This is a genomic window from Solibacillus sp. GQ1 (assembly GCF_059758555.1).
Window position 1 is genome coordinate 1,496,552 of the sequence record NZ_JCAXEX010000001.1, and the last position, 57,671, is coordinate 1,554,222.

58 protein-coding genes (2 of these 58 running past the window's edge) are annotated in these 57,671 nt (G+C 37.3%); 17 read left to right on the top strand and 41 right to left on the bottom strand.

Going from position 1 to position 57,671, the window contains the following annotated elements; all coding sequences use genetic code 11:
• From AC6CH1_RS07485 to AC6CH1_RS07510, 6 genes are all read right to left on the bottom strand, one after another.
• On the bottom strand, positions 1 to 1,782 hold the 5' portion of the coding sequence (locus AC6CH1_RS07485; RefSeq protein ID WP_498316889.1) for an AAA family ATPase. It extends 249 nt beyond the left edge of the window; 1,782 of the gene's 2,031 nt are visible here — the first part of the coding sequence; the start codon lies at positions 1,780 to 1,782; its stop codon lies beyond the left edge, outside the window.
• Between the two features lie 299 nt (positions 1,783 to 2,081).
• Positions 2,082 to 2,216, bottom strand: a complete 135-nt coding sequence (locus AC6CH1_RS07490; protein WP_498316891.1) for a hypothetical protein — start codon at positions 2,214 to 2,216, stop codon at positions 2,082 to 2,084.
• A 15-nt stretch (positions 2,217 to 2,231) separates the two neighbouring features.
• Entirely contained in the window at positions 2,232 to 2,510 is a 279-nt protein-coding gene (locus AC6CH1_RS07495; protein ID WP_342573748.1) for a helix-turn-helix transcriptional regulator, read from the bottom strand.
• A 166-nt stretch (positions 2,511 to 2,676) separates the two neighbouring features.
• Positions 2,677 to 2,874 (bottom strand): helix-turn-helix transcriptional regulator, encoded by a 198-nt coding sequence (locus tag AC6CH1_RS07500; RefSeq protein ID WP_498316893.1) that lies wholly within the window; start codon positions 2,872 to 2,874, stop codon positions 2,677 to 2,679.
• Positions 2,875 to 2,913: 39 nt separating this feature from the next.
• The gene (locus AC6CH1_RS07505; protein ID WP_498316895.1) at positions 2,914 to 3,699 is read right to left on the bottom strand and encodes a phage antirepressor; all 786 of its coding nucleotides are present in this window, start codon (positions 3,697 to 3,699) and stop codon (positions 2,914 to 2,916) included.
• An 11-nt stretch (positions 3,700 to 3,710) separates the two neighbouring features.
• Entirely contained in the window at positions 3,711 to 3,944 is a 234-nt protein-coding gene (locus AC6CH1_RS07510) for a helix-turn-helix transcriptional regulator (RefSeq protein ID WP_498316897.1), read from the bottom strand.
• A 152-nt stretch (positions 3,945 to 4,096) separates the two neighbouring features.
• Between AC6CH1_RS07510 and AC6CH1_RS07515 the strand changes: the two genes are divergently transcribed.
• From AC6CH1_RS07515 to AC6CH1_RS07525, 3 genes are read left to right on the top strand one after another with little or no spacing between them, the layout of a single operon-like run.
• On the top strand, positions 4,097 to 4,495 hold the full coding sequence (locus AC6CH1_RS07515) for a helix-turn-helix domain-containing protein (protein ID WP_350480700.1): 399 nt from the start codon (positions 4,097 to 4,099) through the stop codon (positions 4,493 to 4,495).
• A 22-nt stretch (positions 4,496 to 4,517) separates the two neighbouring features.
• Positions 4,518 to 4,952, top strand: a complete 435-nt coding sequence (locus AC6CH1_RS07520) for an ImmA/IrrE family metallo-endopeptidase (RefSeq protein ID WP_350480701.1) — start codon at positions 4,518 to 4,520, stop codon at positions 4,950 to 4,952.
• Positions 4,953 to 4,993: 41 nt separating this feature from the next.
• Positions 4,994 to 6,160, top strand: a complete 1,167-nt coding sequence (locus tag AC6CH1_RS07525) for a tyrosine-type recombinase/integrase (RefSeq protein ID WP_498316899.1) — start codon at positions 4,994 to 4,996, stop codon at positions 6,158 to 6,160.
• Between the two features lie 73 nt (positions 6,161 to 6,233).
• Here the strand turns inward: AC6CH1_RS07525 and deoD are convergent, their stop codons facing one another.
• Together deoD and AC6CH1_RS07535 are read right to left on the bottom strand one after the other, a co-directional pair.
• Positions 6,234 to 6,941 carry a purine-nucleoside phosphorylase gene (gene deoD / locus AC6CH1_RS07530; protein ID WP_498316900.1) on the bottom strand — a complete coding sequence of 236 codons (708 nt, stop codon included), beginning with the start codon at positions 6,939 to 6,941 and terminating at the stop codon, positions 6,234 to 6,236.
• Between the two features lie 190 nt (positions 6,942 to 7,131).
• The gene (locus tag AC6CH1_RS07535) at positions 7,132 to 7,356 is read right to left on the bottom strand and encodes a YozE family protein (protein ID WP_498316901.1); all 225 of its coding nucleotides are present in this window, start codon (positions 7,354 to 7,356) and stop codon (positions 7,132 to 7,134) included.
• 93 nt (positions 7,357 to 7,449) lie between these two features.
• Between AC6CH1_RS07535 and AC6CH1_RS07540 the strand changes: the two genes are divergently transcribed.
• Complete coding sequence (locus AC6CH1_RS07540; protein WP_498316902.1) at positions 7,450 to 9,237, top strand: methyl-accepting chemotaxis protein; 1,788 nt, start codon at positions 7,450 to 7,452, stop codon at positions 9,235 to 9,237.
• 44 nt (positions 9,238 to 9,281) lie between these two features.
• On the opposite strand, the gene msrB is transcribed toward AC6CH1_RS07540, so the two are convergent.
• The 5 genes from msrB to AC6CH1_RS07565 form a co-directional block, all read right to left on the bottom strand.
• The gene (gene msrB / locus AC6CH1_RS07545; RefSeq protein ID WP_251687813.1) at positions 9,282 to 9,710 is read right to left on the bottom strand and encodes a peptide-methionine (R)-S-oxide reductase MsrB; all 429 of its coding nucleotides are present in this window, start codon (positions 9,708 to 9,710) and stop codon (positions 9,282 to 9,284) included.
• The gene (msrA, locus tag AC6CH1_RS07550; RefSeq protein WP_498316904.1) at positions 9,707 to 10,237 is read right to left on the bottom strand and encodes a peptide-methionine (S)-S-oxide reductase MsrA; all 531 of its coding nucleotides are present in this window, start codon (positions 10,235 to 10,237) and stop codon (positions 9,707 to 9,709) included. Before msrA ends, msrB begins: the two co-directional genes overlap by 4 nt.
• A gap of 17 nt (positions 10,238 to 10,254) precedes the next feature.
• A complete protein-coding gene (locus tag AC6CH1_RS07555) occupies positions 10,255 to 10,827 on the bottom strand; it encodes a YpmS family protein (RefSeq protein WP_251687809.1) in 573 nt (190 codons plus the stop codon).
• Positions 10,828 to 10,831: 4 nt separating this feature from the next.
• The gene (locus AC6CH1_RS07560) at positions 10,832 to 11,743 is read right to left on the bottom strand and encodes a GDSL-type esterase/lipase family protein (protein ID WP_251687807.1); all 912 of its coding nucleotides are present in this window, start codon (positions 11,741 to 11,743) and stop codon (positions 10,832 to 10,834) included.
• A gap of 156 nt (positions 11,744 to 11,899) precedes the next feature.
• Positions 11,900 to 12,745 carry a DegV family protein gene (locus tag AC6CH1_RS07565; RefSeq protein WP_251687805.1) on the bottom strand — a complete coding sequence of 282 codons (846 nt, stop codon included), beginning with the start codon at positions 12,743 to 12,745 and terminating at the stop codon, positions 11,900 to 11,902.
• Between the two features lie 197 nt (positions 12,746 to 12,942).
• Here AC6CH1_RS07565 and trhA point away from each other — a divergent pair, with 197 nt between their 5' ends.
• Entirely contained in the window at positions 12,943 to 13,587 is a 645-nt protein-coding gene (gene trhA / locus AC6CH1_RS07570; protein WP_251687803.1) for a PAQR family membrane homeostasis protein TrhA, read from the top strand.
• A gap of 53 nt (positions 13,588 to 13,640) precedes the next feature.
• Here the strand turns inward: trhA and AC6CH1_RS07575 are convergent, their stop codons facing one another.
• The 3 genes from AC6CH1_RS07575 to AC6CH1_RS07585 all read right to left on the bottom strand — a co-directional run bounded on the left by AC6CH1_RS07575 (position 13,641) and on the right by AC6CH1_RS07585 (position 15,529).
• Entirely contained in the window at positions 13,641 to 14,111 is a 471-nt protein-coding gene (locus tag AC6CH1_RS07575) for a dihydrofolate reductase (RefSeq protein WP_251687801.1), read from the bottom strand.
• A 12-nt stretch (positions 14,112 to 14,123) separates the two neighbouring features.
• Positions 14,124 to 15,101: a thymidylate synthase gene (locus AC6CH1_RS07580; RefSeq protein ID WP_498316906.1), complete on the bottom strand. Its 978-nt coding sequence runs from the start codon at positions 15,099 to 15,101 to the stop codon at positions 14,124 to 14,126.
• A 236-nt stretch (positions 15,102 to 15,337) separates the two neighbouring features.
• The gene (locus AC6CH1_RS07585) at positions 15,338 to 15,529 is read right to left on the bottom strand and encodes an ABC transporter permease (protein ID WP_251687797.1); all 192 of its coding nucleotides are present in this window, start codon (positions 15,527 to 15,529) and stop codon (positions 15,338 to 15,340) included.
• Positions 15,530 to 15,966: 437 nt separating this feature from the next.
• Here AC6CH1_RS07585 and AC6CH1_RS07590 point away from each other — a divergent pair, with 437 nt between their 5' ends.
• On the top strand, positions 15,967 to 16,308 hold the full coding sequence (locus tag AC6CH1_RS07590; RefSeq protein ID WP_498316908.1) for a DUF378 domain-containing protein: 342 nt from the start codon (positions 15,967 to 15,969) through the stop codon (positions 16,306 to 16,308).
• A gap of 656 nt (positions 16,309 to 16,964) precedes the next feature.
• Here the strand turns inward: AC6CH1_RS07590 and AC6CH1_RS07595 are convergent.
• Positions 16,965 to 17,558, bottom strand: coding sequence for a YpjP family protein (locus tag AC6CH1_RS07595; protein ID WP_427709778.1), 594 nt, complete (start codon positions 17,556 to 17,558; stop codon positions 16,965 to 16,967).
• A 671-nt stretch (positions 17,559 to 18,229) separates the two neighbouring features.
• Between AC6CH1_RS07595 and AC6CH1_RS07600 the strand changes: the two genes are divergently transcribed.
• A complete protein-coding gene (locus AC6CH1_RS07600) occupies positions 18,230 to 19,285 on the top strand; it encodes a nucleoid-associated protein (RefSeq protein ID WP_498316910.1) in 1,056 nt (351 codons plus the stop codon).
• A gap of 65 nt (positions 19,286 to 19,350) precedes the next feature.
• Here the strand turns inward: AC6CH1_RS07600 and AC6CH1_RS07605 are convergent, their stop codons facing one another.
• From AC6CH1_RS07605 to rsgA, 4 genes are all read right to left on the bottom strand, one after another.
• Positions 19,351 to 21,147, bottom strand: a complete 1,797-nt coding sequence (locus tag AC6CH1_RS07605) for a M3 family oligoendopeptidase (RefSeq protein ID WP_251687789.1) — start codon at positions 21,145 to 21,147, stop codon at positions 19,351 to 19,353.
• Between the two features lie 124 nt (positions 21,148 to 21,271).
• Positions 21,272 to 22,720: a cardiolipin synthase gene (cls, locus tag AC6CH1_RS07610; protein WP_251687786.1), complete on the bottom strand. Its 1,449-nt coding sequence runs from the start codon at positions 22,718 to 22,720 to the stop codon at positions 21,272 to 21,274.
• Positions 22,721 to 22,943: 223 nt separating this feature from the next.
• A complete protein-coding gene (locus AC6CH1_RS07615) occupies positions 22,944 to 23,573 on the bottom strand; it encodes a hypothetical protein (protein ID WP_498316912.1) in 630 nt (209 codons plus the stop codon).
• Between the two features lie 122 nt (positions 23,574 to 23,695).
• The gene (rsgA, locus tag AC6CH1_RS07620; RefSeq protein ID WP_498316914.1) at positions 23,696 to 24,757 is read right to left on the bottom strand and encodes a ribosome small subunit-dependent GTPase A; all 1,062 of its coding nucleotides are present in this window, start codon (positions 24,755 to 24,757) and stop codon (positions 23,696 to 23,698) included.
• Between the two features lie 366 nt (positions 24,758 to 25,123).
• Here rsgA and AC6CH1_RS07625 point away from each other — a divergent pair, with 366 nt between their 5' ends.
• From AC6CH1_RS07625 to AC6CH1_RS07650, 6 genes are all read left to right on the top strand, one after another.
• Positions 25,124 to 25,639 (top strand): GNAT family N-acetyltransferase, encoded by a 516-nt coding sequence (locus AC6CH1_RS07625; protein ID WP_251687780.1) that lies wholly within the window; start codon positions 25,124 to 25,126, stop codon positions 25,637 to 25,639.
• A gap of 9 nt (positions 25,640 to 25,648) precedes the next feature.
• Positions 25,649 to 26,251, top strand: a complete 603-nt coding sequence (locus AC6CH1_RS07630; RefSeq protein WP_251687778.1) for an FMN-binding negative transcriptional regulator — start codon at positions 25,649 to 25,651, stop codon at positions 26,249 to 26,251.
• 133 nt (positions 26,252 to 26,384) lie between these two features.
• The gene (locus AC6CH1_RS07635; protein WP_427709766.1) at positions 26,385 to 26,912 is read left to right on the top strand and encodes a YceI family protein; all 528 of its coding nucleotides are present in this window, start codon (positions 26,385 to 26,387) and stop codon (positions 26,910 to 26,912) included.
• A 115-nt stretch (positions 26,913 to 27,027) separates the two neighbouring features.
• Complete coding sequence (locus AC6CH1_RS07640) at positions 27,028 to 27,573, top strand: DUF5412 family protein (protein ID WP_498316915.1); 546 nt, start codon at positions 27,028 to 27,030, stop codon at positions 27,571 to 27,573.
• 5 nt (positions 27,574 to 27,578) lie between these two features.
• Positions 27,579 to 28,250 carry an HAD hydrolase-like protein gene (locus AC6CH1_RS07645; protein ID WP_498316917.1) on the top strand — a complete coding sequence of 224 codons (672 nt, stop codon included), beginning with the start codon at positions 27,579 to 27,581 and terminating at the stop codon, positions 28,248 to 28,250.
• A gap of 1 nt (position 28,251) precedes the next feature.
• Positions 28,252 to 28,515, top strand: coding sequence for a translation initiation factor 2 (locus AC6CH1_RS07650; protein WP_498316919.1), 264 nt, complete (start codon positions 28,252 to 28,254; stop codon positions 28,513 to 28,515).
• A gap of 56 nt (positions 28,516 to 28,571) precedes the next feature.
• Here the strand turns inward: AC6CH1_RS07650 and AC6CH1_RS07655 are convergent, their stop codons facing one another.
• The 7 genes from AC6CH1_RS07655 to AC6CH1_RS07685 form a co-directional block, all read right to left on the bottom strand.
• The gene (locus AC6CH1_RS07655; RefSeq protein ID WP_498316921.1) at positions 28,572 to 29,255 is read right to left on the bottom strand and encodes a hypothetical protein; all 684 of its coding nucleotides are present in this window, start codon (positions 29,253 to 29,255) and stop codon (positions 28,572 to 28,574) included.
• A gap of 205 nt (positions 29,256 to 29,460) precedes the next feature.
• Positions 29,461 to 30,195, bottom strand: coding sequence for an alpha/beta hydrolase (locus AC6CH1_RS07660; RefSeq protein WP_498316923.1), 735 nt, complete (start codon positions 30,193 to 30,195; stop codon positions 29,461 to 29,463).
• A 9-nt stretch (positions 30,196 to 30,204) separates the two neighbouring features.
• Positions 30,205 to 30,990: an ABC transporter ATP-binding protein gene (locus AC6CH1_RS07665; protein WP_498316925.1), complete on the bottom strand. Its 786-nt coding sequence runs from the start codon at positions 30,988 to 30,990 to the stop codon at positions 30,205 to 30,207.
• A gap of 15 nt (positions 30,991 to 31,005) precedes the next feature.
• Complete coding sequence (locus tag AC6CH1_RS07670) at positions 31,006 to 32,025, bottom strand: FecCD family ABC transporter permease (RefSeq protein WP_498316926.1); 1,020 nt, start codon at positions 32,023 to 32,025, stop codon at positions 31,006 to 31,008.
• Positions 32,015 to 33,025, bottom strand: coding sequence for a FecCD family ABC transporter permease (locus AC6CH1_RS07675; RefSeq protein ID WP_498316927.1), 1,011 nt, complete (start codon positions 33,023 to 33,025; stop codon positions 32,015 to 32,017). Before AC6CH1_RS07675 ends, AC6CH1_RS07670 begins: the two co-directional genes overlap by 11 nt.
• 131 nt (positions 33,026 to 33,156) lie before the next feature.
• Positions 33,157 to 34,155, bottom strand: a complete 999-nt coding sequence (locus AC6CH1_RS07680) for an ABC transporter substrate-binding protein (RefSeq protein WP_498316929.1) — start codon at positions 34,153 to 34,155, stop codon at positions 33,157 to 33,159.
• Between the two features lie 119 nt (positions 34,156 to 34,274).
• The gene (locus AC6CH1_RS07685) at positions 34,275 to 35,084 is read right to left on the bottom strand and encodes a helix-turn-helix domain-containing protein (RefSeq protein WP_498316931.1); all 810 of its coding nucleotides are present in this window, start codon (positions 35,082 to 35,084) and stop codon (positions 34,275 to 34,277) included.
• 239 nt (positions 35,085 to 35,323) lie between these two features.
• Here AC6CH1_RS07685 and AC6CH1_RS07690 point away from each other — a divergent pair, with 239 nt between their 5' ends.
• Positions 35,324 to 35,662, top strand: coding sequence for a GlpM family protein (locus AC6CH1_RS07690; protein ID WP_014823793.1), 339 nt, complete (start codon positions 35,324 to 35,326; stop codon positions 35,660 to 35,662).
• Between the two features lie 79 nt (positions 35,663 to 35,741).
• Here AC6CH1_RS07690 and AC6CH1_RS07695 read toward each other — a convergent pair whose 3' ends face one another.
• Positions 35,742 to 37,094, bottom strand: a complete 1,353-nt coding sequence (locus tag AC6CH1_RS07695; RefSeq protein ID WP_498316933.1) for a TraB/GumN family protein — start codon at positions 37,092 to 37,094, stop codon at positions 35,742 to 35,744.
• A gap of 321 nt (positions 37,095 to 37,415) precedes the next feature.
• Between AC6CH1_RS07695 and AC6CH1_RS07700 the strand changes: the two genes are divergently transcribed.
• Complete coding sequence (locus tag AC6CH1_RS07700; RefSeq protein WP_251687755.1) at positions 37,416 to 37,889, top strand: YusW family protein; 474 nt, start codon at positions 37,416 to 37,418, stop codon at positions 37,887 to 37,889.
• Between the two features lie 129 nt (positions 37,890 to 38,018).
• Here the strand turns inward: AC6CH1_RS07700 and AC6CH1_RS07705 are convergent, their stop codons facing one another.
• Positions 38,019 to 39,812, bottom strand: a complete 1,794-nt coding sequence (locus tag AC6CH1_RS07705) for an S-layer homology domain-containing protein (RefSeq protein ID WP_498316935.1) — start codon at positions 39,810 to 39,812, stop codon at positions 38,019 to 38,021.
• 260 nt (positions 39,813 to 40,072) lie between these two features.
• Here AC6CH1_RS07705 and AC6CH1_RS07710 point away from each other — a divergent pair, with 260 nt between their 5' ends.
• Positions 40,073 to 42,580: a sensor domain-containing protein gene (locus AC6CH1_RS07710; protein WP_498316937.1), complete on the top strand. Its 2,508-nt coding sequence runs from the start codon at positions 40,073 to 40,075 to the stop codon at positions 42,578 to 42,580.
• Between the two features lie 66 nt (positions 42,581 to 42,646).
• On the opposite strand, the gene AC6CH1_RS07715 is transcribed toward AC6CH1_RS07710, so the two are convergent.
• The 3 genes from AC6CH1_RS07715 to AC6CH1_RS07725 are packed head-to-tail and all read right to left on the bottom strand — an operon-like array spanning position 42,647 to position 47,389.
• On the bottom strand, positions 42,647 to 44,461 hold the full coding sequence (locus AC6CH1_RS07715) for an ABC transporter substrate-binding protein (RefSeq protein WP_498316939.1): 1,815 nt from the start codon (positions 44,459 to 44,461) through the stop codon (positions 42,647 to 42,649).
• Positions 44,462 to 44,480: 19 nt separating this feature from the next.
• Positions 44,481 to 45,977 carry an ABC transporter permease gene (locus tag AC6CH1_RS07720; protein WP_427709739.1) on the bottom strand — a complete coding sequence of 499 codons (1,497 nt, stop codon included), beginning with the start codon at positions 45,975 to 45,977 and terminating at the stop codon, positions 44,481 to 44,483.
• Between the two features lie 14 nt (positions 45,978 to 45,991).
• Entirely contained in the window at positions 45,992 to 47,389 is a 1,398-nt protein-coding gene (locus AC6CH1_RS07725; RefSeq protein ID WP_498316941.1) for an ABC transporter permease, read from the bottom strand.
• A 170-nt stretch (positions 47,390 to 47,559) separates the two neighbouring features.
• On the opposite strand from AC6CH1_RS07725, the gene AC6CH1_RS07730 reads away from it, so the two are divergent.
• The gene (locus AC6CH1_RS07730; protein WP_498316942.1) at positions 47,560 to 49,296 is read left to right on the top strand and encodes an ABC transporter ATP-binding protein; all 1,737 of its coding nucleotides are present in this window, start codon (positions 47,560 to 47,562) and stop codon (positions 49,294 to 49,296) included.
• Between the two features lie 52 nt (positions 49,297 to 49,348).
• Here AC6CH1_RS07730 and AC6CH1_RS07735 read toward each other — a convergent pair whose 3' ends face one another.
• The 8 genes from AC6CH1_RS07735 to AC6CH1_RS07770 form a co-directional block, all read right to left on the bottom strand.
• The gene (locus AC6CH1_RS07735; RefSeq protein ID WP_251687746.1) at positions 49,349 to 50,476 is read right to left on the bottom strand and encodes a Ger(x)C family spore germination protein; all 1,128 of its coding nucleotides are present in this window, start codon (positions 50,474 to 50,476) and stop codon (positions 49,349 to 49,351) included.
• Positions 50,451 to 51,566 (bottom strand): GerAB/ArcD/ProY family transporter, encoded by a 1,116-nt coding sequence (locus tag AC6CH1_RS07740; RefSeq protein ID WP_251687744.1) that lies wholly within the window; start codon positions 51,564 to 51,566, stop codon positions 50,451 to 50,453. The genes AC6CH1_RS07735 and AC6CH1_RS07740 overlap by 26 nt, the downstream gene beginning before the upstream one ends.
• The gene (locus AC6CH1_RS07745) at positions 51,563 to 52,906 is read right to left on the bottom strand and encodes a spore germination protein (RefSeq protein WP_427709733.1); all 1,344 of its coding nucleotides are present in this window, start codon (positions 52,904 to 52,906) and stop codon (positions 51,563 to 51,565) included. The genes AC6CH1_RS07740 and AC6CH1_RS07745 overlap by 4 nt, the downstream gene beginning before the upstream one ends.
• 436 nt (positions 52,907 to 53,342) lie before the next feature.
• Positions 53,343 to 53,909 (bottom strand): ABC transporter substrate-binding protein, encoded by a 567-nt coding sequence (locus tag AC6CH1_RS07750; protein ID WP_498316944.1) that lies wholly within the window; start codon positions 53,907 to 53,909, stop codon positions 53,343 to 53,345.
• 123 nt (positions 53,910 to 54,032) lie between these two features.
• Complete coding sequence (leuD, locus tag AC6CH1_RS07755) at positions 54,033 to 54,623, bottom strand: 3-isopropylmalate dehydratase small subunit (RefSeq protein WP_427709727.1); 591 nt, start codon at positions 54,621 to 54,623, stop codon at positions 54,033 to 54,035.
• 12 nt (positions 54,624 to 54,635) lie between these two features.
• Entirely contained in the window at positions 54,636 to 56,045 is a 1,410-nt protein-coding gene (gene leuC, locus AC6CH1_RS07760) for a 3-isopropylmalate dehydratase large subunit (RefSeq protein WP_427709725.1), read from the bottom strand.
• 70 nt (positions 56,046 to 56,115) lie between these two features.
• Positions 56,116 to 57,216, bottom strand: a complete 1,101-nt coding sequence (leuB, locus tag AC6CH1_RS07765; RefSeq protein WP_251687735.1) for a 3-isopropylmalate dehydrogenase — start codon at positions 57,214 to 57,216, stop codon at positions 56,116 to 56,118.
• Between the two features lie 126 nt (positions 57,217 to 57,342).
• Positions 57,343 to 57,671, bottom strand: the final stretch of a protein-coding gene (locus AC6CH1_RS07770; RefSeq protein ID WP_251687733.1) for a 2-isopropylmalate synthase. Its footprint extends 1,216 nt past the window's final position; only the last 329 of its 1,545 coding nucleotides appear in the window; its start codon lies off the right edge, out of view; the stop codon is at positions 57,343 to 57,345.

The following is a 57,671-nucleotide window of genomic DNA, read 5'->3' on the forward strand; positions in this document are numbered from 1 at the left end:
GCAAACTTCATTAAGACCGCCATTGACCTGCTCTTCGAATAATTTGAAGCGAGCGTATTTAAACTTGCTGTTAATGCGTTCTGTAAGCATTTCAACTTTCTTGCGAGTGAATGTTTCGATAAGGAATAAGTTACCTTCAAGCACCTCGTATTCAGCAGCTAAACGTTGTTGCTCCGCTTCTAACTCTGTAATACGATTACGCTGATTTTCAGCATTGGAAAGTTGACCTAATTCAGCGTTAATAGTGCGTTTTTCTTCCTCCAGCTGAAGGATATTTTCATCAATATCTAAAATGATTTCATTTGCATTCGTTTTTGCTTTTGCTATTTCTTCATTAATTGAAGTAATTTGAACTGTTAGTTGCCTATATTGATCGGCTGTTGTTACATCCGGAACTGCAGTCTGTGCTTGTTGTAACTTTTCATTGAATTTCGAAACTTCTTTTTCTGCAGATGCTAATTTATCGTGCAGCTCCTCTGATTTAGGAATAAATGTTGTTGCAAGCTTTTCATTAATCGTTTGAATTTCAGCTTGCAATTGTTTATTTTCATTCGCATAAATAGGGCCTTCTTCTTTAATTTCACCTTTACGTTTTGAAATTTTTTCGTTAAATTGTGCAAGTGCTTCATCACGAACTGCTTCGACTTGTTCTTTTGGTAAAGCCTGTTTACAAGTTGGGCATTCTTCACAATCTCCGTTATGCTCAAATACCTGAGTTTTTAATAATTCGAACTCCTCGCGTAAACGCTGCATCGATTGTTCATTGCTAGAAATGCGGTCCATTCGTGTTTTAATTTCGCGCTCGGCATCATTTTTATCCATATCATTCATACGAATATCTGATTTAATGATTTGGACATTGCCCTGCAGCTCTTGAATGCGTGTTTGAAGTTTGTAAATTTCCTGCTTACTGTCTGTTTCAAATGTTCGCTTGAAGTCACCCAGCTGCATTTCAAGCTCTTTTAACTGATGTTGTTTATCTAAAACTGCTGAACCGTTTGTTACGTGGTAACGCTGATCCTTTAAGCCATTGATTTCCGTTTCTAACTTTTCCACTTTGGTTTTTAAAGCCTCGGCATCAATTTGTACTTCCGGAATCATTTTATGGATTTCGTCAATACGCACCGGGATTTTTTCAAGCTCGTCATTGATGTGCTTTTTACGGCTGGCAATAATCTTCTTCATATCCTCAATTGATTTACCGCTAAGGACATCATTTAATTTCGCCAACGCTGAATCTGATGCAATTACATCTTCATCCGAAATGTCGCCACACACTTCTAATAAAATGTTCCGGCGCTCCTGCCATTTAACGTTTTCATTGAAATACGTTGGTGAAGTTAAAAGCTTGAATACTTCCTCTTGTACGATGCTTTCCACCTTAGCAACGTATTCTTTTTTATTTACAGGAACATCATCTACAAAGTGTTCCGTAGTATAACCGCCAAATTCTTTATGAGCCTGTCCACGTTTTTTTGTCCATTTTTCCTTATAGACCTTTTTCAATTGAACTTCGGCACCGTCTACTAAGAAAACACCTTCAACGGTATGCTCCAGGTTGTGCACCTTCTGCCCTGAGCCAGTTAATGTTTGTAGGGCGAACTTTGAATCGTTGTTGCTATCTTTATCGAACAGCAGCCAAAGGAACGCATCAAACACTGTTGTCTTGCCTGTTGCATTGTCACCGTAAATACGGGCATTTTCACGTTTTAAATCAACATCCAGTTGACTAATGCCTTTAAAATTGCGTAATTTGATAAAGATTAATTCGATTTTCTTCATATAAAGAACCCTCCCGTGGTATAATTACGTAAATAAGATTTTTCAAAGCCACTGTTCCCAGCAGTGGTTTTTTTAATGGGCTTTCCCATCAAGCAACCCTCAATGCTTCCCTAGGAGGAGAACGGCTAACCAACCGATTGAAGGCTGCTTGACGAGAGCGAGAAAACTCTCGCACTGTCACGCTATTAAGTTGTGTTTCCTTTTCTACCACGATGTGGTATAATTGGTTTAATAGTTTTTTCATGACTTGCCGTTAATCATGCCAGTGATTAGCGGTTTTTTATTTGCCCTGTGTTCAATTAAAACCCTCCCATTGTGTAAAGTGCATACCCCGCGAACGCTAGTGCTGCAGCCACTACTATTAATACGGCCACGTCTGATTTTCCCGCTTTTGCTTCTTCTTCGAAAAAGTAATTGCGTAATGTTCTTAACATCCCTATCCATCCCCTCTACATAAAAAGCGGTATATTATTGATTGAAGCAGGTACTAATGAAACAACCTGAGCAAGTGCTTCTGTTGAAATACCAAACAATGACATCGCTGCTAAATCTTCTGAATTTGTTACCTTTGCAGCCTTCACCAAGAAGTTAACTTCGCAAGCAATAATATTTTTCTCTATACGACTCACTGTTGATTGCGTAACGTTCATTAAATCTGCAAAACTCTCTTGCGTTAATTGAGCTCGCTTTCTAAATGTTTTGATTAACTTTCCTACATCGATTGACACGATCTTTCCCCCTAAGTAATATGCGTATCGTGCATAAATGCGTGGTGAGCATATATGCACACTTTGCATAGATAAATATGTTCCGAGATAATATACTTAACTTAAGCAAGTTAACTTGCTATTGAGCTATTGCCCTAGCTCTTCTAAGTAAGCCGATTGCCCTCGGCTAACTAATTTGAGATTCTGCACCAACCGTTAACCAAGCATCGATTGCATCTAAATCAAAAACTAAAATACGGTTTGACGGTCTGATGTGTGGAATCTTCTTTGTTCTTAATAATCGATAAACTGTTGACTCTGACATAGGAGTTCCTGTCTCCTCTAAATAATTAACTAATGCCTTCGCTCCACGTACTCTTCGCATTAAAATCCCTCCATAACGGGCGCTAAATTTGCGCCTCTTTCAATTTGCTTTTTGAGAAAATTCCTTTATTAAAATATCTGTCAAAGCAATTTGCCCTTTTCCGGTTATTAAAGTTGTACCTGTCTGCATGTCGCCATCTGTACGTGTAACGACTGCTGGACGGACCCGGAACCAACCTTGTTCTATATATTTTTGTTTAGGTAAGTTACGCTCAGCACCAAATTGTTTAATGAGGTAACCATTATCACGTAACCAAGCAATCATTTTATTTCTACCGATATTCACACCATGTTTTTCATAAATCATTTTTGAAAAAGTACCAACGTTAACTGCTCCATCTGCAATGGCTACAACCTTTCCAAATTTCGTATATGGCGAATCAGCTTCAATTTGTTTGTGAAGCGCTTCATTTTCACGCTTTTGGCGTTCGATGGCTCTTTGTGCTGCGAATAAACCTTTGGCCATGATGATTGTTTCATCATCATCTTCATTTACATGAACATAAGCACCGTTTGCACGGATCTCTTTCAAAATTGTTTTGACCTGTTTCTTAAATTGTTTTGCGATAGGCTTTCGTGATTGCATTAATACTTCGTATAGACCATCTTCTGTTAAGAACCAAGCACTATAAGCATTGTTTACAGTGCCTATCTGCTCTAAGCTCTTTTCTTCCGAATCTACTGAGTTCATCATCATAGAAACATTTGAATGTTCAATCCATTCCGCTACATCCTTCGCTAAGAACAATGGGTTATCAAAAGTGCCGTAAACTGCAAAGTACTTATTAAGTACACATTGTTGATGAATAACTGCCAAATGATTCAAAATTATCCCTCCTAAGCTAATTTTTTGATACATTTTGTATCATTTTTGATTAAAAAAATATCAGGGAATAATTCCTTCATTGAAACCCCATACAAAGTTTCGAACTTTAACATTGTAGAAACAGATGGGTTTCTTCCTCCACTTTCCAATTTACGTACATATACTTCTGAAATCCCTAATTTTTTTGATAATTCTACTTGTGTAAGACCTAATGATTTACGTTTTTCTATCAATTTCTCTCTCACAATTTTTCACCTCTCTATTTGATACATTATGTATCTTAAATACAATATATCAGATACATTTCGTATCGTCAACACTTTTGATACTTTTTGTATCATTCATTTTAATAGATACAAATTGTATCTATAATAGATTCTATGAAGGAGGTGCTATTATGTTAGGAAAAAAATTAAAACAATTACGGGGGGACCGCAGACAACAAGATATAGCTGAGGCATTAGGAATATCGAGAGCAAGGTATTCTCACTATGAAAATGAAATTCGTGAGCCTGACCATGAAACATTGATTGCTTTAGCTGCTCTTCATAATGTTTCAATTGATTATTTAATTGGCAATGGAAGTGAAACTAAATTAACGGACAAAGAAGAGCGCGATATAGTAAATGATCTTCAAAATATTCTAGATGGACTAGACGGTGGATTTGCTGCTTATGATGGGAAAACTCCTGAAGAAATTGAGGACCAAGAACTATTAAAAGCTTCATTGGAGCAAGCAATGAGGTTAGCAAAACGAGTAGCTAAAGATAAATTCACCCCTAAAAAATATAAGTAGGAATTTGAAGGGGCGCGATTAAGTGATAGTAAAAAAGACTGCTGTTCATTTAGTAAAAAGACACGAAACTAATTGCCCGTTTCGAATCGCGAAAAGTAAAGGGATCAATATTCAGTTTCAGGATCTAGGGAATATCTGGGGTTACTATTTTGTTTATAAACGGGTACCAATTATCGTTATAAATTCGAAATTAAGTGAATCATTGCAGCGGGTTGTATGCGCTCATGAACTTGGTCACTCCATATTCCATTCAAATTTAAACACTTCGTTTATGAAGAAAACTACATTTTTTTCTGTAGATAAGATTGAACTTGAAGCTAACCGCTTTGCAGCTGAATTATTGATACCTGACGAAGCGATTGCCGAAACAAATGATGTATATCAGATAGCCTCTTTACATGGTGTATCAGTGGAATTAGTTAGACTGAAACTCATTTGTAAAGAGGAATTATTTTAATCAAAATAAGAACATACATTCTGTTTAAGGAGGAAGGTTTAATGGCAAGTTATGTAGAATTGGAGCCTAAGAACGGAAAACCACGAATAAAAATTACTGTTGAATTGGGTTATGATAAATATGGAAGACGTCAGCGTAAATACAAAACAGTTACATTGAATAGTATGAGCGAACGTGCAATAAAAAAAGCTATTACTGAATTTGAAATTGAAGTTGCTACTGCAGAAGATGAGAAAAATATCGAAAATATTACGGTAGCTCAGTTCTTTGAAAAATGGATGGATATGTATGTCAAAGCACAGCTATCTATTAGTAGTAGAGATTCATATTATTCATATTTCAATAATGGCATTTTAAAAGCTCTCGGGAAAATGCAAATGACTGAAGTTAAAACGTTTCATATGGTGAAGTTTTTTAAAGATCAACAAGCTGAGGGTATGAAAAGCCTTGAAGGTAAATATATGGCTCTGAAAGGTTTTTTTAAGACGGCTAAAAAATGGGGCATCATTGATGAAAATCCAATGGATGGTGTAGATCGTCCTGTGGGTGGAAAACGTTATAAAGAGTTAGAATTTTATGACGAAGAGCAATTAAAACAGCTGTTAAGTATTTTGGACAATGTTTATCCTCGACATGCTATTACAATTAAACTTGCAGCCCTCGTCGGTTTAAGACAAGCTGAAATTGCTGGTATTCGTATGGAATGCATTAATTACAAAGAGAATACAATATTAATAGATAAAACGTTGCTTTACGATAAAGAAACACAACGTTTTAAACTTGGTCCAACTAAAACCAAAAAAGCGCGAGTTGTTTCAGTTCCCCTTTCTTTAATGGAGGAAATAAAACGTCTAGAAGTAGCCAAAAAGAAATTGAGACTATCACTTGGTGACTTATGGAATCCTATGTTGGACGAAAATAACGAGCCAGTTAATTTGCTTATTACAAAACCAGATGGCTTTCCGGCTTATCCAAGTGGTATGAGTAATCGATTTAAAGAAATATTAAATCGATATAACCTTCCTAAATTAAATTTCCACGGGTTACGCCACACATATGCATCTTACGCTTTAAGTAAAGGTGTAAACTTCAAAATCATTCAAGAACAATTAGGTCACGCAAATATTCAGGAGACAATGAACACATATAGTCACTTAACATTGAAAGATAAAAAAGAAGCAAGCGACCTTTTTGACCACTTTTTATAAGTTTGGTCGCTTTTTGGTCGCTCGCCTCTATTTTCATAGCTCTTTTAAGGGTTCAAAACCCTTATAAACGTTGCTATTCTTGGATTGCCGCTTCCAACGCAATAACCATCATGTCATTGAACGTTGTTTGACGTTCTTCTGAAGTTGTTACTTCACCTGTCAGAATGTGGTCAGATACTGTTAGTACTGTTAAAGCTTGACGACCGAATTTCGCAGCTAATGTGTATAGTGCTGATGTTTCCATTTCAACAGCTAATACGCCATATTGCGCTAATTTTTCGTTTTGTGCTTCGTCAGAATAGAACATATCCGCAGTGAAGATATTTCCTACACGTACGTTTAAGTTCGCTTCTTTAGCAGCATTGTAAGCTTTTAGTAATAAATCGAAGTCTGCAGTTGGTGCATAGTCGATTGTACCGCCGAAGACAACTCGATTCATGTTTGAGTCTGTAGATGATGTTTGTGCAATAATAACGTCACGTACTTTTACGTCTTTTTGAATTGCACCACAAGTACCTACACGGATTAGTTTTTGTACACCGTATTCTTGCATTAATTCAGTCGCATAAATTGAAATTGAAGGTACACCCATGCCTGTCCCTTGTACAGAAACGCGTTTTCCTTTATACGTACCTGTGTAGCCAAGAATATTACGTACTTCGTTATATTGAACAACATCTTCTAAAAATGTTTCGGCAATATATTTTGCACGTAATGGATCTCCTGGTAATAGTACAATTTCTGCAATGTCGCCTTTTTTGGCATTAATATGAACGCTCATCAAAAAACCTCTTTTCATCATAATTCTTTTAAATTGTAAACGTTTTCGTATAAACATTCAATCGTTAGACGTCTTGCATCACAAAAAATTTTGCATAAAAAACAATATTTGGACAAAATAACGATTTTCTTTACGAAGACGTGTCTTATTTCACTATACCCCATCTCGCTTATTGCATGCAAAACAATGCTTATATTGAAAATTTATTTTCATATAGGTCCCATAATTGATCAAAGGCACCTATTGTCATATATTCATCGGATTGAAACTCTATATAATTCGTAAGCTCCTCGAAGCTGTCGGACATTTTTGGAAAAGCATGATCGAGAAACATACTTTCGGCAAAACGTACCTTTTCATCCGACCATTCTCCCCCTCTAAATGTTAGTGCAAAATGATAAAATGATTTTTTCAATATTTCCCCTCCTTTATACATTTTTTCACAATATATAGTGTAAATTTCCTATTTATGTAGTAAAATAGTTAAATACTGTTTTTTCAGAAAGTGGTGAATTATTTGCGAAATAGCAAGAAAACTAAGCCTAATAAAGAAAAACTAAGGAAAAATCCTATTAAACCGAAAGCCCTATTTCACTTCTTTCATCTAATACGAGGGAAAATTTTAATTGCTTTCACTATTTTAATGGCAATTATTATCTCTATGCAAATTTTGTCGTATATTAATATAACAAACTTGGAAAAAAACTTACGAGAATTTGCGGAAGAAAATTTAAAACAGCAAATGCATATTAATAGTTTAGCTTCCGATATCGCGAAGCTTTCAAGCCATGAACAAACTTACTTAATTACAGGCGACGAAAAATTTCTTCAATTATATGAAGAGACTAAGGACCGAATAAATACAAATTTAACATCTGTTGAAACGTCATTTAAAAATCAGGATGAAGAGCTTAAAATCCTCGGATTAATCCAACAGTTTTATGCTAATTATTTATCCTATTCTAAATCGACAATTGAAGTACGTCAAAAATATGGCTATGAAAATGCCGCTAAACTTTTTGCGAATAGCGGAAGCCAAAACTTCAAAGGGTATATTGATGAAAATACAGGTAAACTGATTCAAATACTTGAACAGCGCAATGAAAAAACTATTTCAGACTTGGAACAGTTTGCATTCGCTTCTAAAATAATGATTTCAGGATTAACAGGAATTGCCGTTATTTTAACAATTTCATTAGGTTATATATTATCGAAATCAATCCGTAGAAATACGAAAAAGATCAATGAATCAATTCTGGATATCGCCCAGGCTGGCGGTGACTTAACACGCCGCGTAAATGTTAAAACAAAGGACGAATTTTCTGTTATAGGAGATTCGACCAATATTTTAATCGACTCAATCTCTGCATTGGTTAAACGCGTTTCAAACCTTGCCGAAAATGTATCCGGAAGTTCACAGGAATTAATGGCCCTTGCAGATGAAAATGCTCGTACAATTGATTTTATTGCTGATTCTACGATGAAAATTGCGAGCGATAGCAGTGAAATTTTAAACAGTATCGGGAGTTCGGGTAATGAAATGCAGAAATTGGAGCAATCGATGCACGTATTAGACGGAAAGGCACGAGAAGTTCAGCGAGCTGCATCTGAAATGAAGGACGCTGCACACCAAGGAAGCAGATCAGTAAACCACTCATCCATTGTCATGCTTGAAATTGAGGAAACAATTGCAACTACTTCTGATACGGTTGAAAAATTAGGGGAAAAATCAAAAAATATTACTTCAATAATTAGTTCAATTACAGCAATTGCCGAACAAACAAACTTACTCGCTTTGAATGCGGCAATCGAGGCTGCTCGCGCCGGAGAACATGGACGAGGCTTTGCAGTTGTAGCGGCTGAAGTACGAAAACTTGCCGAACAGTCCCAAAAGGCAGCAAAAGAAGTTTCGGCAATCGTTGGATCAATTCAAACAGAGGTCAAGTCCATTATCGAGCAAAATCACACAGGGGTAGAGAAAGTAATCCGTGGTGTGGAAGTGACAAATGAGACGACCAATTCTTTACAAAATATATTACTTCAGACAGAAAAAACATCTGATATTTTAACAGAGATGGTTGCTCAAATTGAACAAACTTTAAATAATAGTCACGGTGTAACAACATCGTTCGTACATGTTGCTGCAATAGCAGACAATACGGCTGTCAACACAGAACGCAGTGCAGCTGCCGCATCTAAAGGATCTGCTTCCATGGAAGAAATCAATGCATCTGCAGTGGAACTGGCTTCACAAGCAGATCACCTTCGAAGTGTTGTCAATGAATTTAAAATCTAGTATTAAAAAACTCGCTCATGGGACTTCCCATAAGCGAGTTCTTTTTATTCAAACAGTGATTTATATTCACCGTAGCCTTCTTTTTCAAGATCCTCCACCGGAATGAAGCGCAATGCTGCTGAATTGATGCAATAACGCAACCCGCCTAATTCTTGCGGACCATCCGGAAATACGTGCCCTAAATGGGAATCGGCTGTTTTACTGCGGACTTCCACACGACGCATACCGTGCGACGTATCAAAATGCTCGGTTACCTCTACTTTCTCAATCGGCTTTGAAAATGATGGCCAGCCACAGCCCGCATCATATTTGTCTTTTGAACTGAAAAGAGGCTTTCCTGAAACGATATCCACATAGATACCCTCTTCGAAAACGTCATTGTATTCATTGCGGAATGGCGGTTCCGTTCCTTGGTTTTGTGTAACATGATACTGCATTTCTGTTAACTCTTTTAAACGTTGCTCTTTATTCATTTATTTCGCCCCCAGTATTTCTCAATAAATCCAGCACGCCCTGAACCAACCGAATAGCGTTCGTAATGTGCCGGGTTCTTCTGATAGTAGTGCTGATGATAATCTTCTGCCGCGTAGAACGGCTTCGCTTCAAGGATTTTAACGGCAATCGGTGATTTGAATTTTCCGCTTGCCTCCAGTTTGGACTTGGATAATTCGGCAATCTGCTTTTGGACATCATCATGGTAAAATATCGCCGTAGTGTATGATTCGCCACGATCATAAAATTGACCGCCCGTATCTGTCGGATCGATCAATGTCCAATAAAGTTCTACCAGTTTTTCGTACGGATAAATTTCAGGATCAAACGTAATTTGAACTGCCTCAAGATGGCCCGTTGTTTCACTGCATACTTGTTCGTATGTCGGGTTTTCAACATGCCCGCCCGTGTAACCGGAAACGACTTCTATAATACCAGGCTGTTGATCAAACGGCTTTACCATACACCAGAAGCAGCCCCCTGCAAATGTCGCTTTTTCATATGCCATTAAAATTACCTCCTATTTTACTTCGTCTGGTTTGGAATAACTACTTCCAACTCTATTTTATCATTTGGTAAATCAATTTCCTTCGCACGCACTCTGGAACCACTTGCAATATTTATGCGAGACAGATCTACATAAATTTCTTCGTCATTTGGTTTCACCGTAATCCAATTTGGAAAATTAACCGCATCATCAATCATTTTCAGGACGGTTTTCGGAGGAATATTTACCTTGCCGACGTGGACCGCTTCTTGACTCAGTGTAATATTACCGTTATTTACAACTGGAATGAAGTCCATCTGAATCGGCAAATCGATATTAAAAACAGTTAATGTACTGTATAGATAAATTTTATCATCCACTGTCAGCTCTACCGGAACAGGTGACTGGTTCATAGCTTCCGATAAATATTGTTTTGCAATTGCTTCGAATTCTTTAGCTGTCGTTTCCACAGTCAATATGTTGCCCTCAATAGGGAGTGGTGGCTGTTCTGTTGCTTGTTCTACATCAGCAGTTATTAAATAGAGCAATGTGGCAAATGTAATGAGTACTGCTCCAGCCAATAATAAAAATGCGACTTTCCATTTGTTCATCTTCTCACTCCTCAAATCCTAATAAACCGTCTGACATCTGCTCAATATCACATTGTTGCATTGTTTCAATGATGCGTTTTGTCATACGATCATATCCTGTGCTATTCGGATGAAAGAAGTCTACATGATATACCATATCCTCATTTGAGACAAATAAATCCTCTACAGATACAAAACACGCATTTTCATCTGTGGCAGCAAGCTTTTCGATTTCACCATTCCACTCCGAAATAATCGGATCGAAAGGTGTAATCTCATCGACTACGATTGAAAAAGGATTGTAGAACCCAACTAAAATAATCGGCGCATCAGGATTTACTTTACGAATTTCTGCAATGACTTCTTCGTAGCGCTCAGCAAATTTGGGCAATTCCTTATCAAACATAGACTTTTTCATTGAAAATAAATTCTTTTTTACAATTTTCATTACATCATTACCGCCGAGCGTAATCGTGATCAGATTTGCTTTTTGCAGTTCTTCTTCATAGTGGCCCCGCTCAAGTAAACTTAACAGCTGGTCACTGCGTCTACCGTTTTTACCTCGGTTATCGAGTTCCACTTCCTCTACCATCGGCCATTTTTCCAGCTCCTCCTGTAGGCGAATTGTATAGCCATAATCCTGGGTTTCGTCTCCAACACCCCTTGTTAGCGAATCACCTAATGCTAAATAAAAAACCGATTGTGCATCTTCTTCCTTACGATCAGACCAGTCTAGTTGAAATACATCATTTATAATATCAAAAAAGCTCGTATTGATTGTTTCTTCGTTTTCGGCTTCTTCTTCTGATATAGACAAATCATTATTATCATTGGATGAATTGTCGGATTGTTGTGCTTCTTCTATTTGTGGGTCAATTGTAACGGAGCATGCGGACAAGAAAATGACAGCTAATGATGTGAGTACTAACCGCCACATGCAACTTCCCCCTTTTTATTTTGTTATTTCATTATAAAATATTTTCCTCACCTTTAGGAATGATTTGCCTATAAAAATAGTGATATATTTGAAAATATTTTTAAATTTATAAAAAAAGTAATTCTAAAGTTAATATTCTTTAGAATTACCTTTGATCTATTCTGTATAATAAATAAAGCCGATTGCACCTTCACCTGTATGTGTACTAATAACCGGTGAAGTAAAGGCAACTTCAACTTGTCCTGTATAACCTGTTGCTTTTACCTGCTCGATCAACGGATTCACTAACGTATCCATTGCATTCGCATGAGAGATGGCAACACCTGCCACTTTTTTACCTTTAGTATCCTTTTCAAATTCACTCATTAAATATTTCACCACTTGCTTATAGCTGCGCGGTTTTGCACAAATCGTCACTTCCCCAATATCTAAGTGACCAATTGGCTTAATATTCAATAAAGAACTAACGACTGCCTTACCTTTTCCGATTCGACCGCCTTTAACCATGTTCTCCAACGTGTCCAATGCAACAAAAAGACGTGTGTTTTCACGTACACGATTCACACCAGCAACAATTTCCTCCAATGTAGCACCTGCATTACGTAGACGGATCGCTTCACGAAGCTGGAATGCCAACCCGAAAGCAATATAACGCGAATCTATTACGGTTACGTCAGAATCAGTCATTTGTGAAGCTTGATTGGCTGACTGATATGTACCGCTCATACTCCCTGTCATATGGATTGATATAATTTTTGAACCATCTTTTCCAAGTTCGTCATATAACTCTTTAAATATACCAGGAGACGGTTGAGAACTTTTCGGAAGTTCTTTTGCTGTTTTTAATAATTTAATAAATGTATCCGGTTGCAAATTTACACGATCTGTATACGTTTTATCATCAATTTGAACTGTTAATGGTACTACATGAATTCCATGTTCCTGAATTTCCGCGTCTGTTAAATCGCAAGTTGAATCTGTTACGATATGAATTTGACTCAAAGAAAACACATCCTTTTTCTATCTTCCTTACTATTATAAAGAAATCATATTTGTTTACCAATATGACATTTGTCATTGAAGAATGACCCAGTTTATCACTATTTTCATATGACATATAGCAGTATAACATCATGACATCCATCTATCACGAATATTTCGCTAAAGAATTATACTAATATAAAGGAGCGTGATGACTCATGCACAATTTAGACGCATTTGATTATAAAAACTGGAAAGAAGAACTTTGGAATGCCATAACACATGGTGTAGGACTTGCCATTAGCATACCTGCATGCATTCTATTAATTATTCATTCAGCAGCTAACGGCACAGCAGTACATATTACTTCCTACGCTATTTTTGGCTCATCCTTGATTTTACTGTTTTTAATGTCGACATTATTACATAGTGTTCCGGAAAAATATAAACGGTTCTTTTCAATACTGGATCATTCTTCAATATATATATTGATTGCTGGTACTTATACCCCGTTTTTACTTGTAGCAATCGGAGGTGTGACAGGCATTGTCATGCTGTGTATTATTTGGTTTATTGCAATATTAGGCGTTGTGTTCAAATGTTTGTTCATTCATCGATTCGAAAAATTATCATTGGTGCTTTATATTTTAATGGGCTGGCTTATCATTTTCGCCATTCGACCATTATATGCATATTTGACGTTTGATGGTTTTATGCTAATGCTTATTGGCGGTCTGCTATTTACATTTGGCGCAATTTTTTATGCATGGACCCGCCTTCCGTACAATCACGCGATTTGGCATTTATTCGTTATTGCAGGCTGTGGATGCATGGTGGCTTGTGTATATATGTATCTGATATAAAAGAAAAGGACATGCTGAAGTTTTGATTCAGCACGTCCTTTTGTTTTTAACAGCTATTTTTCGTAAATACAGTACTGGAACGTATATCCATCTTCGGACTCGATAGGCTCGAGGCATGAGATCTTCTTCCAGTCATCGTATGACGGAAAATAAGTGTCCCCTTTAAAACTATGGTTGATGAATGTAATATATAACCGATCGGCAATGGCCATCGACTGCTCAAATATTTGGGCACCGCCAATGATCATCACTTCTTCTTCACCTTCAACTAGCGCCAATGCTTCTTCCAGGTTTCCTACTACTTCAATTCCTTCTGCTGTAAAGTTTTCATTTCGAGTAATGACAATATTTCGGCGTCCCGGCAAAGGTCGTCCAATTGAATCGTAGGTTTTACGGCCCATAATCATCGGTTTTCCCATTGTCATTTCTTTAAAGTATTTCAAATCACCCGGTAAATACCATGGCAAATCGTTTTGATAGCCAATTACCCGGTTTTCATCATGCGCAACGATTAATGAAATCATCGTGCCCCCCCTTTATACTGCAATCGGTGCTTTAATTGTTGGATGCGGATGATAGCCTTCAAGCGAAATATCTTCCATTTCAAAATCAAAGATCGATTGCTTATCTTGATTTAACTTTAAGATCGGCAATTGCTTCGGCTCACGAGTGAGCTGTTCTTTTACTTGTTCAAAATGGTTTGAATAAATATGGGTATCGGCCATGCTATGCACAAACTCACCAACTTCAAGTCCACATTCATGGGCAATTAAATGCGTCAGCAATGCATAGCTCGCAATGTTAAAAGGCACCCCTAAAAATGTATCTGCACTGCGCTGCGTAAGCATACAGCTCAATTTACCCTCAGCAACGTAGAACTGGAACATCACGTGACATGGCGGTAAAGCCGCTTTACTGCCCTTTCCTCCAGCATCGATCACATCTTCCGGGTTCCATGCATTCACGATAATACGACGCGAATCCGGATTATGTTTAATCAAATCGATTGCATCTTGCAATTGATCAATCGATTCACCCTCTGAAGTTGTCCAATTACGCCACTGTTTCCCGTAAACATTACCCAAATCTCCGTATTTTGAAGCAAATTCATCATCATGTAAAACACGTTCACAAAATGCAGAAAGTTCTATTTGATACTGTTCATTAAACGCTTCATCAATTAGGGAGCGTCGTCCAAAGTCACTCATATCAGGTCCGATGTACTCTTCTGATTCTACCCACTTTTTAAATGCCCATTCATCCCAAATATGGTTGTTGTTCTGAAGTAAATAGCGGATATTCGTATCACCTTTAATAAACCAAAGAAGTTCACTTGCAACGAGTTTAAACGGTACGCGCTTAGTCGTTAAAAGCGGAAAGCCTTCCTGTAAATTAAAGCGCATCTGATAGCCGAAAATGCTGCGTGTCCCTGTTCCTGTACGGTCAGATTTATCTGTCCCGTTGTCCAAAATATATTGCAATAAATTTAAGTATGTATGATCTGCATGTACCATTGTTTTTCACTCCTAAAGAATGTTCTCCGTTTATTATATAGACTTATGGTGAGAAAAACACGTCAATCTGCAAAATCGCTCGAAAATCCTACTGAGCGAAAATTTACTAATGATTCTAAAATAATATGTATAAAAAAGGGTACAATAAAAGGCGCTACTCGTATTTCGTCTGCTGAGTAGCGCCTTTAGTCAAATGTGTCTAAGTCATCGTATAGCTCAATCGTTTGCGTCAATTTTTATGTTGCCTCCCTAAGAATTGTTTTGTTGTTTTCCAGAATTTGAATCATTTGCAGTAAAATTTTGTCCTCAATTTTTTGAGCACCATTTACTTCTTTTGCAATAATTTTCGTTAATTCCAAAATTGTATTTACGTCGAGCTTATGTTTTTCCGCTAATTGGAATGCTCGCCCTAACTGACCGGTTATCATCGGCAGTCCTCCTTTTTACTATAGTATACAAATATTATACCTCGAGTTACATAAAAATTCACCTTTAATTTTTAAATTTTTGTAAATTACACAAAAAAAATTAAGGTCCTTTTATCAACCGCATAGTAATATTATGATAAATCGCCGGATACTCTATTCCCAACGTTAAATAAATAACTTTCGCTTTATTTATTACGAAATCAGAACTATATATTTCCCTCTTTGTTGCTGCAGATATTATTTCCTATTTTTAATTATTTTTATTTTCAAAGGGACATTTTTATTCGTATTTTGATACATTTTCTTTTTAAAAAAAGAAGTATAAACAATCGGTTCCCGGGAAAAATACGAGCAGAAATAGATACTTGAATTTCTTTTGTATGTGTTTTTTACATACCGAATGAACTTCTTTATCTAAAATAAAGGAGATGTTTTAAATGGGAACATTATATAGAATAGCCCTCGTACTTGTAATTATTGGAGCAATTAACTGGGGACTTATCGGCTTTTTCAAATTTGATTTAGTCGCATCATTATTCGGCGGTCAAACTGCCGGGTTATCACGGATTATTTATGCACTTGTCGGTCTTGCCGGTCTTGCATGTATTCCTCTGTTAATGAAAAATCTTGACGAAGAAGACAATGCAACCGTTACTCATACAAGAGCAACGAACAGACCGAATTATAATATGGAAGCTGGTAAGGAAGCCGATTTCTCAGAATATGCAAAGCAAAAAAACAAAAACAACAATAACAATAACGACAATAAAGAGAAGTAATTCAGAAATATTAACAAAAGCAAAGCACAAGACCAGGCGCTCGATAATGAGTACCTGGTCTTTTAGCTTATTCAGTACTTTAATCTTGGGATTAAGTAAACTTATTTAAATAAAGTTCTTCTCTTCGCATATTTTATAATACTTAAAATAAACCTGTTAATATCTTTATCCATCCAAAAATAGAGGTCCATAATATAACGCTTAAAATCAGGCCATTAAATAAACCTAAGAAAAATCTGTTTTCCAAGATTACCACTCCCTAAATTAAAGGTTGGCCAATCACAGATTATTTAAGCTTTGATCGCTTATGTTTCTTTTGGCAAAGGATGGAAGAATAAGCACCAAATTTTGGAGCTCCTTGTTAAAACTTTAATATGGAATCTCCCTTTTTCGTGGAAAAAAAAGTGTATTGTTGATAATTCATCAGTAATCGTTTATCGTTTTTTGGAAATAACCTTCCAAAAGTTGTATAGTGTAAGGAGAGATTAAATTTAACGAGGTGAAATTATGAGTTTTTGGACATGGGTAGCAATCATTATTGCATTAGCTAGCGGAATTTTTGCCGCTAATTCCGGAAAGAAGAAAATCGAAAAATAGAATAAGAATTTTTAAAGCTTTAAAAAAGCACCCGACCAGTTGGCGGGTGCTCTATTTTGCTATGATAACCACTTAGGCGGTGTGTTTTTGCTCCAGTAAATCTCGCCAAGGTCGTAATGCTTTGAATAGTTGTCTTCAAACGTATGATAGTGGAAATTGTAATAGTAGCCATCAAAAGGACGGTTCTCTGTTCGCACATGGAAGCGGATTACGTCTGTTTTTGATTTGCTGTCAACAATGTGGAAGATTTTTTCTGAATAATCTCCACTCGGTTTTTCGGAAACCGTTAAGTTACGCAGTTTTTCATCACCAACTCGTTCCACAGTCATTGCAATAGCTTCTTCGATTTTCGGGAAAATATTCGTTTCGAATTGTTGTTCAATAACCGGTCCGACTTTTGTTCCAAATTTTATGTATGATTGTTCTTTTGCAGCAGACACAAAGTCATCTGTAGTTGGCAGCGGTTTTTCATCAACGATAATATCATCCAACTGATAGGCAGCTGAAATATGGTTGTCGCTTGGACGATCCAATGCCGATTTGCCATGCCGGTCTTCATCAAAATTGGCCCAAATTTCATGCTTTGGTGTAATTAAACCAAACGATAATAACGCAACGGAGACAACAAGAGATTTGTAAATCCATTTTTTCAAGTCTATCACCCACTTTTATTATGTATAATTTTAAAACGCTCTTCTTAATATATACGAATATTATAACAAATAGTTTCATCTTTATTGTAATCATTGTACAATAAAAAAGGAAGATATTGTAGGTTATATTAAGGGAGGTTCTAAAAAATGGACATTGTTATGGGTCTTGGATTATTACTAATGCTTGGGTATATGACTTCTTTATGTTTCACGGACTAATATTTTTTAATGTGCCATCCAAACCGATTTGGATGGTTTTTATTCGGAGAATTGGACAAGGGGCCCCCAAATATTGGGGACCCCTTTAGTATTTAATAGATAGATTTATAAATAAATGAAAGTCTCAACCCGATCATCCGGGGAATTTATATTTATTCGGAGTGCACAACTCCAGTTTTAACCGCGGTAAAATTCTACTAATCTCTTCTAACTTAAGCAACATAGTCCCAACCTGCTACTATGTCCTTGCAGCCCTGAAGCTTGCGCCAGTGTGAATAAGTATCTTCAAAAACACTAGCAGAAATGCCAATTCATTTATAGCACTATCTAAAATAGCACAAAAACAATCATAACACATATGTTCGCGTTTGTAAACTGAATTTGAGTCCGTGCAAATTTTCATAATGTCCGCTATACTTGAAAAATCGGAATTTAAAAGGAGTTATGTAAAGATGAATGAAGTTGAAACAACATTATCAATCCAAATGAAACGGATGGCTGTTACATTGCTGGATATGCAGCAAAGCCGTTTTGTATCTGCAAGTGAGACAATGGATTTATCCGCACTTCAATCTGAAGTGTATAATCAGTTCTTTGAATCATACATAGATGCAACGATGAATAGTCCGAAATCTGTTGCATGTAAATTTTTAGACCGTGACAATGATATTATGACTAAAATGAACCGTTATGTAGAATATCCTGATGATACCCATTTCTTATCGCTAGCCAATGATTTATCAAATAAACTGTATCAAATTATGCAAACGGTATCGAACAGTAACGGCTCGGTCTTTGTCGCGCATATCGAACTTATTGGCGAAGACTATATTCTACTGTTAAAGCTGGATCCAAAAGACGCGGTACAGATTGATTTGGAAACACTGCATTTGAAAACAATCGAAAATATTTTGCCTGATGCATCGAGTCGTGTACAAAAATGTGCACTCATTCGAATGAATTATGATCCGCTCGAAGAAAATGTTTATGTATTGGATAAACAATCGGATGGCGAACCGGCGAAGTTTTTCATGGAAACTTTCTTGCAGGCCACTCCGATCGCGTCCGACAAAAAGAAAACAAAAATGCTCATGAAGGAATTATATGAGAAAATCGCGGAATCGATCAATGAAGAGGAGACTCTCCACCTACAAAGAGCGATTGATGAGGAATTTGAACATGGCAAATATATTGAACTAGACGCATCGGTGCATAATATTTATGAAGCAATTGCACCACCTGAGAATCGGGAAGATTTCGTTGAACAAGGTGCCAAATTGTTTATCAATGAATTCACCGACCGCAATCCAGACTTCACGCCTACATTCGAAGTGAAACGGGATGATTTGCATGTTGTTTATAAATCGGCAGAAGGTGAAATTCTCTTCCGTTATGATAAAGGATTGGACAATATTGATGTAAAGCATGATCAAGTAAGCGGTACGTATACGATTACTATACGTGATGCGGATACAGTAGGATTTACGCTGCATAAAAAACCGCTATAAGTTTAATAAAAGTATAATAGAACATAAAAAGGGGCTGTGTGTTTTGCACTGCCCCTTTTTTCAACCTATTTCGATGTTAACGCAATAAATTCCTCGACATCTTTTTCGCAAAGTGAGATTCCTTTTAACCAGAAATCTTCTTTCGTAATGTCTTCGCCTAAATGCTTCATTGCCAATTCTTCAACTGTCATGATCGCTGTGTCACGCAACAGAGCCATATACTTCTCTTCAAAGCCTTTACCTTCTTCTTTTGCTTTCGCGTAAATGCTTAATGAGAATAAATAACCAAATGTGTACGGGAAGTTATAGAACGGTACACCTGTAATATAGAAGTGCATTTTTGATGCCCAGAAATGCGGATGTGTTTCCCCTAACCCGCCTGCATGTGCTTCAATTTGAGCTTCTTCCATCAGTTCGTTCAAGCGTTTCGTTGATACAATGCCTTTTTTCCGCTCATCATAAAAACGAGTTTCAAACAAGTAACGCGCATGGATATTCATAAAGAAAGCAACTGAACGCTGAATTTTATCTTCCAGTAACGCAATCTTTTCCTGTTCAGTTGTTGCTTCTTCAACTGCTGCATCTGCAACAATCATTTCTGCGAACGTTGAAGCTGTTTCAGCAACATTCATTGCATAGCGGCGGTTCAATGGATGAACAGGGCGCAGTGCATACGAATGGAAAGCATGTCCCAGTTCATGTGCCAGTGTGGAAACATTTGACATCGAGCCGGAGTAAGTCATGAAAATACGAGATTGCTCTGATAACGGCATTCCTGTACAGAAACCGCCTGGACGTTTATTATCACGGTCTTCCGCTTCAATCCACCCGTCTTCAAACGCTGTACGTGCAAAGCTTTCCATTTCTGAACCAAAGCGGCCGAAATGCTTCAGGATAAACTCAGCGCCTTCCTGATATGACATTGTAGCTGTTGAATCCGTGACCGGTGCATCAAAGTCAAACCAGTCTAAATTCTCTGTACCTAACAGATTTGCTTTATGCTGCAAATAACCTGCAAATGTCGACTTACGAGATGTAATGGCACCCCACATCGCATCGATTGTTTCCTGTTTCATGCGGTTAATTTGTAGCGGCTCTTTTGTTACTGAGTCCCAGCCGCGCTTTTTATAAACGGCTAACCGGAAACCTGCCAAGTGATTTAATGTTTTTGCAAAGAACTCTTCACGCTCTGTAAACACTTTTTCCAATGCTTCAAATGCCGCTTTTCGCACTGTGCGGTCTTTATGCGAACTTAAATTGTTCGCTTGTCCAACTGAAAGTAATTTCTTTTCGCCGTCCACTTCTACTTCCACTTTAATATCGCCGATCAGCATGTTATAAAGCTGTCCCCAAGAACTGTATCCATCAACACCTAAAGCTGAAATTAGCGCTTCTTCTTCTTCGGATAATGACTCTTTCGATTTTTCGCGCCATTCCGTTAAGATGAATTCGAATTGAGCCAATTCTTCTGTCTGCAATAATGCTTCGAAAGTTGACTGTTCGATTTTACCCAATTTCTGATTGAAGCTTTCCAGAATCGGCGATGAATTTGCCGCTATCCCTGATAATTGGCCTTGCAATAGTAATGCATCACGATCCGTCGTGTCTTGTGCAGTTAAGCAAGAAAGCATCGCCCCTGCCTGGGAAATATGCAGCATTACTTCTTTGATGCTTTCCAATACGGATTGGATTTCTAATGCAGCATCACTATTTTGAGGTACTTCGAATTTGTCAATTTTCTCTTTTAATACTTCCAGTTTAGGTGTCAAACTTTCAATATGCTCGATTAATTGTGGAGATGCACTACCACCAGGGAAAAAAACATCCAAATCCCAAACTTCAGGATATTTAACATTTACCATTCTATTACCTACTTTCTGAATTGTAGTTCAATTCTTATTTTACTAAAAAATAAGTTATAATGCTCGAAAATATTTCGGATTTAGAAATAAAAAAGCTAGCCTTTGTAATCGGCTAGCTCTAGCATTATAAAATCGGTGATAATAAACGCGAAACGGATTCCCGAATTTTCGTCCAAGTTTTGCGTGCGTCGTATTGCTCCTTCGTTAATTCAAAACTTTCCTTAATATCTGCTTCGAACAGCTCTCTGCATTGTATCGCTAAATTTGCATCATATAGAATGGCGTTAATTTCAAAATTCAGGCTAAAACTTCGGACATCTATATTAGCCGTACCAATTGTCGCCACTTCATCGTCAATGACAATCATTTTTGCATGAAGGAAGCCCTTTTTATAACGGTATACTCGACCGCCAACTTCCAATAAGTCGCCGCTGTATGCTGAATTGGCTCCATATACGAAAGCATGATCGGTTACTTCGGGCGTCATTATGCGCACATCAACACCTGATGAAGCAGCAATTTGAACCGCATGCATAAATGGTTCGTCCGGTACAAAATATGGTGATTGAATATAAACATACTTTTTGGCACTTAAAATCATTCGGATATAACTGTTTTTAATTGATTCAAAGTCCGTATCAGGACCGCTCGACACAATTTGAACAGGTGTGTCTGCATCTACGGTAAACGTCGGGAAGTACCTTTGTTCGATTTCAGTCAACTCTTCTTTTCTCGCCTGGTACCAGTCAAATAGAAAATGAGCCTGCATATTATAAACAGAATTACCTTCGATTCTCAAATGCGTATCGCGCCAATACCCGATATCGTCATCCAGACAGGCATATTCATTCCCGACATTAAACCCGCCGATATATCCGACCCTTCCGTCAATAATAATAAGTTTCCGGTGATTCCTAAAATTAATACGTGGATTAAACAGCTTAAAATACGATGAAAAATACGCTTCTACCTGCCCACCGGCATCCGTTAATTTTTTCAGATCCTTTTTGCGTAATGTACGTGAACCTAAATCGTCGTACATCATCTGCACTTCAATGCCCTCTTTCGCTTTTTTGACGAGCGCATTGAAAATACTTTTACCGACATCATCCATTTTATAGATGTAGTACTGAATATGAATGGTCTGTTTTGCATTTTCGATATCTTCTATGACCGAACGGAATTTTTCTTTCCCTTCCGACAGTATTTTGACATCATTTTTTGAACTCAATAAAGAATGGTTATAATCGACGTTCATCTTAATTAAGGCTTCATGCTTTTTTGTAATAGCATTCGGAAAATCGTATGTCCCTTCTTCCAACGCATTCTTTTGATCCTGGAATGATTCCAGTGTTTCCTCCTGCTGGACCGCATGCCACCTTACAAAATGTTTCTTCTGTAAATTCCGACCTATTAGTAAATATAAAATAAAACCAAAAATCGGTAAGAAAAAGAGTACAAATAACCAAGCCCATGTAGATGATGCGCTTTTTCGGCTGATGAATATTAATACGAGGGCAAACAATATGTTTAATACAAATAAGGTGACGGTTAAAATACCAGTGACTGTCATGAAATTCATCTCTTTTCATTATTTAATTATTAAGAGAAAGCAACTATTAAATGTTATAAATTACTAGTTTTTTCTACTATTTTACTATTCCCTGTAAATCTGTATTTAAGACATGCAAATGCAGATTTTAAAGGAATCGATTCACTTTCCGGGTGAGATTTGGAACTACAGTGAAAATGAAAATACCGCTTACCTGATAAGTAAGCGATAACATGGTTCGATACTATTTTCCCCACTCATGTTCCTGTTTGGCCTTCTTCAAACTGAAATATAATGAGTAACGTTGTAATCCTTTAGCACCCTCAATTGCTTTCGCTGCGGACTGATCAAATAACTCAATGTTATTTTCTGCTAATGCTAATTGGGCATCAACCGCATCGTTCATCCACACCCTCTTTAATGGGTAACTTTTTGCCAAGTCTCGATTACCTAATAACGCTGCAATACTGGCCTTTCCATATAGACCATTTGGTGTATCCAGCAGTTTATCTGCAAATTGCTCCGCACGTTCAAAATCATTAAGACGGAGTGCCCGGTTCATTTCATATGTATGTTTAATAACAGGTTGCTTGTAATGTGCGATAATGCGATCCATAGCCCCGATTTCCTCTTCTTTTGTCCCGTTTTCTACGACAAGGATATAATTCAGCATTGGGTCTTTTTTATGCTTTTCGATGTATTTTTTTATTTTCAACAGATTCGTCGAAGCAAATGCAATGTAATACATATAGCCGATGGAACAAAGTGCAAATAGGACAATAATAGATATACTTACAGAGAATGGCCAATCCAACATAGCACTGATTAGCCCTACTGTTACCCCTAAAATAATGACATAAATCCAGTTAATCAATTTTTCACTTCCTCTTCATTACTTCATTCATTATAGCTCAATCTTCATTACAATCAATGACTGTTCAAATTTCCCGGTTACATAAAAAAGCAGATGCACAAAATAAGTGCATCTACTATAAATTATCTCATTTTCTTTATGCTTTTTGATAGTTGCTTCCATTTACGTTTTTCAGCAAGCTGGGCATCCGTATTCGCCTTTTTCTCAATATAGGCAAGTTCCCGCTGCAGTTTAAAAAAGCTCGTCAATCTTGCAGCATCAAGTTCTCCTTTTTCAACTGCCTGCAATACAGCACAACCGGGTTCATTTTTATGCTTACAGTCGCGGAATCTGCAGTTTTCTGTAATCTGTTCAATATCGGAAAAACTTGCAGTTAGACTGTCCCCCTGATCCCAAAGCTGTAACTCCCGCATTCCAGGAGTGTCAATCAGGCAAGCACCGGATGGTAAAACAACAAGTTCCCGGTGTGTCGTCGTATGGCGACCTTTTGCATCATCTTCACGGATTGTCGACACTTTCATTTGTTCTGTGTTTAATAAAGCGTTTGTAAGTGTTGATTTCCCTGCACCGGAAGAACCGAGTAATGCGGCAGTTTTCCCTTCAGTTAACAGCGCATGTAATGAAGCGATTCCTTCACCAGTCTGCGCACTCACCGTCATAATATCCACACCGAAAGCAACCGATTCGATTTCTTTTAAATACGGTGTGACATCCTCGCATAAATCCGCTTTCGTTAATACAATAACCGGTGTTGCCCCTGAATCCCATCCAGCAACTAAATAGCGTTCTAAACGGCGTATATTGAAGTCATCATTTAAACTCATAACAAGTAATATGAGATCAACATTTGTTGCCACAATTTGTTCATCGACTTCTAGACCTGCCATTTTTCTTGTGAATTTGGATTTCCGATCAAATAAGTGATGAATAATGGCACGTTCTTCTCCCGGCATTTGTTCAATAACGACAAAATCGCCTACAGCCGGGTAATCTTTTCTTGAAAAGGCGTGGTATGCAAAGTTTCCGGATACCGTTGCCAAAAATTCGCCCTGTTCTGTCAGGACACGGTAAGAGTGTTTATGTTCGAGTATGACGCGTCCAACAAGCTTTGTCGTCATATCAATCGATAATATTTGTAGTTGTGTTTCAAAAAATGCTGTAAAACCTAATTGTTGTAAATTCAATGGAATTGCCTCCTAATGGTGTATGGTAGTATTTTTGTTTTTTAGGCAACAAAAAAACCTTATGATAGCAATTTTGCCGTCATAAGGTTTCATACGCACAGTTAAGAAGCGTGACTCTTCTCTATTAGAAGGCACTTTTGTGGCGAATGTCATATGACAGGCATAATTGCATTGATTCAATCTCATGTAATTTAGTCATATTCATCACCATCTCTCTCCATTAATTATTCCAACTATAACAATAGATAGAATGTTTTGTCAATACTTTCCTCAACTATAATTTACCAAATTTTCGGTTTACATCTCTTTAAAAGATTGGGAAAATGTAAAGCGAGGGTTAAACGTAAATATTAAGGAGTTATTATAATGAACATTCAACTAATACAATGTACTAACGAAAATTTAGACGCTTTACAAACAATCAGCCGGGATACGTTTTACGAAACGTTTCATGAGCAAAACAGCGAGGAAAGTATGACGGCTTATTTGAACACAGCTTTTTCAGCAGAAAAACTGACAGCTGAGCTTGAAAATAAACACTCACTATTTAAGTTACTGTTTGTAAATGAAGAGCTGGCAGGTTATTTAAAGGTCAATACAGATGAAGCACAGTCCGAACTGTTAGGGCCGGACACTCTGGAAGTGGAACGAATTTATATTTTAAGCTGTTTTCAGAAACTCGGTTTAGGGAAAGTATTGATGGATGATGCGATCAAACTGGCCAATGAAATGAATAAAAACAAAATATGGCTCGGTGTGTGGGAAAAAAATATGAACGCCATTGCGTTTTATGAAAAAGCGGGCTTTGTAAAAACAGGCTTCCATTCATTTTTCATGGGTGAAGAAGAACAAAACGATTTTATTATGACAAAACATTTGTGAGGGAAAATGATGTATATTCCAAAGCAGTATCAGTTAACAGATGAGCAAAAGATTCATAAGATTATTAAAGAATATAGTTTTGCGACAGTTGTTTCCATTCATCAAGGGGTACCGGAAGCCACTCATTTACCGCTCTTTTTAAGTGAAGATAGCAAGTTTCTTTACGGCCATTTTGCACGTGCCAACACACAGTGGAAAGATATTCTCAATCAACAGGTGCTCGCGGTTTTTAATGGCCCCCATAGCTACATCTCCTCTTCCTGGTACGAAACAAAAGATTCAGTACCAACGTGGAACTATGTATCTGTCCATGTAAAGGGGTTTATCGAAATGATGGAGGACGAGGAAGAAATCCGGAGATCTCTTCACCATTTAATTGAAAAGTATGAAACTCCGAATAGCTCCTATGATGTAAATGATGTTGACTCCAAATATATGACCGGCTTATTGAAAGGCATTGTGCCGTTCAAATTACGAATAAGCTCCATTGAAGCTGCGGCAAAATTGAGCCAAGGTCATTCGAAAGAACGCCAAAAACTTGTCATCGATGAATTACTAAAACGGAATGACGGTTTTGATGAAATTATCGCTAAATTAATGCTGGAAAATTAACACATTATAAAAAGTTGGAATTATTTAAATAGTCTTATATTTTAATTGACACCTATACCCTAATATGGTAAATTTATCTCGAATTCAAGGTAAAGAATTTCTTGGGTTTCATAATAGTTGGGAGGAATTTATCATGGCAAAATGGCAAATCGATCAGGCACACTCAACAATAGGTTTTGAAGTCAAGCATATGATGGTGTCGAAAGTTAAAGGTCAGTTTACGAATTATTCAGCGGATGTAGAAGTTGATAATTTAGAAGATTTAACATCGGCACAAATTGAAATTACTATCGATACGACAAGTATTAATACAAATAATGAAGATCGTGACAACCACTTAAAATCAGCGGAATTCTTTGATATTGAGCAATTCCCTGACATTAAATTTAAATCAACAAGCATCACAAAAGACGGTGACGACTATAAAGTCTCGGGCGATTTGACAATTAAAGATGTAACAAAACCGGCCGTATTTGATGTGGAATATGGCGGTAAAGGAACTAATCCATGGGGTGTTGAAGTTTACGGTTTTGAAGCGGAAACGAAAATTGACCGTGAAGAATTCGGCCTTACATGGAATGCTGCACTAGAAACAGGCGGCGTTTTAGTCGGCAAAGATATTAAAATTAAAGTAGAACTTGAATTAAACCCAGCACAATAATTATTCATGAGCAGCCGTAGCTATTTTGGAAACGGCTGTTTTTTTGTGCAACTTCCCATTTTATATAGCGTCAAATATTAAAACATTATTTTCCAGTTAGTTAAGAGGTGCTTTTTTGCGGAATTTTTGGTCTGCCATTACGATCTTCAGTTTATGTATTGCTTTTATCGGGGTTTGCTTTTATTTGATGAGTACAACATTATGGACGTTTTCCTATACAACACTTATTGTTGTTGCCCTTCTTTTTGTGCTCATTATATATGCACTACGGCAGGAATATAAACAATTGTCACGCTTAAAGAAAGTGGTTGCGTTTTTCGTAAATACTATCTCCATTTTATTTGCATCGTTTATTATTTTATTTTTCTCTTTAAAAATTGTTGTCTATTCATTTGGCGGGACTGAACATCTGTTTACATCCTATTCACCGAATATGGACTATTCATTGGATTTTTATGCTTTCGATGCAGGAGCAATGGGATCATTTGGTATCCGTGGAGAACTTGATGGTCCTTTTGGATTTAAGAAACAGGTTTATTATGAAAGACATGCCGAAAAAGCGAATATTCAATGGCTGACTAATGAGATTGTCGTTATTAATGGACACGAAATCAATTTAAAAAACGGAGAATCATTCGGCTATAAAATTAATACGAGGTGAAGTTAATGCAAACAGCAATTATATTTGATATGGATGGCACTTTATTTCAAACAAATCTTATTTTAGAGCCGGCGCTCGAGCGTACATTTGAGTATTTACGTCAAAATAATCTTTGGTCAGGTGCTGCTCCTATCGAGCAATACCGAAAAATAATGGGTGTACCGCTTGAAGTCGTTTGGAAGACGTTGTGTCCCGATCATTCCGATAAAATTCGTGAAAAGAGCAATCATTTTTTTCAGGCATCACTTATTGAAGAAATCCGACAAGGTAACGGTGCCCTTTACGAAAACGTATTGCCGTCACTTCAATCGTTGAGTGAATCTTACCCATTATTTATTGCCAGTAATGGCGAAACGGCTTATTTACAAGCAATTATGTCTACTTATAATTTAGAACGTTGGATAAAGGGATGCTATAGTATTGATATAATTCCATCAAAAAATAAATCCCAACTTGTTGAACGAATAATAATGGAACAGAATATAGTCAGCGGTTTTGTCGTTGGTGACCGCGCATCCGATATTAACGCAGCGATTGATAACAATTTAATAGCCATTGCAGTGAACTTTGATTTTGCCCAGCTTGCAGAAATAAAAAAAGCCCATCATATCGCTGAACAATTTCCTCAAATAATTGACATTATAAACACCTATCGAATACGTTCAGTGGGGGGATAACATGTTAAACTCGACAAGAAATTCGGATTTGCTTAAATTAAGCAGTATATTTGCGCTCATTGGACTACTATTAATTTTTTTTAACGGACGAATTGCCAATTCACTTAGCTCTATTTGGATACAGTCTCTTGGTGGTATGTCAGATACGAATGAATACATATTTATTAAAACAAGCTATGCCAATGCATCTCTTGTTGTCGGCGGGATATTATTGAGCATCAGTTTAGTCGCAATGCTATTCAGCTGGTATCAGCTTAGAAGCTAAACAAAAAAGCATCGATTTTAAATTCGATGCTTTTCGTGCGTATAATGAGATGAAATTTATTTGTTATTACTTTTATATTTTTCATGCACTAATGTTTCCTGAACCGGTTCGTCAGGTATACGATTGTACGATTCTTTCTCGGTCTCAACATTCATTTCTTGTTGCTGATTGCCTTCTACGTGACTGCGTTCATTATAAGATTTCATCACTTCGTCATTGCGTTCATCTGGTAAACGGTTATAGGACTCTTTTACGGTTTCAACAGGTTTGTCTGTATGTCCGTTCCCTTCCACATGACTTCTCTCATTATAATTTTTCATATCTTCATCATTACGTTCATCCGGCAAACGGTTATAGGACTCTTTCACCGTCTCGGCGGTTGTATCCTGCTTAATGTTATCTTCTACATGGCTTCGTTCATTGTAGTCTTTCATTTTTGCTTCATCACGCTCATCCGGTAAGCGGTTATACGATTCTTTATTCGTTTTTAGGCTTTTTTTTTCCTCGTTCCCTTCGACATGACTGCGTTCATTATACTTCTCCATTTTTTTATCATCACGCTCATCCGGTAAACGGTTAAACGATTCTTTATTCGTTTTAAGCAATAAATCATCTTTCATTGATTCGTTTTGTACATTTACATGATTCGTTTCATCAAATTTTTCTACTTTCTCGTCTTTACGTTCATCAGGTAAGCGGTTATATGATTTTTTATTTGTTTCAGATTCTTTGTTTCCCATTTTGCATTCCTCCTACTATATCCATGTAGCTAACGATGTATGAAGCGTGATAGTCATCTCTTCCCGTAAACAACTACATAAAAACATGTTGAACAAATGGCCCGCTGTTTTATTTAATATAAAAGGCGGTTCTATGGATTTGAATTAAACTAAAAGAGTTCAATTAGTTATAAAGTAGCCGGTTCGTTCCACCTGCTTAATTCATTTAATCATCTGATTTAAAAAAGCGCAAAACCCGGCTCATCGTAGTTGGAATGACAGATGCGTGATTTTCGCTTTCTGCTATATAAAATTCAAAGTTAATCCATTTCTCAGAAGCCATTGCAACAAATTTCTGCGCATCATCAACCATATCGCCCTCTTTACCTCCGACTCCTATGAATATGGGTGCTTCAATAGGATTTTCCACTTGTCGAATTGTCCGAAAAAGCTCATGATTATTCCACCAAATCGATGGACTTAAAGCTACATATTTATGAAAGCTATCCGGATAAATCAAATAACTCCACAAGACAAATAATCCGCCTAACGAGTGTCCATACAGCGATATTTTCTGATCGTCAACTGCATATTTTTCCTGAAGCATCGGTACAATTTGCTGCAAAATAAAATCCAAAAATTGTACTGCTCCTCCAGCCGGAAGCTCCTGCATCACTTTCCCCCTGCGAACAGGAAAATGATAATGAACTGCCGGTGCCGTGAAATCATAAAATCGCTGTTTTGTAATATCCTTATCATCATGGCCGATACCAACAATAATTGCAGGATCAACTAATGTTTTTTTCCTGTTTCGCAACTGCATTGCCATTGTTTCGTACATCAGTTTACTGTAGCGTGTTCCATCCAACACGATGATTAACGGAAACCCTTCTGCGGGAGGTATTTCATTCGGTACGTAAATGTCCAAAATATAAGAATAGCCATTGTACTTTGATTGCATTAACTTCACCTATTTCATTAAATTATATGAAAAACAGACGGGTACCTGATGTTCATGATCAACCATAATCTTAGCATCAATCTGGAATACATTTTTTAATATGTCGGCTTTCATTATTTGTACGGGTGTGCCTGTATGAAGCACTTCCCCCTTTTTCATCGCGATCAGTTCATCTGAAAATCTTGCAGCATGATTCAAATCATGGAGCACCATAATTATCGTACAGCCAAACGTTCTATTGAGTTGCTGAACTATTTCAAGCACTTCCAGTTGATGTGCCATATCCAAGTATGTCGTCGGTTCGTCCAACAATAAAATATCGGTCTCTTGCGCCAAAGCCATCGCCAGCCACACACGCTGCCGTTGCCCACCTGAAAGTGCTGCGATTTCCCGATTTTGGAATTCCAAAGTATTTGTGACCTCCATCGCCCAATTGATTTTTTCGTTGTCTTCTTTCGTAAGTCGTCCAACATTTTTCCGGTGAGGATAGCGTCCATACGAAATAAGCTCATGTACTTTCAACTGTCCTGGTGCTGCCGGAGACTGTACGAGTAATGCCAGCTTTTTTGCGATTTCCTTAGTAGACATCTTATTCATGTTTTCATCCTGCAGAAAAATTTCGCCACATTCCTTTTTTAATATACGGCCGAGTGTTTTTAATAAAGTAGATTTACCGCAGCCATTTGGTCCGATAATCGTCGTAATCTTACCTGTTTGAATGCTCACATTTAAATTTTCGATAATTCTTGAATTCTCATAACCTGTCGTTAAACTTTCAACTTCAAATGCATACAATATATCTCACCCTTTCTATTTTACAAGTAAATACAGAAAATACGGAATCCCGACAAGTGATACGACTATCCCAACCGAGAGCTCTACAGGTGAAAAGACCGTTTTTGCTACATAGTCTGAAAACACAAGCAATACAGCCCCTATAAAAAGACTTACCGGCATCATATAGCGATGATGAATACCGACTAGCTGTCTTGCGATATGCGGTGCCATTAAACCAATGAACCCTATGCTTCCCGAAACTGAAACACAGGCACTGACAAGTCCGACACTTGCAAGCATTAGTTTGATTTTTTCTTTCTCAATACTAATTCCAAGACTAGTTACCGTCTCTTCCTCCAATTGAAAATAGTCGAGCAAATAGGTTTTCCGGTAAATATAAACACCTAAAATAATCAGCCATGGGAGCATTGCATTGACAAAATACCAGTTGGAATTATAGATCGAGCCATTCATCCAAATAGCGGCTGCCTGATAATCCCCTTCATCCATTTTCAGTGACCAGAATAAAGTAACTGCACTAAAGCCGGTGTTAATGGCAATCCCTGTTAAAATCAGCCTTTGCATATCCATTCGTCCATGTTTATATGAAATGACCAATATTATTGCTGCAGCTATTGCTCCTCCTACAAAACCAAAAATCGGAACTATTAATATTTTTACAAGGCTGTTTATTTCCACACCAACAAGTTCCACATGGAAGAAAAACATGAAAATAACAATTGCACAGCCAGCACCGGCGTTAATTCCGATAATTCCCGGATCAGCAAGCGCATTTTTTGTAATCCCCTGAAGTACAACGCCAGCCATCGCAAGGCCCATACCGACAAGTGCAGCCGTAATGATTCTAGGCAGCCTAAAATCAAAAATGACTAAATCAAATTGTTCTGTTGAATCAATCCTCAGTAAAGTTTTAAATACTTCAGGTGTCGTCATCGTGAACACGCCACTTGTTAAATGGATATACATTGCAAATAAAAGCGTAAAAAACAGTGTGCCCATTATAAACAGCCATTTTGTTTTATTAAGCGGCATATTTTTCCCCGCCTTTACGTCGTATTAAATATAAGAAAAACGGTACCCCGATTAATGCCGTTACTACTCCAATCGGTGTTTCAAATGGAAAATTGATGTACCGGCTTAAGAGGTCACAGCCTGCAAGGAAAAAGGCACCCATAACAGCCGAACAAGGAATGATTACACGATAGTCGACGCCCACAAGCATTCTTACAATATGAGGTACGACTAATCCTACAAAAGCAATTTTTCCAACAAGAGCTACAGCAGTACCCGTCAAAATAGCAACAGCTAACATACTCAATACCTTTACTATTCTTGTGTTTTGCCCCAATCCGACCGCAACATCTTCGCCAAGTGCTGTAATTGTCACAGCGCGCGCCAATGAAAGTGCCAGTATTAGTCCGATCATTCCAATTGGAACACATAAATAGATTAATTCCATTTCTACCATATGTACTTTCGAGTTATACCACATTGTAATCGTTTGTGAAATTTGATGATACATCGCAATTGCAGTTCCGATGCTGCTTATAAATGTACCGATTACCGTACCGATAATTGCCAGTCGAACTGGAGATAGCCCGTTTTTAATTATGGATGCGAAACCAAATACAAGTGCACCGCCAAAAAGTGAACCTAGCATAGAAAGGAGGACTAAATTAAAACTTGAAATCCCTGGCAAGAAAACAAAGGCCATCGTAATGAAAAAAGCTGAGCCGTCCGTTACGCCCATAATTGATGGAGACGCAAGAAAATTTCGTGTAATCCCTTGCATAATTGCACCTGCTGTTGCTAAAAATGCACCGACACATAAAACAGCGAGCGCTCTTGGTAACCGACCAGACCATATGATTTGGTGATCTATATTTTCTTTGTCGTAACGGATAAATGCATCATTAATAGTTTCAAGAGAGATTGATTTTGTACCCATCGAAATCGACATGATTGTCACAACAACAATCAGAACAGGCATTATTGTTGAAAATAAAATGAAATGCCGGTATGAAAAATTCAAAAATATAGGCCTCCTTTTATTGATTAAATGAAAGAGGCTGCCCGGAAAAGCCTTTCCGGTACAGCCCTTTCACAGAAATATTGTACAGTCTGTTCTACCTTCTCTGAAGCTGTCTATTGAATAATTCGTAATTATTTTAATACGTTTTCATTAAATGCTTTCAGGAAGTTAATTTTTGACCAAGCTGTTCCTCCCTGTGCCATTGCATCTATAAGATTAACATGTACATTATTTGTTTTAGCAGCAGTTGTACTGTTAAATATGGGATTATCTAAAATCTCTTGTAATAACTCAGGAGTATCCTTATTTTCATCATCAGCAAATTGAAGGAAAATCATATCCGGGTTCCACTCTGCCAATGTTTCATATGTAATCGTTGTTTGTGCTTCAATTGAATTCAATTCTTCTGGCACTGAAAAGCCAAAATCTTCATAAATAGAAGGGTTTAAATATACTCCTGCTGGATAGACCGACAAACTGCCACGTACACGGATGATAACAACCTTTTTATTTTTCAGCTCACTGTTGGAAATCGATTCTTTCGTACTGGCTAATTGCTTATCATAGTCATCCAGTGCTTTCTGTGCTTCTGATTCTTTGCCGGCTAATTGGCCAAATAATAATAAATTTTCTTTCCAGTTTGTAGAAATATGAGAATAAGGGAATGTCGTTGCTATTTTGTTGTAATTCGACATTTGTGCTTCATCCCATTTGCTCGTTCCTATAATTACATCAGGGTTTAAAGAAAGCATGGCCTCTGTACTCGGTTCTTTTTTGGACCCGACAACAGTTGCTCCTGCCAAATCCGCCTCCAAGTATTTAGGAATTGACGTGCCATCAGTAGAAATAACACCTGCAGGCTTTACACCGAGTACTGCAGCATCTTCCATCGCTTCCAGACTTGCTGTAATAATTGTTTCCACATTATCAGATACTTTGTAGTCGCTTCCTAAATAAGATATTTTTTGTTCTGTTGCTTCATCTGCAACAGGTTTTTCTTCATTTGAAACTTGTGCTGTCTTATTTTCTGATTCAGCTGCAGATGACGAATCCACCTCTTTATCCGCATTGCATGCAGCAAGCATTAATGCAATTGCCCCTGCACTGATTAATGTACGATATTTTTTCATCATTTTTCCTCCCGCTTAACCGATAATGATTATCATTATCGTCTTATTTACAATGTCGATAATATCAAACGGTTGTTTTTACGTACATAGAGTTTTTTACAAATTGCATGGATTTTTGCTTAAACAGTTAAATATTGCTTACGGAAATTTGTCGGTGTCATGTGATATTGCTTTTTAAAAACTCGGCAAAAGTAGAATGCATCTTGGTAACCGATTAGTTCAGCAATCTCCTTAATCGGAATTGATGTGGTACGCAGCAATTCCCGGGATTGTTTTAATCGGATCTCCGTTAAAAATTGAATTGGTGACATGCCTATTTGCTTATCAAACAAATAGGCAAATCTTCGACGATCACACCCTACCGCCTCCGCGATCTCGGCTATTGTTATAGGTAAATTATAATGTTCGGTTATAAATGTAATCGCCTGGTCCACTACATTGTTTGAAGTTTGCATTTTTGCGCAAATAACAATAAATTCCACCAACTGCAAAAACAGAGACTTACATTTCAGCCGGTTCATATCGCCCGGTATTTTTTCGAAATAGATTAATTGATGGACTAAATAATCCAATTTATGATGATGACCAGTAGCGATTTCAAAATGGCCTATATCCATTGAAAAAGGACGGTTTAACATTTCATAATGCAGTACCGTATAATGCCATGGTTCCTTACTTGTAACTTTAATATCAATCGCCATATTAGGTCCGGCATGGAGGATTACCCCTTTATGTATAGCGTATACTTCCCCATTCAGTGAAAAATCTGCACTACCCGACAGAGTAATAACGAGTCCATTTAAACATGGGGCTGTATTACGATTGTGATCATGTACATTAGGATCTAAACTAGTTACAAATAAATCAGTATATTGAATCGATGTGTTGGCAAAATATTTTATTAAATCGTTCGTTTGAATTCTCCTCACCCCTTTACCATTACGGTAATGATAATCATTTTCAATAAGGGTACACTACTATGACTAGAAAATTCAACATATTCTTACAACTCGAGAGAATTAATGCAATTTTTTATAAAACTAAATAGAAAACCTACCTAGTAAATCTCGTTTAAATTAATAAATTCTATTTTCCGAAAATGAGATTGATAGATTCAATTCGATGATTTATAGTTATTGTATTTTAATGGAATTGAGGTATGCGAAACGTGTTTTATGTCATTCAGTTTATTCTTGGTGGTACAGTTATGCTGTTGGCTTCTTGGTTAAGCAAATCGAATCTGCACTTTTTGTCCGGTATTATAACATTGCTTCCGATCTTAACGTTGCTCAATATGCGATTGCAAATGAAAAATATGACGGAAGACACTTTTCATATTGTCCAGCAAAACGCCATTTTTGGTGCTGTCGGCATGGTGTTATTTACTGTACTTGTTTTTTATTTGTCGGGCTTATGGAAGCCTAGTTATGCTATTTTAGGAGCACTTTCGGTTTACATCGTTTTCATGGTTGCCGGAAGACCTGTGCTAGCGTTATTAAACGCTTAGTAACAGTTTTATTATGAATTCCCAAAAATAAAACGCATGGAGCAGCTACTTTCGTAACCAGCCCCATGCGCTTTTAATTTTATTGATAAAATGGTTTTACTTCATAACCGCTTTGTTCTAAATGATAGCGAATATTTTTATCGACTAAGAAGTGACCTGCGCCAACAACGACAAAGAATGTCCCTTTTTGTTCTTCCAATACATCAACAAGCTTTGCGGCCATTTCTGCATCGCGTTTACCAAACAGCATCTGATTGAACTCAGATGTGTCCCCTTCCATTTCAGTTAAGCTTTCCGCAAACTTTTCCACATCACCTTTGACCCAATTCGTGAACCAGTCTGCCATTAACTGAACATCTTCTTCAGACTGTTCAGTTGGCTCCAAAATACCGTCAAGTGCGGCTACTAACGATTCTTCCTGTGCTTCTGGCGATAATGCTTCAAACATATCGACTTGTGCATTGATACCTTCCAGCTCATAAATAGGTTTTTGCTGTAAGTAAGCTGTTAATAAAAACTGCATATCTACTCCATGCATCGCCATTTCTTCTGCTGTTAAACCAAATGCCCCATCCATCATCATCGACGAAAAATTATTTGAAAGCAGCCATGGCTTTTGTATTTCCAGCTCTTCTATTGGCATTTCTAGCTGTGCTGCAACCTTTTGAAGTTTCGCATACGTTTCTTCACTTACAACATCTTTAATCGTACGTCCATCATTAAACATTGCCTTTTCAATATAATAATCCATCCCGGTAGGATCTAATAAATTCGCCTCAACAAAAAGACCGTCCGACTCATCAAAGGCTTTTGTTAATTTTTTATGCATTGGGTACATATCCGGTGTTCCTACATGAATTGATCCAAGCATATACACTTTTGTATCTTCATCTTCCACTATCCATGCAACACCTTTCGCGCCGGCATTTGCCTGCTCAAATGTATCCTGGATTAGTCGTACGGCGAAAATAACTGCATGTTGTGTTGTAGCTTTTTGATCGAGCATCAAGCCTTTTTCCGAGCCTTGTAAAATTTTATGTTTCTGCATATATGTAACAGCATCTTCTACTGTATCTAATTTGTATTGTCCGACAATATTATAAAGACGGTTAATAACATCGCCGCGTGTGCCACCACCTTTTATCGGAACTGGCTTAAATTCTTCATTTTTATCCAAATTTAAACTTGCAATTTTTTGTGCAGTTAGCTCAATTAATGAATCTAAACGCTCCGTTGTAATCGCTGTACGGAACCCATCATAGTACCATTCGATCGGGAAAATTCCGTATTTCTCACCTTCATTTAATGTACCGAGTGCCCAGCTGCTTATATCAGGTGTTACTTCCTCAGCTTTAACGGCAGGCATAATCGATGTTAGCATCAATGTAGTCCCCAATGTTGTAGCCAAAACGGTTTTACTCATCTTTTTCATTCAAACATCCTCCTGCATTAGAAAGTCATTTCCAATTGGTTTTATGAAATAAATTGGAGAGACAATGGAGAAATTCAGTATAAGTTCATTTTCCATTAAAATCTATTTCACGTGATAAGTGTAACATAAATTTATTTAAATATAGAATATTTTGGCATTCAATTATTTATTGAAGTACCTATTTTATTTTCAGCTAATGATTCGCTATAGACAATATGACATAAACAAAAATAACTATATTTTTCAAAATATTATTAAGTTGATTAATTTTTATTTTATCGGGTATTTTAACAGTAGTTACAAGAAAGGTGGTTTCAATTAATGAAAAAATTTGCATTAATTTGCGCATTGAGTACAACTGCATTGTTAGTAGGCTGTGGTGACAGCGAAGAAGCAACAAATTTGCCTGAAAATGCGCCGACAGAACAAAATACAATGAATCAGACAAGTACTGTAACCGAAACTTCTGATGCCCCATTTAACTTTACTCACTTTGATTTGGATATCCAGTATGCGGATGATAAGAGTTATGAAGTGAGTTATGAAAATGAAGCATCCCGAGCAGAAGCACAAATTGAAGATGAAGTTAACAAAACAAAATTAGAAGGTAATGAAGCAACGAACAAATTGGTCCCAATTTTCGAAGGATTTACATTCGATAAGGATACACCAGATGATGAAGTAATTGATGAAGTACTTCAAAAATTCGAACAACCCGACAGCTTTTTGGAAGTGGAAATAGAAATTAAATTTGCTGATGGTACAGTAAAAGAATACCGTCGTGTAGCACAGTAATAATATATAGGGTTGGGTCAGAAGCTGAAATTTATAAATACCTAAAAAGGCCGTTTATCTCCCAGAGAAAAACGGTCTTTTTGGCTTAGATCCTACCCATTTCATTTTTTAACTCTTAATTTGACACATTTAAATCATCTTTGCGATCTGCAATGTTTTGTACAATACTTTTGCCATTTGAGAACGCGTCAGTTTTCCATTCGGATCAAATTGGCCATTCTCCTTACCACCAAAAATGCCCAATTCATATGCGGCTGCAACAAAATAACGATCAGTTGTTGAAAGCTGTTTAAAATCAGTAAATGGAATTTTATTTAAAACTGGGTCTGAAAATTGAATCCCTGCATATTGAAGCAATCGTACCGATAAAACAGCCGCTTCTTTTCGTGTGACAACTTTTTCAGCATTAAAGTAATTTGAATTTGGTTGCTCTAGTATTCCCGCTTCCAACAGCGCTACTATTGAGCTTTCATACCACTTCCCATGTACATCTTGATATGTAGAGCTTTCATTTGTCGTAATATTCATCGAACGAGCAATCATAGCAGCGTATTGTGCTAATGTTACTTTGGCATTCGGTTTGTAATAGCTACCATCTACTCCTGATACAATTTTACGTTTTGCCAACTGCTCAATTTCATATCGATGTCCATCTGTATGAATATCAAAAAATTGCACTCGACTATTTAAAGCTGTAAACTGTGCGGATGTTTTCGTTTTTATCATAAATTTATTTGCTAGTTTTCTGTATGGCGTTGCTATATACTCCCCACCTTCATGCAATCGCACAATTGTTGCTGATGAAGGCAAGCCTTTTACCTCTATGTCAATATAGGAAGAAAATTCGAAGCTTTCATCATACATATTTGCGGTAAACAGTATGGATTCTTCATTCATTTCTTCAATTGTCATTGTCAAAACATCATCATTATTTGTTTTTTGCACCGCGTCTTTCGGGATTGAGAGTGTAATAGTATCTGAAACAGTTATTTTTGTGTTTGAATAACGTTTCATTTTGGAAACAGGCATTACTACCGTGTACAATTGATCTTTTTTTGTAACTTCTATGTTTGTCGAATACTCGCTTTGCTTGTCCTTTTCATCCTCATGATAAGGGTCCCAACCAAAAGACGTATTGCGTTGTACTTCTTCTATATACAGTAAGTCATGGTAATTGGAAACAAAGGTTTGCTGTAAAGTAGTTAACCCGTTGTACCTTACACGTACGGATGCTACTTGTTCCTGTGAAGAGCTTGTCGATAATTTGGAAATTTCATTTATTACTTGCTGTGCGATTGTACGATTGTTTGTTGGTGAAAAATAAGTCTCATACTCTCGCTTTTTCTCATTCATAAGTGGTGTTAACAACGTTCGAAAATCATAAGGCAGTAATTGATACTCCTGCATGGTAGTTTCATAATTGTAAACATAACTGCTGTCCTGTAAAGATAATTGTTCAAGTTTAAGTTGTACTGCTTTCATTTTTGTCATGTTTTCCATATAATTTTGAAGCTGTAAGTATAAATAATTTGGGATTATCGCTTGTTGAGTAGTCGTCAATGAATGGTAATACCGATTTGTTTCCTCTATATCGCGCAAGAATGTACTGTTTCGTGCAGAGAGGGCAGCGATTTTATTTGAAAACGTCGTCAGCACATATTGATGATCATGATTACTTCCTAAATAATAGAAAAGTGTTGTCGAATTGCGGACTTGGTTTTGCTGATAATTCGATAATAAATAATAAGCATTTTTTGCCTCATTTAAATAATAATCGTATGTAGTGTTATTTGGATTAATCTGATTAATGAGATTTTCCGTATTCTCGACTTGCCAGTCATATGCAGCATCTATGAATGCAGGTGCGGTAACGATGATAGCTGGAATTGTAAAGAGTGCCATATATTTTGTTGTTTTTTTCATACGTATAAACTACCTTTCTTTTGTAAACTGTTAAAATCAGTTTAGCACGAAATACCTAGTCGTTGTATATTTTTCCAGATTTTATTAAATACTCACATTACCTACATTTGGTTAAGTTTTATGATTAAATATATTATAATATCCAAAAAATAGTATTTTTTTATCAGATAGTATTAAATTATATTGACATTTTGGTGTTATGAACATGAATTATTACGTATCAAAGAAATGGATTTTATAGATGGATGGTGGAAAAATTAATGGAAAATGATATGAACTATCATAAATTCAATCAATTATTTTTAGATCGAAATCTCAATCAAGAAGTGAATAAAGATTTTTTCAATTATTTCACATCTCTTACGAATAATCATCCGAATATTGTCATTGTATTATCTAAATTTGGTAAAGTACTTTCATTAAATGATAATAAACTCCATGCTTTATTTGGTAAGCCAATAGTAAATGACGAGGACTTCCAACAGTTTGTGTGGGGGGATAACTTAGATTTACTCGAAAATACATTTAATAAAACATTACAAGGCCATGCTGAAAAATGTAGTATTGAAATAAAAAATAATCTTAATAAAACTTTATTTCTCGATCTGACTTTCATTCCGATAATCATTGAAGAAGATGTTGTCGGTGTTTATTTGATCGTTACCGATAATACAGATAAAACGGTGATGAAACAGGAACTGATGTTATGGGAAAATCACTTGAACTATGCTCAGCAAATAGCTGAAATCGGAAGCTGGGAATATTATTTCAATGAAGATAAACTTATTTGTTCCAAAAATTTTTATAATATGTTCGGCATTGATTATCAAAAATATATAAGTATTGAGGAGCCGTTCAAGCAAATACACCCTGAAGATTTGAATATATCTTTACAATATTTAAAAAAATCCATTAGTGACGGCGAAAATTATACGCATAAACTGCGGGTTTATCATAGAAAAACAAAAGATTTAAAACATTTCAAAGTACATGCAGAAGTGTTTTGGGAAGAAGGAAAACCAGCTAAAATCTTCGGAATTATTAAAGATGATACCTATCAAACATTGCTGAAAAAGCAGCTGATCGAGCAGAATGAAGGATATATATCGATTTTTGATAATTTGACATCAGGCATTTGGATGCGAGAAAAAATAGGAGGTAAATTTCTTTTCGCTTCGAAAGGATTGGAAGACATAATAGAGATCCCCCTCTCGACCCTATATGAGGATTCAAAAGCTTGGCTTAACATGATCCAACCCGCCCATCTTTCGGAGTTGGAAAACGGTAAAAAGAAAATGATGAACGGGCATAGTTTCCAGTGGATTTATCGGATAAATTCCGGAAAAGGTAATACAAAGTGGCTGCTTGAAGAAGTTGTGCCCCGTCTTAATGATCATGGCAAGATAGCGAATATATTCGGTTTAGTTACAGATATTACTTATGAAATAGAAAAGGAACATAAAATAAATTACTTATCCAACTACGATAATCTTACAGGTCTGCCAAATCAGCAAAGTCTATTTAATAAATTGGATCTCATGTGCGAAAGTGATGAACCATACGCCATTTTTTATTTCGACCTGGACCGCTTTAATATAATCAATGATTCACTCGGCTATTTTATCGGGGATGAAACATTAAAATTCGTTGCAGACCGTCTTGAAAAAATAATGCCTAAAGACAGTTATCTTGCACGTTTAAGCAGCAATGATTTTATTATGATCATAAGAAATTTCGAAAATAAAAAAGAAGTGCTTCAATATGCCAAATCGGTCATCAAAAAAATTAGAGAACCGTTCACTATTCAGGATTACGAGTTAAACATCTCGACTAGTATCGGCATTACCTTCTATCCTGATGAAGGCAGGGAAAAATTGACCCTTTTGAAAAATGCTCACACGGCACTTTATAAAGCTAAAAAGGAAGGGAAAAGTACTTATCAGCTTTCATCTGATGAAGAGGATGTATCAACTTATAAAAAGTATGCTTTGGATCGCGATATGCGAAAAGCGATTTCAAATGAGGAATTTGAGTTACATTTCCAACCGCAAGTAGAAACGAGTAATGGTTCTCTTTGCGGAGCCGAAGCACTAATTCGCTGGAACCATAACGAATGGGGATTAGTGTCCCCTGGTGAATTTATTCCGCTTGCGGAAGAAAATCATATGATCAACGGGATAACTGATTGGGTGATTGAAAAAGTGTGCCAGCTTCTTAAAGAATGGAAAGAAAAAGGACTGCCGATCATTCCGATAGCAATTAATATCCCACCCATCCGATTTATGAAAAAAGGATTGTTTCAACATGTGAAAACACAGTTGGAGCATTACGGGATTGATCCGTTCTATTTGGAATTCGAAATTACAGAAGATACATTGCTAAATATAGAATCAAGTGTTTATTCAACGATTCAAAGCTTAAAAGACCTCGGGATTCGCATCGCGGTTGACGATTTTGGTACCGGCTATGCATCTTTAGCTTCGATTCGAAAGTTTAAACCGAATAAAATTAAAATCGATAAAATATTTATAGATAATATTAATAATGAAGACAAAGTAGATAACGGGATTATTTGCGCTACATTGCATTTAGCGAAATCGTTGGAGATGAATGTAGTTGCTGAAGGTGTAGAGGAGTTTGAACAGCTTAAATTTCTTAAAAAAAATGACTGTGATGTAATTCAAGGGTATCTATTTTCCAAACCCCTTAAGAAAGAAGAGTTTGAAAATATCCTGAAAGTCGGCTATTTATCACCACAAGTTTCATAATCAATCATTTACTGTATTTAAACAAATAAACCGAAGCAACTTTCATAGCTGCTTCGGTTTTTAATGTTATTTTGATTCGTTATATGCTTTTAAGAATTCTTTTACTTTTGCGCTGTCTGCTTCCAGTTTTAAACCTGTGTCAATTAAAGGTGAAACTGTTGATACAGCCGGCTTTTTCTTACCTTGGTAGTAGCTGATGAACTCTTCTTGATTGATTGAGTGCAGAACTGCTTTACGTAAGTCTGCAGATTTCGCAGTTTCACGACCGCTTGTATTGAACAATAAGTAAGAAACGGCGTTACTGTCAGCTGTTTTTAATTCTAAGTTTTCATCGCCTTCAACTACATCTGTTTTCGTTTCAGGAACTGATTGTAATACGTGGATTTCACCATTACGCAATGCTGATAGTGCACTGTCATTATCCTGGATGAAACGAACGCTGATGTTTTCAATTTTCGGCTCGTTTTCAGTTCCCGCCTGGTATGCAGGGTTTTTCACGAATGTTGCTTCATAGTCATTTTTCTTCACTAAAATATATGGACCTGATGCTGCTAAATGGTTTGCATAACTTGCGCCTTCTGTAACTGTCGATTGATCACCGTAAGCGATATCCGTATTAGGATCATAGCTTGCTACATCAAATGTATTCACTGCAGTTACCGCAGCTTCAGATACAATACCGCCAGATTGGTGCGCTAAGTAGTTTAATACTTGCGGGAAAGGATTTGGCGTTGTCAATTTAACAACTTGGTATTTACCTGCTGCATTGTCTACATCTTTTTCATCTGTCACTACTTCAGAAATCGCTGCAGGCAGCTCATCCGACAATTCTTCTAAAACAGACTTGCCATCTGCTGTTTTCACTGATTCTAATGATGTAATATCCGATACGATTTCAACTGTATCAATATTTTCATGGATTGAATATGTGCGGTGATCCGGTACCGATGTTTCGTCTTTTGCACGGTTTAATGAGAATACAACATCTTCTGCTGATACTAAATCCCCTGTATCAACTGCTTTTTCGCCTTCCACTTTTGCAAAGTTAATATCATCGCGCAGTACGAAATAATATTCTTCATTGTTTTCAGCAATTGCATGGTCGTAAGAAAGTGAGCCATCTGATACGACTTCATCCGTATCTGATAAATTCACTAAACGAACATACATATTTGTGTTCAATGTATTGATCGAGCCATCGTTTGCCTTAACCGGGTCAAGTGAAGTCAATGATGCCAATGCTTGGTGAAGCACCAATGTTTCTGATGCATTTTTCCCTTCATCATTGAATGAAATTGTTTCCCATGCTTGAGCACGTGATTTTGGCAGACGTACTGTATCCGGATTAACTTCCGCTTTATAAATACCTTGGAATTTTTGAGAAATATACAATGGCGCGATATAGGCATTGTCGAATACTAAAGCCTGTTCAAGCTCTTTATATTTATCCTTTGCTTCATCACCAGTTAATGTACTCGCTTCATCGATTAATTTATCGACTGTTTCATCTGAAGTACGGCTGTAGTCCCCACCCGTTTTGAATAAGCCACGTACTGCATAGTCTGGGTTACCAGTTACAGTCGTCCAGCTTGAAATGGCAATGTCAAAGTTGCCCGCATCTTGCTGTGCTGTGAATGAACCGTAATCCGGTTGGATATTCAATTTCACATCGAAACCGTTCTTCACTAATTGGTCACGCACGATATTCATGTCCTGCTCTGAAGAAGCCATACCAAGTAATTCGATGACTGGCTTTGCCCCAGCCGTTTCAGTAGTTGCTGAATCGTTTTCTTTTACATCTGATTTTGTTTCGACACAGCCTGCTAATGCTACTGCTGCCACCGTTGCTGTTGATGCTAACGTAAATAATTTTTTATTCATGAAAAATTCCTCCATAAAGTTAATTAGATTTTGGGTCCAATGCGTCACGCAGTCCATCGCCGAAAAAGTTAAACGATAAAACAAGCAGCATAATACATAGCCCCGGGAAAATCGCTAAATATGAATGTGATTCTAAATACGTACTTCCAACTTTTAAAATATTGCCCCACTCCGGTATATGTGGTTCGATACCTAATCCGAGGAAGCTTAAACTACTAGTTGAAATAACAGCTCCTCCGATTGTTAATGTTGCTTTGACAATCATAGGCGCCAACGCATTTGGAACAATATGCTTGAAAATAATCGAACGGTCATTTGCCCCTAATGCGCGGGCGGACTCAACAAATTCATAGTTTGAAATCTGCAGAACATTCGCACGCATCGTCCGCGCATATGTCGGAATGGCACCCACACTTAATGCGATAATCAAGTTTGTCGTATTCGCGCCAAATGCGGCAATGATTGCAATTGCCAGCAGAATTCCTGGAATCGCATATAAAATATCCAATGCACGCATAATAATATTGTCGGTATTTTTTCCGTAATAGCCGGAAATCGCACCGAGCGCCCCGCCAATTATTGCCGGGATGATTGTTGCACAAAAACCAACTATTAATGAAATTTGCGCACCGAACACAATGCGGGAAAATAAATCCCTGCCGAAATTATCTGTACCTAATGGATATTCAAGTGTCGGTGTTTGCAGCAATACCGCATAATTGTTTTCAACCGCAAAGTCATAATCGAATGTCCATGAGCTGACAACAGATAAACTAAACATGAAAACGATGAAAAACAGGCCAAATACTGCCATCGTATTACGCAGGATCTTATTCCATGTAATTTGCCATTTCTCTACTGCGGACGGATCTGCATTTCTTGCTTTACGAATTAACGTAATACCGAGTAACAGCGAGAAGAAATTGCCTGTCAATGTTGGGATAAGCAGTACTATTCCAAGCGGCAGCATCCATTTCGGTGCTGTATCAATTGTTACAAACTTCGCGATTAACACAGCCACTGCTAAATACAGCAATGCCAGTAGGATAAATGCGCCCATTGCAAGAACAAATGTATCCACTACATATGGTTTGAACAAATTTAATCCCGAAATCAGGATAATGAATATTTGCGTCATAAAAGCATAAACAGCAAAAGTATATTCTGCCGTTTTGTTTTTCGATGCGAGCATAAAACCGAATCCAGCAGCAAATACATTCCCGACAAAAATCGTAAGTATCAACGGGATACCAAGAAGGCGTGTACGCTTTGTCAGTTCCCTGTGCTTTGCTAAATCCTTCTTAATAAGCAGTGATGTAAGCCATACATATATTGTTGTACCAATATAAATCGCAAAAAATACAACTACATAAGGCCGCCATACACCTTCTGAAAAATTAAAACTATAAAGTAAAAACAGCAATGAAAAAATCGCAGAAAAAGCAATGGTAAACTGTGCATTTACATACTCTTGTGTTATTTTCAACAGCAGTTTTACGTCTGATATAAATTTCACGTCGTTACCCTCTCCTAAGATTTTTTCATTTTCGAACGAATTCTCGGGTCAAAGAAAGCGTATAAAATATCGATCAGCATGTTCACAATGGAAATGGTGATTGCAATATAAACAACTCCACCCAAAATTGCCGGAATATCCGGAATAAACTGCTTGTCGACAATATAACTTCCTATACCGCTAATATTAAATACTTTCTCTGTTACTGCCGCACCGCCGAGCATTCCGCCAAACAACAGTCCAATAACTGTAATAATCGGAATCATCGCATTACGGATTGCATGCTTAGTAATTACTTTCCGTTCACTTAACCCTTTTGCTTTCGCTGTAATAATATAATCTTCATGGATTACTTCCAGCATACTTGATCTGGTCATACGGGCTATCGATGCAGTGATCGATGTTCCGAGTACAACAATCGGCAGAACGAGCGACATCCAATTGCTCGGATTATACGTTGCCGGGAACCATTTTAATTCAAGCGAGAACGTTAAAATAAAAATCAACCCTTGCCAGAAACTTGGAATCGATAAACCGATCAATGCGATTAACATAAATACATAATCGATAAATGAATTCGGACGTACTGCCGAAACAATACCGACCGGAATTGCAATGGCAATCGCCATCAGTAATGAAAACAATGCGATTTCAAGTGTTACCGGAAATTTGTTTAATATGCTTTGCGTGACATCTTCCTTTCCGGCAAAAGATGTTCCTAGATCGAATGTGAACAGGCCTGACAGTGAATGCCAAAGCTGCACTAAATAAGGCTGATCCAACCCGTATAGCTTGTTAAAGTTTTCGACCTGTGCAGGAGTTGCCTCCACCCCAAGCAAATTGCGGGCGGGATCAAACGGTGAAATATACAAAATCGTAAACACGAGTGTCGCCACCCCAATGATAACAAACACACTTTGTAATAAGCGCTCAAAAATAAAGCGAGCAAATGGATTACTCGTAATGAGTAGTAAAACATACATCAAAATACCGGGAATTATCGTAATCAGTAAAAAGTTGGGACGTTTTAATAGTGTACTAAAATAATTTTTGTAGGAGTTTTCCACTACTCCATTTAACGCAAGTCTTTTTTCAACTTCCCTATCCAACTTTTGCTGAGCAAGTGCTTTCGCCGTTAGAGTGATCGTTTGCTCATCGACCTTTTGATTGAAAAACTGAGCTTTTGTTCGTTCCTCTACTTCATATTGCTTATGCCATTCGAATACTTTCTCGTCTTCTATTAATTGTCTCTTCACATTCATAGCTTTTTCCGCATACGTTGATTTAGATCGATTTACTAAATAGAACGGAATTGTAAAAATGTGTACGAGCAGACCGAGCAGCACGAAAGCAAAATAATAACTTTTTTTCGAAGCATTTTTTTGAAAGCTTTCAAAAAATAAATGCTGCATGTAACTAAAGCAGCTCCTTTCTTACCAATTCTTCCCACCATTAAAAAGGTGTAAAGAATCTTCACACTTTTAATATTGTATAATCCCTACCTGTATAGTAATGTATTATGTAGAACGAACATTCAGAAGTCAATGAAATTATTTTATTTTTATTAAAGGATGAGCATTTTATGAGTAAAAAGTTGCTTCAAGTAAAGGATTTACGTGTATCTTTTATAACTGGCGAGCAGGAATTCGAAGCCGTTAAAGGCGTAAGTTTTCATGTAAATGAAGGTGAAACAGTCGGAATTGTAGGAGAATCCGGTAGTGGTAAAAGTGTAACGGCCCGTTCAATTATGCGTTTACTTCCTTCCCCTCCTTCGTTTTTAAAGGATGGAACGATTGAATTCCAAGGAAAAAATTTAATTACCCAAACGGAAAACCAAATGGAAGCAATCCGCGGAAAAGACATTAGTATGATCTTTCAGGACCCGATGACCTCAACAAACCCTACTATTCGTATTGGAGACCAAATTGCGGAAGGTATCATAAAGCATCAAGGACTTTCAAAAAAAGAAGCGTATTTAAAAACAATTGAACTACTAAAATTAGTCGGAATAAAAAATAGCGAAGAACGTTATAACCAATACCCCCATGAATTCAGTGGCGGAATGCGACAACGCGTTATGATAGCAATGGCATTAGCATGTAATCCTTCCCTTCTTATTGCCGATGAACCGACAACAGCGCTTGACGTAACAATCCAAGCACAAATTTTATCGTTAATGAAGGATATGCAACAGCGATTTGGTACGTCTATTATATTGATAACTCATGATTTAGGTGTCGTAGCGGGAATGTGCGACCGGGTTGTTGTTATGAAGGAAGGCGAGGTCGTCGAACAAGGTACAACGGAAGAGATTTTTGCCAATCCGCAGCATCCTTATACAAAACGACTATTAAACGCTTTGCCTAAGCTTCATGAACCGAAACAGCCAAAAGAACTGCCAAACTTGTCGCCTGACTTAAATATTAATGTGCCGTTAGTCGAAGTTAAAAATATATCCAAACATTTTGAATTAGCAAAAGGCAATGTATTAAAAGCTGTGAACGACTTATCGTTCCAAATTTTCCCGGGTGAAACATTAGGGCTTGTTGGTGAATCAGGTTCCGGAAAATCAACAACCGGACGTACGTTATTGCAGTTGCATGAGCCAACAGACGGTGAAGTTCTTTACAAAGGTGTACCCGTTAGTCGATTAACGAAAAATGAACTGAAAAGTATGCGACGTCATATGCAAATTATTTTCCAGGATCCATATTCAAGTTTAAATCCGAGAAAAAAAGTACTGGATATTATTGGGGAAGCATTGGATGTCCATAAACTGTCCCCTTCCAAGGAAGCACGCCGGGCAAGAGTGGAAGAATTGTTAGAGCTTGTTGGTTTGAATAAGGAACATGCACTTCGCTATCCGCATGAGTTCAGCGGCGGTCAGCGCCAACGAATTGGAATTGCACGTGCACTTGCTGTGGAACCACAATTTATCGTTTGTGATGAACCATTATCCGCGCTTGATGTATCCATTCAAAAACAAGTCGTGGATTTATTAAAAGATTTGCAGCAGCGACTAGGTTTAACGTATTTATTTATTGCACATGATTTGTCGATGGTGAAGCATATTAGTGATCGTGTAGCTGTTATGTATGGGGGAAAAATTGTTGAGCTGGCAGAAAGTGAAGAGCTGTATGCCAATCCGCAGCATCCTTATACGAAAATGTTGCTAGACTCGATTCCCATTCCGGATCCGGCTATCGAAAAACAGAAAAAACGTCATGTTATGACAGACGAGGAACTGGCAGCAAACCGGTTCGATGTAGAAAACACAGAGCTTGTTGAAGTTACAAAAGGCCACTGGGTAGCTATTTAACAGTAAAAAGACTTCAAACATTCGATTTGAAGTCTTTTTTTATACCTATTGCTTATTGGATTGATCCGGTACTTTTTATTCCAGGCTTAACAGTCAAGTTGACTTTAGCTTTTTTATAGGCTTCCATCCATTCTTCATCGGTCATGCGCCGATTATGTAAAACCTTTGCTTTGTAATCGATGCCGAAACCTAAAGGATCGTAGCCATTTTTTTTCATCTTCGTTATAAATGCCGTAAATTTCTCTTCAGATTCCTTCTTCAATTCCTCATTATACCGTGGAAGATCTTTATTTATCATTGGTTTATGAGATTCTGCTATCGAGCCGTATAAACTAATATTAATAGCAAGTTGGATTTCAGACGGATTTTTAATATCTACATGATATTTCGATTTGACCGTATCGATATTGGCAATGAAATGATCTCCGTCCTCTTTAATAAGTAAATTCGCGTGTTTTACACTTCTTGACAGCATATTATAAATCGATGTATCTAAAGAATCCAATTCTAATGGCTCTTTATTCAATGCAAGCAATAGGGATTTGTTAACTTCGAAATGCTGATCTTCCTGATTTATTTCAATGATCGGCAGAACACTATCGATTCCACTTTCTTTTATATTTCTTCTGAATTCAAATAAGTGTGTCGTCACAATATAAGGTGTTGTCGTACCATTACTGTCAAAGTAGTTAAACAATTCCGGATAGGCCGCCGATTCCCCCTGCGGAATCATTTTAATAATTTCTTCTGCATTAGGACGCCCGACTGCTATCCAGGAAATCATCTGTATATCAGGTCTGCGCAGTAAAAAGTCCAAAATCTCCTTATTTTTATTATCTTTTACTAATTCCTCACCGAGAATAATTAGCTTTGAATGTCCAAATTCAAGCTCCTTATCTGAATAGGATTCCATCATACGAATTGCTTCTGAAAGAGTTTCTCCATTTTCCGATAAATAGGAATACTGAGGTTCTGTTGCCTCATTAAAAGATCCGGTCGGTTCATATAACTTCAATGTAACTTTGTACGGTTTCTCCTCATCATCAGAAACATCCAATGCGATCATTGCAACAAATACGCTTTTATCAATGTCTTTAAATGCGCAGCCCGATAATAGAACACTTCCTAGTACAACAAACAACAGTATCGTTCCTTTAATTTTCCGGGGAAGACTCTTCATTTTTCATCCTCCTGTTAATGTAAGTAAACAATAGGATCATGCCTGGAAAAATAAAAACCAAAACATCATAAAAATAACTCGAATACTGGAAAAGCTGGTATTCAGTTAATACGGTTACAAAGTATAAAGAGATGGCAACAAAAATAGGAAGCGGCAAAAAAATCCCGATAACTTTATCTTTGTATTTAATTTTTTCCAGCTTAAATATAAATTTCAAAAACTCTACTGCCGCATGCCAGTGAATAAGTATGCTTAAAAAAGCAATCCCTAAATAAAACAGTAAAAACATGAATAACACACGTTCAATAATAAAATAATCCATCCTGATCGAATCAGTCGTCGATATCCACGGATAGACTAAATCATTAATTCCTTCAAATCCATTAAAGCCTATCGGTATGAAATACGTTGTAAATAAAGTCCCGACCGATATTAAAACGATAAACATAATCTGTCTAAAGCCAAACTTCTGTTTATCCGTAAAAAATCGATTGAATATAAATAGATTGGCAGCACCCAAAAATAAAAAAAAGCAAGCAGAAAATGAATGCCAGTTTGGTAATTGATTAATATATAAAGCCGCTTCCCTAACAAAATCCCAATTCAAGCTTTTGCTGCTGTATGCTTTAAAAAATATGAAAAGTATTAAAGGACTTGTTATAATCATAATCATCTCAACGGTGTACATTATACGGTCTGTTTTTAAGATACTGCCAAAAATTACCGATAATATAAGCGTCAGGCAAATTAGAATAATCGGCATTTCGGGACTTAAATAGCGAATTAGTAAGAATGTAAATGTTATTAGTGTAATAAGCCCGGCTACAAACCATAATACAGCAAGCAGAAAAACGAAAGGCAGGTAAAACCATTTGGAAGTAGTCTTTTCCAGCAGTTCAGGTAAAGTTTTACCTGGATACTTTAGAAAAAACTTTGTATATAGAGTGACAAGAAGTACCCCTGCAGCTATCGATAGGAGCATGGAAATGATAGCACCATCATTATGATAATGGAGAAGTATAGCTGGTACAGACGCAATAATGTTCGCAACCATATTAATGCTAATTAAATAGTAATAAAACCTGCTCATATTTTCTCCCCTGCCTTCGTTTTACTTGTCTTCTTTTCGTTAAATTTCAGATACGGTTCACCAAAGCTGTCGATACTCACTAAATACATAATCATCGCGTAAAGCGCTAACGTTAGTCCCGCCAAGCCGAGTAATGTTGCTGCAAGGATGAAAAAGAAGCGAATTACGCGTATGGTAAATGCCATTTCATTGATCGGAATAACAAAAGTTGATATTGCTACCGCCGACACAATAATAACCATAATATCCGATGCAAGTGATGCTTCTGTTACAGCCGTCCCTAAAATTAAACCCCCAACGGTAGTAGCCGTTGCACTGATAGTTTTCGGCAGCCGAATACTCGCTTCCAGCAGCATTTCCATAAAAAACAGCATGAACAATACTTCTACAAATGAAGAAAACGGAACCCCAATACGGCTTCCTGCAATTGTCAGAGCAAGTTCGGTTCGGAAAACTTCCGGTGCAAATGAAGTAATACCGATATATAAGCCCGGTAAAAGGAGACTAATAAATAGCCCGGTATAACGAAGGAATTTAAGGAAAAACGATATATAAAACGAATGGTAATTATCCTCCATCGATGTCATGAAATCGAAGAAATATACAGGGGCAATCAATGCTTGCGGGTTACCGTCCACTAATAATATTACTTTGCCTCCAGCCAAGTTATAGACAATCCTGTCCGGCCGCTCTGTCATAATTAATTGTGGAAATAACGAATACTTTTTATTGTTGATATAGTTACTTAGCTGAACTGTTGATGTAATGACCTGCTTATCTACTTGCTGCAGTTTTTCCGTGATAATGTTTAGGGCATTTTTATTTACTTTTTCTTTGTCATAAATGATAGCCAGTTTATGATTGTTTACTTCTCCAATCGTGGAATATTCAACATACAATGTCGGCTGATGGTAATCGGATCGAATAATATTAATATTGGTCGCAATATTGTCGCTAAGTGCCAGCTGTGAACCATGAATTGTTGTTTCAACTGATGCTGTATTCGTCTGATCATTGAAAGAAAATTTCAGGTCCAGCAAATAAAACTTATTCTGTATGAAAAGGACCACATTGCCGTTAAGCACTTCAGTTTTCAGCTGCTCCTGCGACTTACTGTCCTGAAATTGGGGCAAGGCTTTTAAATATCGAATGTATTTCGTTTCTGATTGCATTTCAAAATAAGGTTTGATCACAATTTGTTGAAGCAATCCCACATCGATAAGCGGCTTTATGTAAAATAGCTCGGCTTTCTTGTTTTCATCTTCCAGCGTCTTCATCGTTAATTCATTTGTATCTTTGAATTGTTCATTAATCCACTTAATGTTCTCTTCCGAAGACATAGTATTTCTCCAATCTCAGCTAAACTTTTTTATAGAATGTCCAATATGAGAAATAATATTCAGGAAAGGTTAAATTTGGTTAAGATACAACTAAAAGAGGTTCATACATAACCCAAAAAAAGCTATTCTTCTCTGAGAGAAAAATAGCTTTTTTTCTGAGCATTAAAATTGATTTCCATTCCGGGGACGCTTTCCGCGGGTGTGGCCTTACACGAACGTCTCAGGCGTCAGTGCTCCTGACGCTTCGCTTTCGTCGCAAAATAAATTTTGCTATTCCGGCTGGAGGCTTTGCTTGTAGCGAAAGGCGTAGCCGTCAGCTGGTATTTTAACAGTGCGAAAGGTGATACCGTCAGCACGAGCACTCGCCCTCCATTCCAATCAATTTTAAATTCTATCCACAGTATTTCTATTTCTACTGTTTCAACCTCTTGCCAATTTATTGTTTACTTGCTTTTAATAAGCGGTATGCATCCATATTAATTGTTTTAACTGGGCTGATATCTTCCATAATTTCCACTACATCTATTAGCAATGGTGTTAAATTTTCTTCGATAAATTCTTTTTTCACCGCATCTGTTACTTCAATTTCCAAGTTATCCATTCGGATAAGCAGTTCATCGCACATAATATGCAATACTTCTTCTTCGCGGTAAGTTGGCGTATCGTTCAAAATAAGCTTCGCTCGCAAATCCAAATATTTATACCAGTAATCCCTTAAGTCCAGCTGTTGCTTATTTTTATATTGCTGACGCTTAAAACTATTCGGATCCGTATTATTCGTCAAAGTAAGCAGTCTTTCCATTTTATATTCAATAGTTGACTGATTTTCGTTAATTTTCAGTTGTTCGGCTTCTGAAATTCTTTGTTTCTTTTTCTCTTTAGAAAATTTTATGATTTTTTTAACCGCATAATACAATACAACTGCTCCAACGATAAACATCCAGTAGCTAATAATAAATCCAATGATAAATATTATGCCTACCCAAATCCATACATTTTTCATTGATACACTCCCGATACTTAAACAATTTGAAGAAAATTATAGCATCGGAAAATTGCCACAACAACCGGTAAAATAAGACAAAGCCTCTTGCTATGGGTGAACCCAAAGTAAGAGGCTTGTAGATTAGTATGCTACTCGGTTTTTCTCGTATGCTGCAATTTGCTCTTCATACTGGAATGTAAGAGAAATTTCATCCCATCCATTTAATAACATTTGTTTATAATATGGATCAATTTCAAATGAATACGTTTTGCCGTAACCTGTAGTAACTGTTTGCTGTTCTAAATTAACTTCAATTGCCTGTGCTTCTGCTAAACCTTTTTCTAAAATTTCATCACATTCGTTTTCCGTTAATTTAATCGGTAAAATACCGTTTTTAAAGCAGTTATTATGGAAGATATCCGCAAAACTTGGTGCGATGACAACTCGGAATCCGTAATCAAGGATAGCCCATGGAGCGTGTTCACGAGACGAACCACAGCCAAAGTTATCTTGTGCCACTAAAATTTCAGCGTTTTTATATTCCGGTTTATTTAATACGAAATCCTCGATTGGATTGCCGTTTTCATCAAAACGCCAGTGATAGAATACGAATTGTCCGAATCCTGTACGTTCGATTCGCTTTAAAAATTCCTTCGAAATAATCTGGTCTGTATCGACGTTTTTACGATCAAGTGGTGCATAGATACTATTTACAATATTAATCGGTTTCATGCTGATCTCTCCTTATGCTTCCTGCTTTTGTAGCTTACGAACATCGACAAAACGTCCGTGAATTGCAGCTGCTGCTGCCATCGCCGGTGATACAAGATGTGTGCGTGCACCTGCACCTTGACGTCCTTCAAAGTTACGGTTAGATGTAGAAGCACATCGTTCACCCGCTGGAATTACATCTTCATTCATCCCTAAGCAAGCAGAACAGCCTGATTCACGCCATTCAAAGCCAGCATCAAGGAAAATTTGATGTAGACCTTCTTCTTCTGCCTGGCGTTTTGTCGACCAAGAACCAGGAACAACAATCCCTTTAACCCCCGGTGCAAGCTTTTCACCTTTTACAATTTCAGCGGCTGCACGTAAGTCGTTAATACGGGAGTTCGTACAAGATCCGATAAATACATGTTGAATTTCAATATCTGTAATTTTTTGGCCTTCTTGTAAATCCATATACTTCAGTGCTTTGTTTAAAGCGGATCTATCAGTTTCATTGTCATAATCAGCAGCAGTAGGAACTGTTTTCGAAACGCCGACACCCATCGCTGGATTTGTACCCCATGTTACAATCGGTTCAATATCCTGAGCATCAATTTCAAGGACAACATCATATGTTGCATCCGCATCAGAAGCAAGACTTAACCAGTATTTTGCCGCTTCCTCAAATTTTTCACCTTGAGGAACATGACGGCGACCGCGTAAAAATTCAACTGTCGTATCATCCGGTGAAATCAGGCCTGCTTTTGCTCCTGCTTCAATTGACATATTACAGATTGTCATACGCTCTTCCATAGAAAGCTTGCGGATTGCTTCACCTGTATACTCTACGATATGTCCTGTACCGACACCGATTCCCCATTTTGCAATGATGGCTAAAATGATGTCTTTAGCTGTTACCCCAATACCAAGTTCACCGCTAACACGGATTTCCATTGTCGGCGGTTTTAATTGCCATAATGTTTGTGTCGAAAGTACATGCTCTACTTCCGATGTACCGATTCCGAATGCGATTGCACCGAATGCACCGTGAGTTGCTGTATGTGAATCACCGCAAACAATTGTTTTACCAGGCTGTGTAAGACCTAATTCCGGTCCAATTACGTGAACAATCCCTTGATCCGGATGACCGATATCCGCTAGTTCGATACCGAATTCTTTTGCATTTTCAGCAAGTGTCATAATTTGTTTTTTTGCGATTGGATCGTTAATCGTCGGCAGGTTTTTTGTAGGTACGTTATGATCCATTGTTGCGAACGATAGATCTGTACGACGCACTTTCCGTCCTGCCAGGCGTAGTCCTTCGAATGCTTGAGGACTTGTAACTTCATGAATTAAATGCAGGTCGATATAAAGTAAGTCCGGTTTTCCTTCTTCACGATGTACGACATGCTGTTCCCACACTTTTTCAATAATATTTTTCCCCATAGTTCTCACCGTTCCTTAACCATATATAGTGTTGATTAAAAACCAACTACTTTTCTTTTTATCTGAATTATTAGTTATATGAAATCATAATGCTGTCTGATACGAAGCTTGCATCGATTTCGTTTAGTACTTTTTCTGTCCATTCTTCTGTTGACAATGTACGTGTATGTTCCTGAGCTAAATCGGCTGTGTAGTAGCCATCTTCGAATACGGCTGCAACAGCACGTTCGATTTCTGCAGCTTCTTCTTTTAAGCCGAATGAATATTGAAGCATCATTGCTACTGAAAGAATGGTTGCTGCCGGATTCGCAACACCTTGGCCTGCGATTTCAGGAGCTGAACCATGTACAGGCTCATAAAGCCCAAAATTATCGCCGCGAATTGATGCAGAAGGTAATACACCAAGTGAACCCGTAATAACAGAAGCTTCATCACTTAAAATGTCGCCGAATAAGTTTTCTGTAACGATGACATCATATTGACCAGGGTTAGTAATCAGTTTCATAGCCACTGAGTCAACTAAGTTGTGTTCTGTTTCTACATCTGGGTACTGCTTTTTCTTTTCTTCTACAATTTCACGCCATAAACGGGATGTATCCAGTACATTTGCTTTATCTACCGAGCAAAGTTTTCCTCGGCGTAAACGTGCTAATTCGAATGCATTTTCGACAATACGTTCGATCTCTTCACGGGAATACACACATGTATCAATAGCACCTGCATCTGTTTTTTTACGTGGCTCTCCGAAGTATAGCCCTCCTGTTAATTCACGGACGATCATTAAGTCTACATTTTCCGCAACTTCACGCTTTAATGGAGAAGATGCAAGTAAACTTGGGAATGCTTTCACAGGACGTAAATTCGCAAATAAATCAAAGTGCTTGCGGATTTTTAGTAAACCTTTTTCCGGACGCAATGCTGGCGGGTTGTTATCCCATTTCGGACCACCTACTGCACCTAATAAAATGGCATCACTTGCTTCACACATCGCAATTGTCTCTTCCGGTAATGGATTATTGTACTGATCAATTGCAGCTCCGCCGATTGCCGCATAGTTTAAATGAAATGTATGGTTAAAACGTTTCCCGATTACTTGTAATACTTTTACTGCACTTGCAACAACCTCTGGACCAATGCCGTCACCTGGTAGTACTGTAATTTTCTTTTCCATTTGTAAAACACCTTTCTTTCTACGTGAAGTAACTTGATGTAGAAGCGCCACCGATTAAGATGGCGCTATTGTTAATATAAAGAGCTTAAAGTTGTATTCCTTTACGGGAACAACCTTATTATTCTGTTAAACTGTAATTGCCTGTTTATCGCGTATTTGCTGTTGGATCAATTGTCTGTTTACTGCATTTAAATACGCTTTTGCGCTTGCTTCCAACACATCTTGTGCTGAATCACGTCCTGTTGATGTATAGTCGTTATATTTCAAATTAATGACCGCTTCTCCAAGTGCATCCCGTCCTTTACCGACTGATTGTACTCGGTAGTCCAAAATATTGACTTTACCTCCAACAAGCTGTTCAAGTGTATTAAAAATGGCTTCGACTGAACCTGACCCTGTTGATGCGATTGTTTTTAACTCACCTTCAGGAGTCATAACTGATGCAGTAGCTGTTG

Bases quoted from the DNA above. Each gene is read 5' to 3' on its own strand.
- AC6CH1_RS07490 (WP_498316891.1), bottom strand. From the start codon at position 2,216: ATGTTAAGAACATTACGCAATTACTTTTTCGAAGAAGAAGCAAAAGCG.
- AC6CH1_RS07500 (WP_498316893.1), bottom strand. From the start codon at position 2,874: ATGCGAAGAGTACGTGGAGCGAAGGCATTAGTTAATTATTTAGAGGAG.
- AC6CH1_RS07515 (WP_350480700.1), top strand. From the start codon at position 4,097: ATGTTAGGAAAAAAATTAAAACAATTACGGGGGGACCGCAGACAACAA.
- AC6CH1_RS07525 (WP_498316899.1), top strand. From the start codon at position 4,994: ATGGCAAGTTATGTAGAATTGGAGCCTAAGAACGGAAAACCACGAATA.
- deoD (WP_498316900.1), bottom strand. From the start codon at position 6,941: ATGAGCGTTCATATTAATGCCAAAAAAGGCGACATTGCAGAAATTGTA.
- msrB (WP_251687813.1), bottom strand. From the start codon at position 9,710: ATGAATAAAGAGCAACGTTTAAAAGAGTTAACAGAAATGCAGTATCAT.
- msrA (WP_498316904.1), bottom strand. From the start codon at position 10,237: ATGGCATATGAAAAAGCGACATTTGCAGGGGGCTGCTTCTGGTGTATG.
- AC6CH1_RS07555 (WP_251687809.1), bottom strand. From the start codon at position 10,827: ATGAACAAATGGAAAGTCGCATTTTTATTATTGGCTGGAGCAGTACTC.
- AC6CH1_RS07560 (WP_251687807.1), bottom strand. From the start codon at position 11,743: ATGTGGCGGTTAGTACTCACATCATTAGCTGTCATTTTCTTGTCCGCA.
- trhA (WP_251687803.1), top strand. From the start codon at position 12,943: ATGCACAATTTAGACGCATTTGATTATAAAAACTGGAAAGAAGAACTT.
- AC6CH1_RS07575 (WP_251687801.1), bottom strand. From the start codon at position 14,111: ATGATTTCATTAATCGTTGCGCATGATGAAAACCGGGTAATTGGCTAT.
- AC6CH1_RS07580 (WP_498316906.1), bottom strand. From the start codon at position 15,101: ATGGTACATGCAGATCATACATACTTAAATTTATTGCAATATATTTTG.
- AC6CH1_RS07585 (WP_251687797.1), bottom strand. From the start codon at position 15,529: ATGATAACCGGTCAGTTAGGGCGAGCATTCCAATTAGCGGAAAAACAT.
- AC6CH1_RS07590 (WP_498316908.1), top strand. From the start codon at position 15,967: ATGGGAACATTATATAGAATAGCCCTCGTACTTGTAATTATTGGAGCA.
- AC6CH1_RS07600 (WP_498316910.1), top strand. From the start codon at position 18,230: ATGAATGAAGTTGAAACAACATTATCAATCCAAATGAAACGGATGGCT.
- AC6CH1_RS07605 (WP_251687789.1), bottom strand. From the start codon at position 21,147: ATGGTAAATGTTAAATATCCTGAAGTTTGGGATTTGGATGTTTTTTTC.
- cls (WP_251687786.1), bottom strand. From the start codon at position 22,720: ATGACAGTCACTGGTATTTTAACCGTCACCTTATTTGTATTAAACATA.
- AC6CH1_RS07625 (WP_251687780.1), top strand. From the start codon at position 25,124: ATGAACATTCAACTAATACAATGTACTAACGAAAATTTAGACGCTTTA.
- AC6CH1_RS07630 (WP_251687778.1), top strand. From the start codon at position 25,649: ATGTATATTCCAAAGCAGTATCAGTTAACAGATGAGCAAAAGATTCAT.
- AC6CH1_RS07635 (WP_427709766.1), top strand. From the start codon at position 26,385: ATGGCAAAATGGCAAATCGATCAGGCACACTCAACAATAGGTTTTGAA.
- AC6CH1_RS07645 (WP_498316917.1), top strand. From the start codon at position 27,579: ATGCAAACAGCAATTATATTTGATATGGATGGCACTTTATTTCAAACA.
- AC6CH1_RS07650 (WP_498316919.1), top strand. From the start codon at position 28,252: ATGTTAAACTCGACAAGAAATTCGGATTTGCTTAAATTAAGCAGTATA.
- AC6CH1_RS07655 (WP_498316921.1), bottom strand. From the start codon at position 29,255: ATGGGAAACAAAGAATCTGAAACAAATAAAAAATCATATAACCGCTTA.
- AC6CH1_RS07660 (WP_498316923.1), bottom strand. From the start codon at position 30,195: ATGCAATCAAAGTACAATGGCTATTCTTATATTTTGGACATTTACGTA.
- AC6CH1_RS07670 (WP_498316926.1), bottom strand. From the start codon at position 32,025: ATGCCGCTTAATAAAACAAAATGGCTGTTTATAATGGGCACACTGTTT.
- AC6CH1_RS07680 (WP_498316929.1), bottom strand. From the start codon at position 34,155: ATGAAAAAATATCGTACATTAATCAGTGCAGGGGCAATTGCATTAATG.
- AC6CH1_RS07695 (WP_498316933.1), bottom strand. From the start codon at position 37,094: ATGAAAAAGATGAGTAAAACCGTTTTGGCTACAACATTGGGGACTACA.
- AC6CH1_RS07700 (WP_251687755.1), top strand. From the start codon at position 37,416: ATGAAAAAATTTGCATTAATTTGCGCATTGAGTACAACTGCATTGTTA.
- AC6CH1_RS07705 (WP_498316935.1), bottom strand. From the start codon at position 39,812: ATGAAAAAAACAACAAAATATATGGCACTCTTTACAATTCCAGCTATC.
- AC6CH1_RS07710 (WP_498316937.1), top strand. From the start codon at position 40,073: ATGGAAAATGATATGAACTATCATAAATTCAATCAATTATTTTTAGAT.
- AC6CH1_RS07715 (WP_498316939.1), bottom strand. From the start codon at position 44,461: ATGAATAAAAAATTATTTACGTTAGCATCAACAGCAACGGTGGCAGCA.
- AC6CH1_RS07725 (WP_498316941.1), bottom strand. From the start codon at position 47,389: ATGCAGCATTTATTTTTTGAAAGCTTTCAAAAAAATGCTTCGAAAAAA.
- AC6CH1_RS07730 (WP_498316942.1), top strand. From the start codon at position 47,560: ATGAGTAAAAAGTTGCTTCAAGTAAAGGATTTACGTGTATCTTTTATA.
- AC6CH1_RS07735 (WP_251687746.1), bottom strand. From the start codon at position 50,476: ATGAAGAGTCTTCCCCGGAAAATTAAAGGAACGATACTGTTGTTTGTT.
- AC6CH1_RS07740 (WP_251687744.1), bottom strand. From the start codon at position 51,566: ATGAGCAGGTTTTATTACTATTTAATTAGCATTAATATGGTTGCGAAC.
- AC6CH1_RS07745 (WP_427709733.1), bottom strand. From the start codon at position 52,906: ATGTCTTCGGAAGAGAACATTAAGTGGATTAATGAACAATTCAAAGAT.
- AC6CH1_RS07750 (WP_498316944.1), bottom strand. From the start codon at position 53,909: ATGAAAAATGTATGGATTTGGGTAGGCATAATATTTATCATTGGATTT.
- leuD (WP_427709727.1), bottom strand. From the start codon at position 54,623: ATGAAACCGATTAATATTGTAAATAGTATCTATGCACCACTTGATCGT.
- leuC (WP_427709725.1), bottom strand. From the start codon at position 56,045: ATGGGGAAAAATATTATTGAAAAAGTGTGGGAACAGCATGTCGTACAT.
- leuB (WP_251687735.1), bottom strand. From the start codon at position 57,216: ATGGAAAAGAAAATTACAGTACTACCAGGTGACGGCATTGGTCCAGAG.